General features: G+C 36.9%; 56 protein-coding genes, 2 pseudogenes and 1 riboswitch. Of the genes and pseudogenes, 17 read left to right on the top strand and 41 right to left on the bottom strand.

What is annotated here, in order from left to right; translation table 11 throughout:
• Positions 1-85: 85 nt before the first annotated feature.
• Positions 86-958 carry a LysR family transcriptional regulator gene (locus ABH968_RS06085; RefSeq protein WP_370043125.1) on the top strand — a complete coding sequence of 291 codons (873 nt, stop codon included), beginning with the start codon at positions 86-88 and terminating at the stop codon, positions 956-958.
• Between the two features lie 747 nt (positions 959-1,705).
• On the top strand, positions 1,706-2,329 hold the full coding sequence (locus ABH968_RS06080) for a YitT family protein (protein ID WP_370043124.1): 624 nt from the start codon (positions 1,706-1,708) through the stop codon (positions 2,327-2,329).
• Positions 2,330-3,010: 681 nt separating this feature from the next.
• On the opposite strand, the gene ABH968_RS06075 is transcribed toward ABH968_RS06080, so the two are convergent.
• On the bottom strand, positions 3,011-3,565 hold the full coding sequence (locus tag ABH968_RS06075; protein ID WP_370043123.1) for a helix-turn-helix domain-containing protein: 555 nt from the start codon (positions 3,563-3,565) through the stop codon (positions 3,011-3,013).
• 114 nt (positions 3,566-3,679) lie between these two features.
• On the opposite strand from ABH968_RS06075, the gene ABH968_RS06070 reads away from it, so the two are divergent.
• A complete protein-coding gene (locus ABH968_RS06070) occupies positions 3,680-4,267 on the top strand; it encodes a LysE family transporter (protein ID WP_370043122.1) in 588 nt (195 codons plus the stop codon).
• 81 nt (positions 4,268-4,348) lie between these two features.
• Here ABH968_RS06070 and ABH968_RS06065 read toward each other — a convergent pair whose 3' ends face one another.
• The 5 genes from ABH968_RS06065 to bioD all read right to left on the bottom strand — a co-directional run bounded on the left by ABH968_RS06065 (position 4,349) and on the right by bioD (position 8,685).
• The gene (locus ABH968_RS06065) at positions 4,349-4,471 is read right to left on the bottom strand and encodes a hypothetical protein (protein WP_277815945.1); all 123 of its coding nucleotides are present in this window, start codon (positions 4,469-4,471) and stop codon (positions 4,349-4,351) included.
• A 572-nt stretch (positions 4,472-5,043) separates the two neighbouring features.
• Positions 5,044-6,039, bottom strand: a complete 996-nt coding sequence (gene bioB / locus ABH968_RS06060) for a biotin synthase BioB (protein WP_370043121.1) — start codon at positions 6,037-6,039, stop codon at positions 5,044-5,046.
• Positions 6,040-6,630 carry a biotin transporter BioY gene (locus ABH968_RS06055; RefSeq protein ID WP_370043120.1) on the bottom strand — a complete coding sequence of 197 codons (591 nt, stop codon included), beginning with the start codon at positions 6,628-6,630 and terminating at the stop codon, positions 6,040-6,042.
• Positions 6,597-8,000, bottom strand: coding sequence for an adenosylmethionine--8-amino-7-oxononanoate transaminase (bioA, locus tag ABH968_RS06050; protein ID WP_370043119.1), 1,404 nt, complete (start codon positions 7,998-8,000; stop codon positions 6,597-6,599). Before bioA ends, ABH968_RS06055 begins: the two co-directional genes overlap by 34 nt.
• Complete coding sequence (bioD, locus tag ABH968_RS06045; protein WP_370043118.1) at positions 7,981-8,685, bottom strand: dethiobiotin synthase; 705 nt, start codon at positions 8,683-8,685, stop codon at positions 7,981-7,983. The genes bioA and bioD overlap by 20 nt, the downstream gene beginning before the upstream one ends.
• A 716-nt stretch (positions 8,686-9,401) precedes the next feature.
• Here bioD and ABH968_RS06040 point away from each other — a divergent pair.
• The 4 genes from ABH968_RS06040 to ABH968_RS06025 all read left to right on the top strand — a co-directional run bounded on the left by ABH968_RS06040 (position 9,402) and on the right by ABH968_RS06025 (position 12,905).
• Positions 9,402-10,175: a CPBP family glutamic-type intramembrane protease gene (locus ABH968_RS06040; protein ID WP_370043117.1), complete on the top strand. Its 774-nt coding sequence runs from the start codon at positions 9,402-9,404 to the stop codon at positions 10,173-10,175.
• A 246-nt stretch (positions 10,176-10,421) separates the two neighbouring features.
• Positions 10,422-10,886: a hypothetical protein gene (locus tag ABH968_RS06035; RefSeq protein WP_370043116.1), complete on the top strand. Its 465-nt coding sequence runs from the start codon at positions 10,422-10,424 to the stop codon at positions 10,884-10,886.
• Positions 10,887-11,101: 215 nt separating this feature from the next.
• Positions 11,102-11,800, top strand: coding sequence for an ABC transporter ATP-binding protein (locus ABH968_RS06030; protein WP_370043115.1), 699 nt, complete (start codon positions 11,102-11,104; stop codon positions 11,798-11,800).
• A complete protein-coding gene (locus ABH968_RS06025) occupies positions 11,793-12,905 on the top strand; it encodes an ABC transporter permease (protein ID WP_370043114.1) in 1,113 nt (370 codons plus the stop codon). The genes ABH968_RS06030 and ABH968_RS06025 overlap by 8 nt, the downstream gene beginning before the upstream one ends.
• Before the next feature lie 174 nt (positions 12,906-13,079).
• Here the strand turns inward: ABH968_RS06025 and ABH968_RS06020 are convergent, their stop codons facing one another.
• The 3 genes from ABH968_RS06020 to ABH968_RS06010 form a co-directional block, all read right to left on the bottom strand.
• Positions 13,080-14,117: a beta-carotene 15,15'-monooxygenase gene (locus ABH968_RS06020; RefSeq protein ID WP_370043113.1), complete on the bottom strand. Its 1,038-nt coding sequence runs from the start codon at positions 14,115-14,117 to the stop codon at positions 13,080-13,082.
• A gap of 1 nt (position 14,118) precedes the next feature.
• Positions 14,119-14,610 carry a MarR family winged helix-turn-helix transcriptional regulator gene (locus tag ABH968_RS06015; protein ID WP_370043112.1) on the bottom strand — a complete coding sequence of 164 codons (492 nt, stop codon included), beginning with the start codon at positions 14,608-14,610 and terminating at the stop codon, positions 14,119-14,121.
• A 231-nt stretch (positions 14,611-14,841) separates the two neighbouring features.
• Positions 14,842-15,729: an AraC family transcriptional regulator gene (locus tag ABH968_RS06010; RefSeq protein WP_370043111.1), complete on the bottom strand. Its 888-nt coding sequence runs from the start codon at positions 15,727-15,729 to the stop codon at positions 14,842-14,844.
• A 110-nt stretch (positions 15,730-15,839) separates the two neighbouring features.
• Between ABH968_RS06010 and ABH968_RS06005 the strand changes: the two genes are divergently transcribed.
• Together ABH968_RS06005 and ABH968_RS06000 are read left to right on the top strand one after the other, a co-directional pair.
• Complete coding sequence (locus ABH968_RS06005; protein WP_370043110.1) at positions 15,840-16,757, top strand: DMT family transporter; 918 nt, start codon at positions 15,840-15,842, stop codon at positions 16,755-16,757.
• Between the two features lie 169 nt (positions 16,758-16,926).
• Positions 16,927-17,973 carry a Cj0069 family protein gene (locus ABH968_RS06000; protein ID WP_370043109.1) on the top strand — a complete coding sequence of 349 codons (1,047 nt, stop codon included), beginning with the start codon at positions 16,927-16,929 and terminating at the stop codon, positions 17,971-17,973.
• A gap of 70 nt (positions 17,974-18,043) precedes the next feature.
• Here the strand turns inward: ABH968_RS06000 and ABH968_RS05995 are convergent, their stop codons facing one another.
• The 3 genes from ABH968_RS05995 to ABH968_RS05985 form a co-directional block, all read right to left on the bottom strand.
• Positions 18,044-18,676 carry a LysE family transporter gene (locus tag ABH968_RS05995; protein WP_370043108.1) on the bottom strand — a complete coding sequence of 211 codons (633 nt, stop codon included), beginning with the start codon at positions 18,674-18,676 and terminating at the stop codon, positions 18,044-18,046.
• Between the two features lie 260 nt (positions 18,677-18,936).
• Entirely contained in the window at positions 18,937-19,677 is a 741-nt protein-coding gene (locus ABH968_RS05990) for a tetratricopeptide repeat protein (protein WP_370043107.1), read from the bottom strand.
• Between the two features lie 119 nt (positions 19,678-19,796).
• Positions 19,797-20,042 carry a hypothetical protein gene (locus ABH968_RS05985; protein ID WP_370043106.1) on the bottom strand — a complete coding sequence of 82 codons (246 nt, stop codon included), beginning with the start codon at positions 20,040-20,042 and terminating at the stop codon, positions 19,797-19,799.
• Between the two features lie 109 nt (positions 20,043-20,151).
• On the opposite strand from ABH968_RS05985, the gene ABH968_RS05980 reads away from it, so the two are divergent.
• From ABH968_RS05980 to nspC, 3 genes are all read left to right on the top strand, one after another.
• Positions 20,152-20,358, top strand: a complete 207-nt coding sequence (locus ABH968_RS05980) for a hypothetical protein (protein WP_370043105.1) — start codon at positions 20,152-20,154, stop codon at positions 20,356-20,358.
• 276 nt (positions 20,359-20,634) lie between these two features.
• Positions 20,635-21,864 carry a saccharopine dehydrogenase family protein gene (locus ABH968_RS05975; RefSeq protein WP_370043104.1) on the top strand — a complete coding sequence of 410 codons (1,230 nt, stop codon included), beginning with the start codon at positions 20,635-20,637 and terminating at the stop codon, positions 21,862-21,864.
• On the top strand, positions 21,861-23,000 hold the full coding sequence (gene nspC / locus ABH968_RS05970) for a carboxynorspermidine decarboxylase (RefSeq protein ID WP_370043103.1): 1,140 nt from the start codon (positions 21,861-21,863) through the stop codon (positions 22,998-23,000). Before ABH968_RS05975 ends, nspC begins: the two co-directional genes overlap by 4 nt.
• Before the next feature lie 43 nt (positions 23,001-23,043).
• Here nspC and ABH968_RS05965 read toward each other — a convergent pair whose 3' ends face one another.
• From ABH968_RS05965 to aepX, 7 genes and pseudogenes are all read right to left on the bottom strand, one after another.
• Positions 23,044-23,931, bottom strand: a complete 888-nt coding sequence (locus ABH968_RS05965) for an amidase (protein WP_370043102.1) — start codon at positions 23,929-23,931, stop codon at positions 23,044-23,046.
• A 44-nt stretch (positions 23,932-23,975) separates the two neighbouring features.
• Positions 23,976-24,064: riboswitch (cyclic di-GMP riboswitch) on the bottom strand.
• Positions 24,065-24,291: 227 nt separating this feature from the next.
• Positions 24,292-24,498, bottom strand: a complete 207-nt coding sequence (locus ABH968_RS05960) for a DUF6366 family protein (protein WP_370043101.1) — start codon at positions 24,496-24,498, stop codon at positions 24,292-24,294.
• A gap of 303 nt (positions 24,499-24,801) precedes the next feature.
• A complete protein-coding gene (locus tag ABH968_RS05955) occupies positions 24,802-25,284 on the bottom strand; it encodes a chemotaxis protein CheW (protein ID WP_370043100.1) in 483 nt (160 codons plus the stop codon).
• Positions 25,285-25,309: 25 nt separating this feature from the next.
• Positions 25,310-26,425 (bottom strand): M20/M25/M40 family metallo-hydrolase, encoded by a 1,116-nt coding sequence (locus tag ABH968_RS05950; protein WP_370043099.1) that lies wholly within the window; start codon positions 26,423-26,425, stop codon positions 25,310-25,312.
• 575 nt (positions 26,426-27,000) lie between these two features.
• Positions 27,001-28,097: pseudogene (locus ABH968_RS05945) on the bottom strand (2-aminoethylphosphonate aminotransferase).
• A gap of 127 nt (positions 28,098-28,224) precedes the next feature.
• On the bottom strand, positions 28,225-29,388 hold the full coding sequence (locus ABH968_RS05940; protein ID WP_370043098.1) for a thiamine pyrophosphate-dependent enzyme: 1,164 nt from the start codon (positions 29,386-29,388) through the stop codon (positions 28,225-28,227).
• A gap of 4 nt (positions 29,389-29,392) precedes the next feature.
• Positions 29,393-30,295, bottom strand: coding sequence for a phosphoenolpyruvate mutase (gene aepX, locus ABH968_RS05935; RefSeq protein WP_370043097.1), 903 nt, complete (start codon positions 30,293-30,295; stop codon positions 29,393-29,395).
• A gap of 320 nt (positions 30,296-30,615) precedes the next feature.
• On the opposite strand from aepX, the gene ABH968_RS05930 reads away from it, so the two are divergent.
• Positions 30,616-31,380, top strand: coding sequence for a YheC/YheD family protein (locus tag ABH968_RS05930; RefSeq protein WP_370043096.1), 765 nt, complete (start codon positions 30,616-30,618; stop codon positions 31,378-31,380).
• Positions 31,381-31,667: 287 nt separating this feature from the next.
• Complete coding sequence (locus ABH968_RS05925) at positions 31,668-31,862, top strand: transposase (RefSeq protein ID WP_370043095.1); 195 nt, start codon at positions 31,668-31,670, stop codon at positions 31,860-31,862.
• Between the two features lie 427 nt (positions 31,863-32,289).
• Here ABH968_RS05925 and ABH968_RS05920 read toward each other — a convergent pair whose 3' ends face one another.
• From ABH968_RS05920 to mce, 3 genes are all read right to left on the bottom strand, one after another.
• Positions 32,290-33,255, bottom strand: a complete 966-nt coding sequence (locus ABH968_RS05920) for a hypothetical protein (protein WP_370043094.1) — start codon at positions 33,253-33,255, stop codon at positions 32,290-32,292.
• Between the two features lie 150 nt (positions 33,256-33,405).
• A complete protein-coding gene (locus ABH968_RS05915) occupies positions 33,406-34,953 on the bottom strand; it encodes an acyl-CoA carboxylase subunit beta (RefSeq protein ID WP_370043093.1) in 1,548 nt (515 codons plus the stop codon).
• A gap of 5 nt (positions 34,954-34,958) precedes the next feature.
• Positions 34,959-35,372, bottom strand: coding sequence for a methylmalonyl-CoA epimerase (mce, locus tag ABH968_RS05910; RefSeq protein ID WP_337989624.1), 414 nt, complete (start codon positions 35,370-35,372; stop codon positions 34,959-34,961).
• Positions 35,373-35,497: 125 nt separating this feature from the next.
• Between mce and prli42 the strand changes: the two genes are divergently transcribed.
• Positions 35,498-35,593 (top strand): stressosome-associated protein Prli42, encoded by a 96-nt coding sequence (gene prli42 / locus ABH968_RS05905; RefSeq protein WP_370043092.1) that lies wholly within the window; start codon positions 35,498-35,500, stop codon positions 35,591-35,593.
• 20 nt (positions 35,594-35,613) lie between these two features.
• Here prli42 and ABH968_RS05900 read toward each other — a convergent pair whose 3' ends face one another.
• From ABH968_RS05900 to ABH968_RS05855, 10 genes are all read right to left on the bottom strand, one after another.
• Complete coding sequence (locus tag ABH968_RS05900; RefSeq protein ID WP_370043091.1) at positions 35,614-36,591, bottom strand: aromatic acid exporter family protein; 978 nt, start codon at positions 36,589-36,591, stop codon at positions 35,614-35,616.
• 486 nt (positions 36,592-37,077) lie between these two features.
• Positions 37,078-37,518: a BrxA/BrxB family bacilliredoxin gene (locus ABH968_RS05895; RefSeq protein ID WP_370043090.1), complete on the bottom strand. Its 441-nt coding sequence runs from the start codon at positions 37,516-37,518 to the stop codon at positions 37,078-37,080.
• A 129-nt stretch (positions 37,519-37,647) separates the two neighbouring features.
• Complete coding sequence (meaB, locus tag ABH968_RS05890) at positions 37,648-38,745, bottom strand: methylmalonyl Co-A mutase-associated GTPase MeaB (protein WP_370043089.1); 1,098 nt, start codon at positions 38,743-38,745, stop codon at positions 37,648-37,650.
• Entirely contained in the window at positions 38,745-40,898 is a 2,154-nt protein-coding gene (gene scpA, locus ABH968_RS05885) for a methylmalonyl-CoA mutase (protein ID WP_370043088.1), read from the bottom strand. Before scpA ends, meaB begins: the two co-directional genes overlap by 1 nt.
• Complete coding sequence (locus tag ABH968_RS05880; protein WP_370043087.1) at positions 40,895-42,586, bottom strand: methylmalonyl-CoA mutase family protein; 1,692 nt, start codon at positions 42,584-42,586, stop codon at positions 40,895-40,897. Before ABH968_RS05880 ends, scpA begins: the two co-directional genes overlap by 4 nt.
• Positions 42,587-42,718: 132 nt before the next feature.
• Complete coding sequence (locus ABH968_RS05875; RefSeq protein ID WP_370043149.1) at positions 42,719-44,062, bottom strand: dihydrolipoamide acetyltransferase family protein; 1,344 nt, start codon at positions 44,060-44,062, stop codon at positions 42,719-42,721.
• A 353-nt stretch (positions 44,063-44,415) separates the two neighbouring features.
• Positions 44,416-45,399, bottom strand: a complete 984-nt coding sequence (locus ABH968_RS05870) for an alpha-ketoacid dehydrogenase subunit beta (RefSeq protein ID WP_370043086.1) — start codon at positions 45,397-45,399, stop codon at positions 44,416-44,418.
• Positions 45,399-46,415 carry a thiamine pyrophosphate-dependent dehydrogenase E1 component subunit alpha gene (locus ABH968_RS05865; RefSeq protein WP_370043085.1) on the bottom strand — a complete coding sequence of 339 codons (1,017 nt, stop codon included), beginning with the start codon at positions 46,413-46,415 and terminating at the stop codon, positions 45,399-45,401. Before ABH968_RS05865 ends, ABH968_RS05870 begins: the two co-directional genes overlap by 1 nt.
• Before the next feature lie 200 nt (positions 46,416-46,615).
• Positions 46,616-48,043: a dihydrolipoyl dehydrogenase gene (lpdA, locus tag ABH968_RS05860; RefSeq protein ID WP_370043084.1), complete on the bottom strand. Its 1,428-nt coding sequence runs from the start codon at positions 48,041-48,043 to the stop codon at positions 46,616-46,618.
• Positions 48,044-48,183: 140 nt separating this feature from the next.
• Complete coding sequence (locus ABH968_RS05855) at positions 48,184-49,278, bottom strand: Leu/Phe/Val dehydrogenase (protein ID WP_370043083.1); 1,095 nt, start codon at positions 49,276-49,278, stop codon at positions 48,184-48,186.
• A 299-nt stretch (positions 49,279-49,577) separates the two neighbouring features.
• On the opposite strand from ABH968_RS05855, the gene ABH968_RS05850 reads away from it, so the two are divergent.
• Entirely contained in the window at positions 49,578-49,814 is a 237-nt protein-coding gene (locus ABH968_RS05850; protein WP_132356638.1) for a DUF2627 domain-containing protein, read from the top strand.
• A 70-nt stretch (positions 49,815-49,884) separates the two neighbouring features.
• Here ABH968_RS05850 and ABH968_RS05845 read toward each other — a convergent pair whose 3' ends face one another.
• From ABH968_RS05845 to ABH968_RS05815, 7 genes and pseudogenes are all read right to left on the bottom strand, one after another.
• The gene (locus tag ABH968_RS05845) at positions 49,885-50,610 is read right to left on the bottom strand and encodes a glycerophosphodiester phosphodiesterase (RefSeq protein ID WP_370043082.1); all 726 of its coding nucleotides are present in this window, start codon (positions 50,608-50,610) and stop codon (positions 49,885-49,887) included.
• A complete protein-coding gene (locus tag ABH968_RS05840; RefSeq protein WP_370043081.1) occupies positions 50,603-52,174 on the bottom strand; it encodes a flagellar assembly protein A in 1,572 nt (523 codons plus the stop codon). The genes ABH968_RS05845 and ABH968_RS05840 overlap by 8 nt, the downstream gene beginning before the upstream one ends.
• 321 nt (positions 52,175-52,495) lie before the next feature.
• Positions 52,496-52,690 (bottom strand): hypothetical protein, encoded by a 195-nt coding sequence (locus tag ABH968_RS05835; protein WP_370043080.1) that lies wholly within the window; start codon positions 52,688-52,690, stop codon positions 52,496-52,498.
• 76 nt (positions 52,691-52,766) lie between these two features.
• Entirely contained in the window at positions 52,767-53,147 is a 381-nt protein-coding gene (locus tag ABH968_RS05830) for a PH domain-containing protein (protein ID WP_370043079.1), read from the bottom strand.
• Positions 53,148-53,469: 322 nt separating this feature from the next.
• Complete coding sequence (locus ABH968_RS05825; RefSeq protein WP_370043078.1) at positions 53,470-53,901, bottom strand: DUF2178 domain-containing protein; 432 nt, start codon at positions 53,899-53,901, stop codon at positions 53,470-53,472.
• Positions 53,888-54,118, bottom strand: coding sequence for a helix-turn-helix transcriptional regulator (locus ABH968_RS05820; RefSeq protein ID WP_370043077.1), 231 nt, complete (start codon positions 54,116-54,118; stop codon positions 53,888-53,890). Before ABH968_RS05820 ends, ABH968_RS05825 begins: the two co-directional genes overlap by 14 nt.
• 445 nt (positions 54,119-54,563) lie before the next feature.
• A pseudogene (locus ABH968_RS05815) lies at positions 54,564-54,815 on the bottom strand (DnaA N-terminal domain-containing protein); the annotation flags it as partial.
• A 305-nt stretch (positions 54,816-55,120) separates the two neighbouring features.
• Between ABH968_RS05815 and ABH968_RS05810 the strand changes: the two are divergent.
• The gene (locus ABH968_RS05810; protein WP_370043076.1) at positions 55,121-55,594 is read left to right on the top strand and encodes a hypothetical protein; all 474 of its coding nucleotides are present in this window, start codon (positions 55,121-55,123) and stop codon (positions 55,592-55,594) included.
• A gap of 141 nt (positions 55,595-55,735) precedes the next feature.
• On the opposite strand, the gene ABH968_RS05805 is transcribed toward ABH968_RS05810, so the two are convergent.
• Together ABH968_RS05805 and ABH968_RS05800 are read right to left on the bottom strand one after the other, a co-directional pair.
• Positions 55,736-56,644, bottom strand: a complete 909-nt coding sequence (locus ABH968_RS05805) for a DUF2268 domain-containing putative Zn-dependent protease (protein WP_370043075.1) — start codon at positions 56,642-56,644, stop codon at positions 55,736-55,738.
• 415 nt (positions 56,645-57,059) lie between these two features.
• Complete coding sequence (locus ABH968_RS05800; protein ID WP_370043074.1) at positions 57,060-57,341, bottom strand: hypothetical protein; 282 nt, start codon at positions 57,339-57,341, stop codon at positions 57,060-57,062.
• Positions 57,342-57,671 lie beyond the last annotated feature (330 nt).

The raw sequence follows: 57,671 nt of genomic DNA, 5'->3' as shown, positions 1-57,671 counted from the left end.
ACTAAACACTTATATATAATAAAAATATCTAAATGATATATCATTAATAGTATTTAGGAATAAATTAAATTGGAGATGATTTTTTATGGATATCAAACAACTTAAATATTTCCTTGCCATTGCTGATGAAGGCAACATTACTAAGGCAGCAGAAAAATTGCATATGGCACAACCACCACTTAGTAAACAATTGAAAATATTAGAAGATGAATTGGGTATACAGTTATTCGAAAGAAATACTAGAAATTTAAAAATCACAGAATCAGGGGAAAGATTACAATACAGAGCGAAACAAATTATTGATTTACTCGAAACTACAGTTAAAGAATTAAAGGATTTCGACGAAGGCAAGTGTGGTATTCTAAAAATCGGAACTCTTGCAGTTACCGGTGATGCAATACTGCCCGATCAAATATATAAGTTCAATCAAATATACCCTAATATCGGATTTCAAATTATACACCGTAACACACCCGAGATTTTGGATATGTTAAAAAAGGGATTAATAGATATCGGTATTGTCAGAACCCCTATCGATTCAGAATATTTGGATTCTATTTTACTGCCAGAGGAACCTATGGTGGCGGTTACTGTTGGAGAACCATTTTGGAAGGAAAATGAATCTTCGAAGATAGCAATATCGGATTTATTTGAACAACCATTACTCGTACACAATAGATATGAGAAAATGATAACAATGGTATGTCAAAATGCGGGATTTGAACCAAAAATAATTGGCAGAATCGATGATACTAGATCAATTTTACTTTGGGCAAATTTAGGTATTGGTATTGCAATTGTCCAGAGAGATTGGCTACAATTATTTAAAAATAATGACTTTAAATATAAAGAAATTTCTGAAAAATCATTACTTACTCAGACGGCTATTGTTTGGATGAAAAATCAATATATGACTACTACAGCACGTCATTTCATTGAAACATTTCTCAAAGAATAAGTACAAAATTGAGTATTTTGGGGGCCTCCTCTCTTTTAAGAAAGCCTGCCGAAAAGACGACTACCTATTAGGTCTATCCAATTGCTCTCCTCTTAGCTCATTTTTTTACAATCTGTGTACTTAGTGCTCAAGAAAGGATTTAGACTGCTGTATCTTTAAATGAAACTGATAAAAAATATCTTAGAGAAAAACTTAATTTTCTTTAATTCGACGGAAATGTGGAAATGAACCTTTAAATCCTTTCTCTCTTAGGATTGGTATTACTAATTTTCTTTAAAGAAGAAACCATACTATTTCTTTCAACTGACATTTGTTAAAAACCTCAATTCTAAAAAAATTAAATCTTTTCCGTATAGATTCTCCCTAATATAAACATTTCCCTTCTTCAAGTAACCTGCCCCGTTCGTATTTGAAATGACGGATACTTATGATAATTTACGATTATCGGAATTTCAAACAGTTTAATCGAAATAGTTAATTTTACTTTATCTTTGCACCAGAATCACACAATACCCTCCTATCAATTCAATCCTTTTATAATCATTCTGAATGTTTTTTTCTTGTTAAAAGGTTGCTATCCGTTGGAGATAGTGACTTAAATAGCATCTTGATCTGTAATGACCATTTTCTAATCATAAATATTTCTAATTATAACTATCACTAATCTATATTTCACTTAATGATTGAACTAATATAATGTAAAACAAAAGAGAAATACTGTGATACATACAAGGAGATGTAGTAGTTATGTCGCAACATTTATTTAAAGCAATCATTCTTGCATTTGCCTCTGCCATTCAAGGAGCAGCTATGTCTATTTTCTTATTTCCTCATTACATTCCATCCGGTGGTGCTGCCGGAATAGGTGTGTTATTAAATTACATATGGGCTGTGCCATATGCAACGAGCATTTGGATATTAAATGCGGTGATGGTAATTGCCGCCTTCAAGTGGCTTGGAACAAGCAACGCAGTGTGGACAATGTTTTGTGTCGGCGCAGCTGCCTTCACTATCCATTCACTTTCTCCACACATTCATCATCCAATTGGAAATGTATGGGTCGATTTAGTAATTGGAGCCTTTTTATTTGGTTTTAGTGTGGGAATTTTATTTAAAATGGGGGCTTCTTCAGGAGGAATGGATATTTTAGCTCTTATTATATCATCTTTTATAAAGCGACCTCCCGGAAGCATATTATTTTGGATTAATAGTTTGATATTACTTGTTGCCGGTGTCGTGATCGATTGGAAAGTGATCATGTATGCCCTGATTTGCCAATGGTTTGGAACAAAGCTGATTGATATCATCGGAAAGGGAAGCGTTTCTATACCTGTACTAAAGAAATATTCTGGTGCAAAAACTTTAAGATAATTGCAAGTAATCTCTAAATCTTTGACATCCTTATACGATTATCAAAACGCAAACCCTGTAGGATAGTCAATGGTGTAGCCCTGGATGGAATAAAGTTTGATTAAATTAACTTAATAAACCTTGATATAAGAGCAAATAGAAAAGCGTGTTTTGAAAAAAGTTTGATCAAAACACGCTTTTTTTCTCAATTGAAATTAACTGTCTATTCCACTAAACTGCACAGTTAGTTCAATAAGAAAAAAGAGCTACCTATGCAACTCAATAATCTTTAAGTAAAGCCCCCATTAGTAGAATAAGTAAATTCTTCTTTTGGTTACAGAGTAGGTCAGTACTTTTGCTTTAGTCTTCGTCTATGATGTAAGAAAAAGAAACGTTATTCCAAAGCCAATCTCGGAAAAATCCTTCTACTGCTTTTTTATCGCTTTATCGTCCATTTCTTCAACTATAACTAATTCTTGTAAAGTGACGGCTTCTTTCACTTGTTTTGTAGACACTGAAAAAGTAACGGTTTTACTCATTAATTAATACTCCTGTTTTCCTCATATTTTAGTTCTAGTATTACTAAATACCGTACCTCTTATTGAACTAAACTGCCCCGTTCGTTGAAGAGCAACAATCTTTACGAAAACAGCCTTAAATAAAGATCATCTGGCCCAATGGATACACATTCCAGTTATAAATTTAGTTTGGATAATAGATAGTCATACTTAATCGTGTTAGCGTATCACTAGGATTCATGTAGATGTGTGGACGATCTGCTTTAAATCTAATGGAGTCACCACTCTTTAAGTGAATTTCGTCTTCATTGACTCTAATCACTAGTTCACCATCAAAAACGGTGATAAACTCCTCTGTGCCATCTTTATGAGCCTCAGCGCTTAATGTCCCTTTTCTTTCAATCTCCACCGTGTATATTTCAAAACGGCTATCCTCTTGAAAAGGAAAATATGGATACACTCTATACCGTCCATCATCCTCAGATAATATTTGAACATCTTCTCTAACAATAATTTCGGTATCAGGCTGAGGATTATTAATTAGAGTAGTAAAGGAAACTTTTAACCCATTCGCTATTTTCCAAATAGTTGTAAGAGTTGGACTGGACTCTCCCCTTTCAATTTGTCCTATCATCGTTTTACTTACTCCGCACAATTGAGAAACTTTTTCCAAGCTTAATTTTTCTTTCTCTCGAATAGCTTTTAAATTTCTAGCAAAGATAAGTTGAATTTCTTCCATTACATAACCCCTCTTCAAATGTACAATATAACGACCATTATGTATAATAAAAAGACGGACGTTATATTGTTTATTTCAGACATTATAACAAACAAATTCAAGGGGGGGCCACAAATGCCTTTATTTTCTTTTTTAGTATTCGTTATAATCACTAGCTTTACACCAGGTCCTAACAATATCATGGCAATGACATTTGCAAACAAATATGGATTAACAAGAACTCTTCAATTTTGTATAGGTGTTGGGGTTGGATTTTTAGCGATTACAGGGTTGAGTAGTTTATTTAATAGGGTCCTTACAAATATCATGCCAATGATCGAATTTCCTTTGACCATTCTTGGTGTAGGCTATATGTTGTATTTAGCTTTTAAAATACTAACGAGCAAAGAGAATGATAATGATAAAGAAGAGGAAAACAAACGAAACTTATTTTTAGTAGGCGTCTTATTACAATTCATGAATCCTAAAGGTATTTTGTTCGGCATTACAGTAGTAGCAACCTATATTCTTCCCTATTATTCTTCCTATGTCAGCTACTTTCTTTTTTCTTTATTTTTAGGAATGGTAGGTATAATGAGTACATTCAGTTGGGCCCTATTTGGTTCAGTTTTTCAAAAAATTCTACAACAGTATCGTCAATCGTTTAATATTGTGATGGCTCTTTTATTAGTGTATAGTGCGATTTCAATTCTCGTTCATTAATAGGATAATCTGTACAACGTAAAAAACAACCCTCTTCGTGCGCTTTAGCGTCGAAAAGGGTTGCTTCACTTTAATCTGAAATTATTTTGTATATGTTAAAACTGCATTTTTCTTGAATTTAGCTAAAGCTTGTGTTGCCTCATTTTTGTTTGTATACTCAAAAATTCGAACATCCTTTTTATCAAATACTGTAATAACCCACATAATTAAATTCTCCCTTCCAATTCGTTTTTGTAATATAACAACCACCAATAATTGTGATACTTTTTTCAAACTGTTTTATAACAATTCCTTACTTGATTCTTATTTTACGCTGATTTTTTTAAAAATAAAGCCTTATGTGAAGCCCTTCACAAACTGTTCAATTTCAAAACGCTTTCATTGAACAATTTGTGAAAACCTGATTTTTCAAGGCATAAAAACAGTTCTTTTCGTTTTATTATCCGTCACTTTTTTTCATTTATATGCCAATCGTAGGGTTTCGACGATGCTGAGCACTTGGTCATGCTACCTGAGCAGTTTTTCTTGGTAACCCGAGCACTTTACCCTCCTACCTGAGCGTTTCTCCGTTGAACCCGAGCACTTTCCCTCCTACCTGAGCGTTTTCCCGTTGAACCCGAGCACTTTACCCTCCTACCTGAGCATTTCTACGATTTTATCCGCCCAACAGAAAAACAGAAAAAGCCATATGTACGCCTTTTCCACGACGCACATACGACTTTCCAATTCGATGATAATTAAGTAGTAGTAGTAGATTTTATTTCATAAGTTTTTATTTAACAAAATGCTTCTTCTTGCTTCTCTGATAATTCAATGTCAAAGCCTAAATCCTCAAGCATACGATAATCACTGTTTGCTTCTTGTCCTTCAGTTGTTAAATAATCCCCAACAAAGATACTGTTTGCTGCATATAAGCCTAGTGGCTGAAGTGACCCAAGATTGACTTCTCGACCACCAGAAATGCGAATTTCCTTAGTTGGATTAATATAACGGAACAACGCTAAAACTTTTAAGCAATAACGTGGATTTAATTCTTTTGTCCCTTCTAGTTTCGTGCCATCAATCGCATTTAAGAAGTTGACCGGAATGGAATCCGCGTCTAATTGATGAAGTGCACGCGCAATATTCACGACATCTTCTTTTGTTTCTTTCATACCAATAATGGCACCTGAACAAGGTGAGATTCCATGCTTTTTCGCAATTTCAACCGTATTAACACGGTCTTCATACGTATGGGACGTAGTTATATAGGAGTGATGTCGTTCAGATGTATTTAAGTTATGATTGTAACGATCCACCCCCGCTTCTTTTAATTGCTGTGCCTGTTCTTCTTTTAACAAGCCAAGACAAGCACATACTTTTAAGCCATACTTCTCTTTAATTTCTGTAACAGCTTCACTTACTACATTGACATCCTTTCGAGTTGGCCCACGACCACTTGCCACGATGCAATACGTGCCAATTTTATTGTCAAATGCTCGTTTTGCCCCCGCTAAAATTTCCTCTTTCGTAATGAATGGATATTTTTCAATCGGTGCTGTTGATTTTGATGACTGTGAACAATAGCCACAATCCTCCGGGCAATAACCGCTCTTAGCATTCATAATCATATTTAATTTTACTTTTTTCCCATAGTAATGCTTACGAATAGCAAAGGCACCGTCCATCACCTTCAATAGTTCATCATCATCACTATTTAAAATGGCAAGTGCCTCCTCATTGCTAATGATTTTCCCTGCAATAACTTCCTCTGCTAACTGTAACCAATTCATTTAGACATTCTCCCTCTCTGCTTGTATAATTTTTAAAGTCCTTGCTGAATTAAATACTTTGTATAGTCGCTCGGCCAAAAATGCAGAAGCTATCGCTAAGCAAAAATCTGCAACAATGCTGTTTAAAAAGCCAACTACGAAAATATGTGACCAGCTCGTTTTCATATGTAACCAGAAATTCAAAGACACATATAAATACGGAACTGCCACCCCATAAATAATAATAAGCCCGACAATATTTGCACCGATAAAATGTTTTTTCGTTGGCGTATCCACTCTTTCAATCATGAAACCAATTACTAAAGCGGCCAGTGCAAAGCCGATAAGGAAGCCAAATGTTGGTTGCAATACATAGGTGATGCCTCCACCTTGAGTAAAAACTGGCAAACCAACTAAACCAACGCCTATGTAGACGAGCTGACTTTGCAATCCACTGCGACTGCCGAGCAAACTGCCTGCTAAAAATACAAAAACAATTTGTAATGTAAATGGCACTACTGGTAGCGGTATTTTAATAAATGCACCGATTGCGGTTAACGCAGCAAACATCGCAATCATCACAAGTGACAGTGTTGATTGTCGTTTGAACAACTTACTCCCTCCCGGTCCTCAAAAAATTGCATGATTGTATCTTTTGTTGTATCAATCATAAAACTCATTTCATCATCAGATATGATGTATGGAGGCATGAAATATAATATATTGCCGAGAGGACGAATCAGTAAGCCCTTTTCTAAGGCACGTTTATATATTTGAAAGCCGATACGTTCCTCACTCGGTAGTGGCTCCTTTGTTTCACGATTAGCGACTAATTCAATTGCGCCAACTAGTCCTACCTGTCGATATTCACCAACAAACGGCAACTCTTCAAATGCCTCCATAGCTAGCTTTCGCATACGTTCACCCTTGTTTTGTATCGTGTCGAGCACACGTTCCTCTTCAAACATTGTCAAAACTTCTAGGGCTACGCGACAAGCAAGTGTATTACCAGAATAGCTATGGGAGTGTAAAAACGCTTTCATTGTACCGTAATCATCATAGAAAGCGTTGTATACATCATCAGTCGTTAAAACAGCGGATAGTGGCAAATAACCACCCGTTAAACCTTTAGACAAGCACATAAAATCTGGAGCAATATCCGCTTGCTCACAGGCAAATAATGTACCTGTACGTCCAAACCCTACTGCAATTTCATCTGCGATAAAATGAACATCGTATTTTGTACATAGCTCTCGCAATCGCTTCAAATAAATTGGAGGATACATTTTCATCCCTGCAGCTGCTTGAATAAGTGGCTCAATAATAATAGCTGTAATTTCTTCATGGTGCTGACTAAGCTCCTTTTCAACAAACTGTATACATTGGGCTTGACAGCTTCCAGGATTCTCTTGAAAAGGACATCGGAAGCAATCCGGTCCTTGTGCACGTACTGTATCCAATAAAAGCGGCTGATACACTTCGTTATACAGCCCTACCCCGCCAACAGATAAGGCACCAAGTGTTTCACCGTGATAAGCATCCGTTAAAGCTAAAAATCGCTTTTTCGTTGTTTTTCCCGTCTGCATATGATATTGAAAACTCATTTTAAGTGCGACTTCTATTGCTGACGAGCCGTTATCTGCAAAAAATACTTTATTTAAACCGTCTGGTGTTAAGGCGACTAATTTTTCTGCCACCTTAATGGCAGGTTCATGTGAAAAATTCGCAAAGATCGTATGCTCTAATGTAAACGCTTGATCGCTTAATGCTTGACTTATACGCGGATTCGTATGTCCAAATAAATTGACCCACCAGGAAGATACGGCGTCTAAATAGCGATTATTATTTTCATCATAAAGCCATACACCTTGTCCTTTTTTAATAACAATTGGTGGAAATTGCTCATAGTCCTTCATTTGTGAGCAAGGATGCCAAACATGCTGTAAATCTCTCGTCTGCAATTCAGTTAATGCTTGTTTCATATTTGAACAACCTTTCAAACAAAGATGTGTGTGAAATGGAATAGTCAATAATATGTGAAATATCCTGAAGCTTTGGGATCGTCGCATATGGCAAATCATGATATTGTAGAATCATTTTCACATTATCTCGTTCCATCTGACTACCTGTGTCTCCATTAAATACAATGCCAAGAACCTCAACATTACGAGCATGTAATGCCTCAAGTGTAAGCAATGTATGGTTAATCGTTCCTAGTGTTGTTCGTGTGACAAGAACGACTGGAAGCTTACTTTGAACGATGACATCAAGAAGAGTATTTTCTCCATATGTATCCAATGGGACAAAAAGTCCCCCTGCGCCTTCACAAATCACGACATCATTTGCTTGTTGTAGCAACTGAATTTGCTGTAATAAATGCCCCACATCAATTTGCTGTCCCTCCAGCTGTGCAGCAAAATGTGGTGATGCGGCTTCCTTAAACGAATAGCCATTTAAATTTTCTTGTTTTAATCTTTGTAATGAATACTTTTCATACATTGCTGTATCGTTGTAAAAGTAGTACCCATTCTCATAAACTTCGCCAGTTTGCACAGGCTTATAAGGCATGACTTGTAAATCATGCTTTTGTAATTGACGCATCAGTAATGTAGTGATAACCGTTTTACCAACATCTGTATCTGTCCCAACAACCCAAAAATGTTGCATCGTTAACCTCCCCCTCTTTTTAAGTTAACCATTGACACTATTCAAGTTAACACATTTAATTTTATTTTGTAAATGCTATTTCCATATTTCTTCAAAAACAACCCATTTCTATGCAAAAAAATAGGAAATTTGTGATAACTTAAAAGACTTTTCATCAATAAAAAACACTAGTTTCTTACCATGCGGTAAAAACTAGTGCTGGTTAATATATATTTTCACAGGTTTTTTATTAAGTAGAAGGCCTATTACCATAACGTGGGGTTGATTTCCGTTCCGGCTGGGCGCTTTCCTGGGGGCGTCCGATGAGCCGCTTAGGCCAACACGATGTTGGTCACGAAGGCGTTATCACAGGACGTGATGGGTTTTAGCCTTCGTTCCCCTGTTTGCTCGCTCCAGGGTCTCATCTGTGACGCTAATCCCCGAGGAGTCGCCCAGCCTCCACTCCAATCATCTTATATACATCATATCACCACTAATTTTTAGTAATAGGCAATTAAGTACGCATAAACAAAATATCAACAAAAAGTCATTTTTTCGCTTAATAATAAAAATATAAAAGCATTATTGTACTTAAGTCCCACCTGTATATTTCTTGCTCCCATAAAACTTTAGTGCAGATTAAATGTAACTATGACAAAAAAATATATAGAAAAATATAATAATTTATGTTTATATATTATTTGTAAATATATCCTTTATATAGAAGGGGTTTTCTAATGTCCTATCTGCTGCAGTTACTCATTTTCGGCATTACAGGTTCGTTAGTATACTATGGTGTTTACTATGGAACACCGCTATTAATTAAAAAGGGTGTACCATTAATTTATGCTTTTTGGTTCTTTCTTTGGTTTCCTGTAATGAGTTTATTTCCAATCTCGTTACTACTGTATCATTTAGAGGGAAATGCTTGGACATGGCAAAATATTTTGGAAAGGTTTCGCTTCAATCCTTTAACAGAAAACGATTGGTATTGGGTTGTGGGAGCAATTATTGTTACAATATTCGCTGACCTATTTCTTGAACCTTTAGGTAAGTTTTTTGCGAAACTTCCAATGCTTGCCCCACCAAGTTATCTTCCAGCTCCATTTAATCCATTAAAAAGGATGGAATTACCTCCATCAGAATTTTTCGGTGTTACGCTTTATAGAAATTGGAAAATGATAACCATATTTATTCCGTTACACCTTTTTGCAATGTTATGTGAGGAACTAATGTGGAGAGGCTTTTTCCTCCCTATCCAACAAGAGATTTTCGGGAATTGGGCTTGGGTAGTAAATGGATTACTTTGGGCATGGGTTGTTCATGCTTGTTTGAAGTGGCATTTTATCAATATGCTTCCTAGCATGCTTATTGCCCCATGGATTGCTCAATTTACTAATTCAACATGGGCTTCTTTTGCAACTCATTCTATTGGAAATAGTTTACTATGGATTTTGTTATTAGTGGGAATAACTAAAAAAACTAAACCTCAAAATATAAACTCAATTTAATTTTATAAATCCACTTTAAAGTCTTGTTACATAAGTAAGTGTAGCAAGATTTATTTTTTTATAAACACACAATAAATTCCACATAAATTTCATACTCACCCTTTATCAACTTTTAAGCTTGTATTTTAGCTGGATTTCTATTAACATCCAGAAAATTTTATTGCTTCATTTCTTTTCTGAATTTTATAGAAAATTTAAAGGGTTTTACTCTTCGTTCGTAGTATTAATCTAAACGGGGGTGGCTGTATGTTTGGTATTTTTAAAGAGTCAGACAAGATTATTGATACTTATGAGCATGTTAGTTTTATTTTAAAATCCTTGCTCACATACGAGCTAAAAGACTTACCTATTCGCTATGAGTTTTGGTATCGTGTGGCAATTCGTCAGGAAGAATTGCGAACGTTAAATACCGAGCATAGAGCTAAGATCTCTATGACTACAGCAGTAGGACGATTTCACCAAAAACAATACGAAGGAACGAAACAAAAGTTAGCAAAGCTTGAACGTCTCGCAGATATGTATAAATCGTTTTGTATTGAGGAAGAACGAGAAGCATTAAATCATCGACTCCATTTTCATAAAGAAGCGATTTCTGAACTATATGAGCACGTCCAAAATAAAGAGCTATATGTGTATTGCGATGCTGTACAACATCAATTTTGGGATGCAGTAAGTGAAGACATATTAAATGCAATGGCCCACCTAGATTAAGTAGGTGGGCTATTGCAAAGACAATCCTTTGATAATATTATTTAATTCCCTCATAAAGACATGAATCGAAATAAAAGCATGAAAATGGTCGATTTCATCTTGTACACCAATTCCCCCTATCAGTAAACTGATCTACTAAACGATATTCTACTAAAAGTCTCAAAACTTGAAACATTTTCCTCTTTAATTCGTAAATAAACAAAGAGAGGAAGTGAATGACAATAGATATTAACATACATAAAGGTGGCTATGTAGAAAACGAAGCCATTATTTCAAACATTCAATTTCAAGTAAATAGTGGCGAGCTTGTTGGATTAATCGGTTCCAATGGGGCAGGCAAAAGTACAACCTTACAAGCAATCATGGGTGTATTACCAATAGTGGATGGTCAAGTGACAATAGGAACTTACGGTTACGTACCAGAAAGACCAATATTGTATGAGTATTTCACATTGTGGGAGCATATCGATTTTTACATGCGTGTAGCTGGTAAGGAAAATTCTTTAACAAATCGTGCGAATGAATTACTGAAAATTTTTCATTTGGACCATAAGCTACACGATTATCCAACAACATTTTCCAAAGGTATGCAACAAAAAGTGATGCTTATTTTAGCATTTCTTGATCAACATTCTACCTATATTTTAGATGAACCATTTATGGGTCTAGATCCACAGGCAATGCGTAAACTCTTAACAATTTTAGAAGAATTAAAAGCGCAAGGTGCTGCCATTTTAATGAGTACACATGCACTCGATACGGCAGAAAAAATATGTGACCGTTTCATCTTGATTGATGATGGGCAAATCTTACAGCAAGGTACACTCGCATCATTACGTATTGCGGTGAAGCAGGACAAAGCATCTCTTCTTGATATTTTCGACACCCTGCTTGAGGAAAACCACCATGACTAACATCTTGCAGCAACGAAGAAAATTAGAGCGCTCCTACAATTTTAAGCTATTGGCAAGCATCGTCGATTGGACAGTCGCCTTATATGTTGTTGTGCCAGCCATAGTCATTGGCTTTTTCCTTTATAAAGACTTTATCTTAAATATAAGTACATCATGGGTCATACATATTCCGCTAGTGTTCTTTATTGTACTGTTATTTCTTATTACACGAATTGAAACTATTCGTACTTATTTACAACGAGCCGATCGTCTTTTTTTAATCCAAAACCGAAAACATATGGTACGGTTAAAACAAGCTGGTTTTTATTGGTCGTTAAGTAAGCACCTAATTTTACTTGGTTCTGCCCTTGCTCTATTAGCACCCATTTTTATAATCGTTCATCATGTAAAAATATTAGAATTACTTATTTTACTTCTACTACTATTTACGAATAATTTCACAAACGTGCTTTTACAATTAAAGCTTCATAAATGGCAGCAGCTAGTAAGTAATATTTTCATGTGTATTCTCGGTACAGTTTGCTTTTTGTATGTACCTGTAATTATCACTGTACTTATTTATCTAATTCTTCTTGTTTATTGCACAATCTATTATAATAGACATTTTGTTTATAGCACTAAATATTTTGATCAGCAAGTGGAGCTCGATCAAGCAGCTTTTTATAAATGGCAAAGTCTTTTATTCCAGATTGCTCCTGAGCTTCGAAGTCAGTTAGTACCGAAATTAAAAAAGCCTCGCCTACTATGGAAAAATTCAAAGCGAATGTTTCGACGTTCCGATTATTATATAGAGGAAATAGTATGTAAAACGATGCTTCGCCAAAAACAGTATCTCTTCGGCTATCTGCGTTTTTTATCAATGGGTATCGGGCTAACTATTATTGTGCCGTCGTGGGCGAAAATTATCGTACTTGGAATTCTCTATTTTACTTTACGCTCGATGATGCAATCCGTGATTCAACAAATTTTCGAGCATAAAATTTGGTCAATCTTTCAAGTAACCAATGAACAAATTCAGGCAGCTAACAGTCGATTGCTAAAGGGATTTGTAAATCTCCCAGTGTTGTGTGTCCTTATTATTTCAATTATTATTTTAGTCTTATAAATAAGGCCCATAACGTGAGGTTGATTTCCATTCCGACTGGGGGCGTCCGATGAGCCGCTTCAATCAACAACTTTTATATAAATGGTATATGTTTAAACAAATATCATCCCCTATTTATTGATTGCCTAAATTAAACAGGTGCCAGCTTAATTTGCTAGCACCTGTTGTTTATTATTATCTATTATCTTCCATTCCTTGTAGAAGCATCTTTCTAAATTCCTGAGCTTGGTCGGCTTTAATGGCTATATTGTTATAATGTTTTTTAAGCCCAAACATGAAAGTCACTTCCACAGGCTCCTTCATTTTTAAAATAAACTGTGGATATGCCTCTGCAAAATCACGTGCTATAAAATCAATTGTATCCTTGGATAATTTTCCTTCCAACTGTTCCTTATCCTCAATAAGCTCTTCAATTTGTTCAAAGCGAATTTCTGCTCGTTTCATCAATCCTAAAGACAAATACAGTTTATCAGATGTTACGTGGACAGGATTTAAACGAATAGCCTGCATATCCGCTATAAAAAATAAAACAGAGTAAACATTTAAAATAAGCAATAAAATAGAAAGAACAATTGATTTTTCATGTAGCCACCAATGAATCCCTATTGTTTCAATGGCTATTCCGTGGATTAGCATAATGATAAAGGCAATATAGCTCGAATCTTTATGCAAAGTTAAACCAGAACGCTCTTTTCTCTTCCAGCTTGCAAAAGCGTAGTAAAATACTAAAAAATCTGCGCAAAACATTTGGATAATAGGATGCTTCGGTGCATGTTTTTCAACTGCTTTGGGAAATGAGAACAAATCGGGTAAAGTAGTTGATCGTACATCCGCTAAAATTCTCGGCATGTAACGAACAAGCGTTGCAACTAGTAAAATTTCGAATAAGATAATCGTACCTTCAATCGCAAAACCAGCCCAAGTCACTGCAACAAATGGTTGCAAATGTTCTACTGGAATAATAAAACGAGCTGCAATACAACCAGCTGCTGCAAAAATAACCGCTTGTTTTATAGAAAACTTGCCTTTATACAGCAGAAATAAAACAGGCATAACAAGAACAAAATCAATTATTGAGCCAATAACAACTCCATTTGTTTCAGAAGGTAAAATCGATAAACCAAGACCAGTGTTATAAAGCGTGTAATTGCTAGCAAGTACGAGTAACAAAAATGCTAGCCATATATTTTGCTTTTTCTTTAATACCATCATGTTAAATCTCTCCCTTCAAATGAATATCATTTATTTCATGTATAATTCCTTCCTTTAATACAATTTGATTGAGCTTCTGAACAATCTCTTTTAATTGCACGATCTCACTTAACTCGAGCTTTGAATAATATCTTGAGATAATAAATCGTTTTATTTCTTCCTCTCGTTCAAAATACTTAATGCCTGAAGTATCAAGATTTACAAATATTTCACGTCGGTTTTCAGGATTAATGCTCCGAGTTACATATTGCTGCTCTTCAAGTTTACTAACCAGCTGTCCGACAGCACTAGACGTTATATTCATATAACTTGCAATCTGCCCAATTGTCACTTGGCTATTTTTTTTAATAAAATCTAATAGAATTATTTGTTTAGGGGATAATTCATCACTCAATAAATTTTGATGTAATTTTATGAAGTGGCTATCCATCGAATAAATAGCTTCATTTATTTCCTCCACAAGCTTATAGATACGTTCTTCATCCTTTGACATAACTAATCAATCCTTTAAGCAAAGTTAATAGTAAAGGTATCTTTACTATTAACTTTACTTTATTGAATGTGGTTATTATTGTCAATAGGTTGAGTGATAAACAGTGTGATCTATTCCGGCAAATTTCAAATTTTTTTCATATTTAATTATTAAGATGAGGCGATTCATTGCAAGCGCGGGTATTAAGTTCTCTTCCGCGGATATCCCCTTGCTTCGCGCGAATATGCTCTACTATCCTTTATCAAAAAATTGTTTACGATAAACATGTGGAGAGTATCCTGTATATTTCTTAAATTTTTCAATATAGTAACTTACTGTACTAAAGCCTGTTGTAGTAGCAATTGTAGTGATGGGTTGCTCACTATCACGTAATAGCTCCATACTTTTGCGAAGACGATAGTGTAGTAAATATGTGAATGGTGTCATGCCAACCATTTTTTTGAAAAAGCGGCTACATTCTGCACGGCTTAAAAAAACATGTGCAGCTAAATTTTCTAAAGAAATTTTCTCCTGATAATGAGCATGTATATAATCAAGCATCTCCTTCGCTCGATCATGCTGGACGATAATTGCTGGATCAAGTATTTCTTCTGTTAGCAGTGATTGTGATAAAATAGTTTCCCAAATGGTTAATAACTCTCTCCATACCTTCAGCTCATAAAAAACGGCTTGCTCTTGCAGTAATTTCGCCACAATTTCTACATTTTGCGCCAATTGGCCTGATAGCTTTACATAGGGCAGTCTATTGCTCGTTATATACGGCAGTACATATTTAGTAGCAAAAATACTGTTCTCGTGTCCGCCTAATAGCAATGGGTCCACGTTAATACAGAAAATTGTAGCCCTCTCTATTTGAAACGGCTTTGCTTCATGTAAACCTGATGCATTGACAAATAGTCCCTCTCCCTCCTCAAGTACAAAGACATCTGCTCCTACTCGGTATTCCACACGACCGCTTTTCACATAGATAAATTGAATTTCCTTATGCCAATGTAACGGTAAAAAATCCAGACTATCTAATCGCAAAACCGTCTCGTAAAAGGCAACTGGAAATTCCTTCGTCCCATGTAACGTTAGTTCTTGTAAATCTTTCGCAATTTTGATATGTGTTAACACCATTACTTTGTTCACCTCAATATATTGATATTTTTAATTCATTAAATCGATATTTCTTGTGCTAAATATTCCTTATAATTTCTTTATATTGATAGTTTAGGAGATGTTTTAAGATGAATCAATCTGCACAGAAAAATCGTACTCTTGGTTTTATTCTTGTCATTCTAGGGGCAAGTTTTTGGGGTATTGGTGGCACCGTCGCACAAAAGCTATTTCAGCAGGAAAATATAGAGGTTGGCTGGCTTGTTTCCAGTCGTCTTCTTTTAGCTGGTCTTTTACTCATAACTGCCTATAAAATTACACATCGTAAAGAGTCTATTTTCGTGATATGGCGAACAAAGCACAATGCTTTTAGACAAATTTTATTTAGTTTACTTGGAATGCTGGCGGTTCAATATACGTATATGATGTCGATTGCTATAGGTAACTCTGCTGTAGCGACATTATTGCAATACTTAGCACCACTCTTTATTATGGCCTATTATTTAATAACGAAGCACAGTCAATTGACAAGGCAGGATGGAATAGCTGTGACTCTAACACTGGTTGGTACTTTTTTATTACTAACAAATGGCTCGTTGTCTACACTTTCTGTTCCAGCGATGGCAGTATTTTGGGGGATATTATCTGGTCTTTCGGCTGCTTTTTATACGTTATATGCCGTCTCACTCTTACAGCAGTTTCATTCATTGTTAGTTGTAGGCTGGTCAATGCTTATTGGTGGGATTGTGATGAGTCTTTTTCATCAGCCATGGCAAATTGACATGTCAAACTGGGCATTTTCGACAATCGCGTACTTTCTGTTTATCGTGATTTTTGGGACAATGCTAGCATTTTGGTTTTATATAGCAAGTTTGCATTATTTATCGCCAAAAGAAACTAGTTTACTTGGTAGCCTGGAGCCTTTAACAGCTGTTATTACAAGTGTTTTTTGGCTTAAAATTGCCTTTGAGGGCTTTCAGTTTATTGGGACAATGCTAATTCTCTGCATGATTTTATATCTTACAGTTTTTCAGAAAAAGCACTCTTAAGGAAGGTTTAACTAAATTTAGATAAATCTAAAATTGTTAGTTATAAACTCCTATGATAGAACAAATAAACTATGAATCCATACATAAAATTTACATATTATATATATCTTTTTTCCTTATCTGTACAGTATACTGAAAATATCTTCAATCATTAATAGGGGGTATTTTTATGGATAGAAAAGTTATTTTTTTCGAGGTTCATGGCGGCACAGATAAAGGCCCTGATGGCTATCGAAAAGATACAATGCCAATGGTGATTGCGTTAAAACAACGTGGGCAGGATGCAGAAGTCATTTTCTTTGATGTTACAAAAAAAGAGGAAATTTTTAATTACGTCAAAGAGCAAGGTATTGCCTATGTATCACGTATTAATCCAGGAAACTTACAGCATGAACAAGAGTACTTTGATATGTTGCGTGAACTATGTGATGCGGGTGTCATCGGTATGCCACATCCTGATGCAATGATTGGTTATGGTTCTAAAGATGCATTATCAAAGCTGTCCTCAACGAATTTAGTGCCTGATGATACATTTGCTTATTATACAATTGAAGCATTTAAAGCTCAGTTCCCTACTTCACTTGCTATGACTGAACGCGTCCTAAAGCAAAATCGTGGATCTACGGGCGAAGGTATATGGCGAGTTAAATTGGTTGAACCTCTTGCTGAGGAAATCACAGAAGTACCACTTGATGCGGAGATTAAATGTACAGAAGCAAAGGATAATCATGTGGAATATTGGAAACTTAGCGACTTCATGACATTCTGTGAGCAATATATTACTGGTCCAAATGGCATGCTAATTGATATGCGCTTCCTTCCTCGTATTACTGAAGGCGAAATCCGCTTATTTATGTTACGAGATAAACCAGTTTACGTAGTACATAAAAAACCGGCAGATTCCGAGGATGCCTTTAGTGCAACACTGTTCTCAGGTGCACAATATCGCTATGATGCACCTGAGGACTGGGAAGAGCTTGTCCAAAACTTTTTAAGACAACTACCACTCGTAACTAGTTTATTGGGCAATTATGCTCTACCGCTTATATGGACTGCTGATTTCATGCTTGATACAAACGAAGCTAGCGAAGATTGCTATATTCTAGGGGAAATGAATTGTTCATGTGTAGGCTTCACGTCTGAACTTTCTTTAGCGTATCAAGTAGCAGAAGAAATTTTAGCTTGTATCCATGAAAATGCCGAGATTTCAGCATAAACTGAGACTTTAAGCTTTTTCTGATCGGTAATACAGGAAAAAAAAGTGCGATCGCATTGGATCGCACTTTTCATATATAAGTCTTAATAGCTTGTATAAATTCATAAATAAAATATCCGGCAAAGCAAATTAGTAATACACCCGCTACCATTGTAAGCGACTTAATGACCTTACGACTCATTGCTTTACGGGTAACTGAAACAATGGTCATCAAGCCAATATCATGCAACAATATGCCACTCAGAACCCCTGCAGCGATCACTAAAAAGTTTGCTGACTCTCCTTGTCCATAAGATTTAGCTAGTACAACACCAAAAACATTTACCCAAAATACTAGATTTCCGGGCGAAATGGCAACTAGTAAACCATTACGATAAGAAGCAAAAAACGATTTTGTCACTTTCTCTCCTGCAAGCGTAATATCATGATCAGCATTTTTTATAGAATCCAGCCCTAAAAGGAATAAAAAGCCAGCCCCTATAATCCACATAGGAATTTGAATGATAGGCATTGCTAAAATGGACGCTAGTCCCATATACAATGCAAAAACCAATACAATATCAATTGTCATACCACCAAGCCCGACGGCCCAACCATGCATAAATCCATTTTTTAGTCCTTGCTTTGTCATTTCTACTGTAATGGCCCCAACAGGCATGGCAATCGCAAGTCCTACCAATACATACGCTACATATAAACTCAAATAAACACTTCTTTCATGCAATAAGATAAGTTTCATACGTCCGTTTATAATTGTATTATAGCATAAAAATACATAAAAGGTCATTTTCACTAATAAATATTCATTTTTTATATGCTAATACTTTATTAATTTATTTGTATGATATTATTAGGAAACCTATTCTTATTGCTATTCAAGTTTTTATATTCTTATCTGAGCATTTTTTCTACTAAAAACGTCATATTTTAGCTTGTACTTGTAGGACTACTTTCTCTTTCCTCTTAGAGCATTTGCTTTTTCCATTGTGACAGTACGTCGTTGGATTTCGCAATGTCCACTTTTAATGCCACTTGCTTGGTAGAGCAACGTTTCTTAGCTTTTTCCCAGGCTTCTTCTAGAGCAGGTAAATAGCTTAAATTTTTTGTAGCCGCGACAAGCTGTAAAAAAATATTTCCTTGAATATAGTACCAACGGGGGTTCATGCTATCTAACTGAATAGCTTCTTCAATAAGCCTTAGTGCCAAATATGGACTGCCTTCATTTCGACTCAAAAATTGTGCGAATGCTCCCCAGTAAAGAGCTATATTTGGCTGTAATTTTATCGCTTCCGCATATTGCACAGGTGCTTTGTCATGCTCCTTAGCAAGAACAAAATATTCAGCCATTGTATAATATGCATTCGCTTGTGCCTCGACCGATCCAGTTAATAATTCATCTACTACTTTACCAAATTGCTGATCATCCTCACTTCCTATGTATGCAGCGAGTACATCACGCTCTGGATAGGAGCCATCTGTTCGTTCAACACTTTGCTTCACTTTTTTAGCAGTAGGAATAGGCATATTTGCATAACCGTTCGCTTCCAACAATGCGACGTGCTGTTGTATTGTTGGAAATGATTCATGTTCTGTAAACGCACTATTAGCTATAAGTGCTTTGGCTAATTGATAGCTTTCTTTTACATGACCATTTAAAAATAATTCATTTATTTGTTGGACTTGCTCATCAAACTGTTTGATCACTATTTAAATCCTCACCTTCACCAAAAGAAAAGTCTTATAGATATTTTACCATCTTTAAATCTAAAACAAACTAAATAGCAATAATTTTTCTACAATTCTTTTAATTTAAAGCTGAATCATCAGACCACATGATAAATAAAAGTCTGTTCACAGTATCTATTAAATTGTGGTTCTGGTGCGTCCGATGAGCCGCTTGACTCCCTTTGTTCGGCATGGGATTTCGCCACTTCGGCATGCTTTTCCGCCGCTAAGACATGGGTTTCCGCTGCTTGGACATGCCTTTCCGCCGCTAACACGTGCCTTTCCACCGCTAACACATGACTTTCCACCGCTAACACATGCCTTTCCGCCGCCTCATCTGTCACTGTAATCCCCAGATTAAAAAACATTGGTTAAAGTTCTGAATTATGAGATAATTGAAGTACATTTTCATTTTTTGAGAGCATGTACACTATATATAGGAGGGCTTGTGCTATGAATAGACGATTTCATTTTGTATCGCTTATCATTGGAAATTTGTTAACACTAGGAGCTATTTTCATTTATGCTATGCAAAGTCAAGTGAATGTGGCCATCAGCACATATGCCCTTGTGATGGGGTTTTTAAGCACATTACTACTGATCTTTTTTTATTTATGGGGGGATGAAAAACAACAAATATCGAATCGTTTTTCTAAATAACTCGGGGGACTTAAAACTACAGTTTTGAAGTGACTCAAATTCTTTCAAACACTCGTTGAACAAAAAAGTAATTTTTCCCCTTCTCTACATCCGTAGTTTAGGGATTTTTTTCACGAAAAGCTTCTTTTTTCGTTGCATTCCTCTCTGAAAACGCCAAATTATTGTTGAAAAATAAAAAATTTTGTAGAAAATTTAAAAAGAATGATTGAGTAGTAATTCAATTTTCTGTATAATCAGCTTGTTTGACAATACTTATTTGAATTTGGGGGTAGACAATTGGGTAAAGCATTGATTATAGGAGCTGGCGGAGTAGCCAGTGTTGTGGTACACAAGTGTGTTCAAAATTCGGACGTATTTGAGGAAATTTGTATCGCAAGTAGAACTGTTTCAAAATGTGACGCTCTAAAAGAAAAACTAGATGGCGGAAAAACAAAGATTCATACCGCACAGGTAGACGCAGACAATACAGAAGAGGTTATTGAGCTTATTAAAGCATTCGGACCAGAAGTTGTTATTAATGTAGCACTGCCTTATCAAGACTTAACAATTATGGATGCTTGCTTAGCGACGGGTGTACACTATGTGGATACTGCAAACTACGAGCCACCTGAAACGGCAAAATTTGAATATAAATGGCAATGGGCTTATAAAGAGAAGTTCGAAAAAGCTGGCTTAACTGCTTTACTTGGTAGCGGTTTTGACCCAGGTGTAACGGGCGTTTTCACAGCTCATGCACAAAAACATGAATTTGATGAAATCCACTACATTGATATTGTGGATGCAAATGCTGGTGATCACGGTTACCATTTCGCTACAAACTTCAACCCAGAGATCAACATTCGTGAAATTACTGCGAATGGTCGTTACTGGAAAGAAGGCGAGTGGGTTGAAACTGCACCACTTGAGAAAAAAGAGGTTTATAACTTACCAGAAATCGGACCAAAAGATATTTACCTTTTATACCATGAAGAACTAGAATCACTTGCTAAAAACATTAAAGGCTTAAAGCAAATCCGTTTCTGGATGACATTCTCTGAAAAATACTTAACACATTTAAAAGTATTAGAGAATGTTGGTATGACTTCTATCGAGCCTATTGAATTTGAAGGACAAATGATTCAACCAATTCACTTCCTTAAAGCAGTACTACCTGATCCAGCATCACTTGGACCACGTACAAAAGGAAAAACTAACATCGGTTGTCTTATTCGTGGTCTAAAAGATGGTAAGGAAAAAACTTATTATGTGTACAATGTGTGTGACCACGAGGAATGTTATAACGAGGTTGGTTCACAGGCAATTTCCTACACAACTGGTGTACCAGCAATGATTGGTGCAATGCTTGTGATGAACGGTCAATGGCGCAAACCTGGCGTTTGGAATGTCGAAGATTTCAATCCAGATCCATTCATGGATGCACTAAATACATGGGGCCTACCATGGCAAGAAAGCCATAATCCAGAATTACTTGACCTTGAGTTAGATGTAAAGGAATTAAGTCGATGAAGCCAATTGATTTCTCAAAAGTTCCATCCCCTTCTTACATAGTGGATGAACGATTATTAACAAAAAATCTAGAACTTTTAAAATCGATTCAAGATCGAACAGGCTGCCGTATTTTACTTGCCTTAAAAGGGTTTTCAATGCATTCAACATTCCCATTAGTAGGTGAATATTTAGCAGGGATTACGTCCAGCTCATTATTTGAAGCTCGACTAGGCTATGAAAAAATGGGCAAAGAAGTTCATGTTTATGCACCAGCTTACGTGGAGCATGAAATGGACGAGCTTCTTGGCTATGTTGATCATATTGTCTTTAATTCTTTGAACCAATGGAATCAATATAAGGATAAAGTAAAATCTGCTGGTAAAACAATTGAATGTGGTATTCGTATCAATCCTGAGTACTCTGAAATTGAAACAGCACTTTACGACCCTTGCTACACGAATTCTCGTCTTGGGACAACATTAGCCAACTTCGACAAGTCACAGCTTGACGGTATTGATGGCTTACACTTCCATGCAATGTGTGAGCAAAACTCAGATACGTTAGAGCGTATTATACAAGTTGTCGAAGAAAAATTTGGTGATGTCTTACATCAAATGAAATGGTTAAACTTTGGTGGAGGTCACCATATTACTCGTGAGGATTATGATGTAGAAAAGCTTGTGAATGTCATTAATTACATTCAAGACAAGTATAACCTTCTCGTCTATTTAGAGCCAGGTGAAGCTGTGGCACTTAATACAGGTTATTTAGTAGCAACGGTTCTCGATGTACAGAAAAACGGTATGGACCTAGCAATTTTAGATACATCGGCAACTTGCCATATGCCAGACGTTCTAGAAATGCCATACCGCCCAATGATCATCGGTTCTGGTCAACCAAATGAGCTAGCTTACACTTATCGCCTAGGCGGGCTTACATGTCTTGCTGGTGATGTAATTGGTGATTATTCATTTGAACAACCTTTACAACCAGGCGATCGTCTAGTATTTACAGATATGGCGCATTACTCAATGGTGAAAAATCATATGTTTAATGGTGTAAATCTTCCATCAATCGTTTCTTATAACGATGAAGAAGGCATTAAAGTCATTCGTGAATTTAAATTTGAAGACTATAGCGGCCGACTTTCATAAGGGCAAAGAAAATCCTCTCCAACTTAAAGCTGGAGAGGATTTTTTACGGCTGCATATTCATCCAACAATCAACATGATGAATGGCAAGACCATTATAACCTTTTTTATTGGCATATTGTTGATTAACTTGTGCTAACTGTTTATTCATATAGGCTTCTCCATCATCATAGAAGGTAATATTTTTCCCTTCATCCGAGGCTCCTGTTTCCACACCAATAACAATTGATTTATTTACTTTTTTTGCATAGTTTATTTCATGTTCAACAATTTTAATAATGTCTTTAGCAGCATCTCGGTAAGCCATTATCGAAACACTTTCTACTTGGTCGATCACCCAATCAGCTAATAAACCTTTACCAAATTGGTTTTTGTATGTAATTTCGTCAAACCAAAATGGCATATCAACTTCCAAAGGTAATTGTAATCGATCGGTATCCCCTTTCGCTCTAGTAAGAAGTGCTTGATAGGATTCAATCGTTTTTACTTGGTTCGAGTTCCAACCACTATTTAAATAGGGCTCTACGTCAAGATGAACTCCAGAAAATTGCTCTGTTGCTGCTGCATTTTCATTATATGTATGTAACCAATCAAACAGCTGATCCTGCATTTCATAGCCCTTTGCTGAAACCCAGCTTGCAGAACCGTCCAACGCATAGACTTTTATACCTTTTGCCGTTGCTTTATCGATAAAACTTTTGTAATAATTACTTGCTATATCACTATTAATTTGTAAATATAATTTATTAATATGTTTGCTTTCTAAAAATGAGAGTACGCCTGATTCATCTTCGACAATCTTTGTCGTATCCCATAACCAAGTAGCCTTATCTTGCATGGCCATTGCGTCTACCTTTCCCATTGTTAATCCTAGCGTACTTACAATTGCTACTATAAAAACAATGATTGCTTTTGATAGTGACCGACTTACCATATGATTACATCTCCATTCTATTGGCCGAGGCTCATAGAACAGAACCTGGCAACCTGACAATCATGCACTACAATAGTGTTTAGACTCATGGCTTTGCGTCCTTCCCTTTCGGTGAAGTTTGCCTTTTACAGTAGTTTTCTTACTTTACATAATACGATGTTAGAACGAAAATGTCTGTAGGTAAAACGCATAATTTTATTGATAACTTTCAAATAAGTTAATAAGAATACAGGTTATTTTTACTATATTAAAATAAAAACGTAGAAGTAATTATGATGATTGTGACGAGGTACGTGTAGCAATTGAGGATTTTAGGATTATGGAATGCAAAATTAGAGATAACGATTCCTTTCGATATCTTTAACTGAAAAACAATTTGTATGTAATGTATCCTATAAATAACACTAAAACTAATACCACCGTCTCTTTCCAACCCATACCGTTTAAATTTCCGCTAGTTCCCCTATTTAACCCGTCGTTTAAAGAACCTGTAGGATTGTTTTTTAATTCACTTTGTTTTAAACGCTCTCTTTTTTCTTCTGGTGTTTCCTTTTTCTTTGAACCCATGTGACAAATACCTCCCCAATAATTAATATTTACTTATTTATACTATAGAAAGATATATTCATAATTATGCTTATTGTTATGTGGCTTATTGGACGCCTCCAAGAAAGCGCTCAGTCGGGACGAAAATCAACCACACGTTTCGGTGATAAGCTTAAAATTCGACATCGAGTATTCATTTTCCTTTTACTGTTGGGATATCGCTTAAAAAGAAGAAAGACAGAATCACATATTTGTAATTCTGTCTAAAACATCAACTATGATGTGTGCTATTGTATTGAATTAATTCTTAGCTTTAATAAAAACTCAAGCCTCTACATTTTCATTTTCAAGCATTTTGTGTAAATAATTAATAATTTCACGTATACCTTCTAATGAATTCACAAGTATTTTCGGGTCTACGTATGTGATCATGCGATTTTCAAGATTAGCCACAGCTGTAAAGTAGCGTGTTTTTGAATAATTGACGAGTCCCATCTGCTTTAATACTGACTCATCAAAATCAAGAATTTCACGGGCTTCTGTTACAAGTAATCCATAATTCACAACATCCGTGTTCAATACAATAATCCGTGCTGTTGCAGCATTAGAAGAACGATTATAAAGAATACGCTCAAAATCAAGCACAGGGACAAGCTCGCCACGAATTCTTGTGAAGCCTAGAAGATAATTAGGCAAGTGAGGAATCGGTGTTACTTGTTCTAACTTTTCAATCGAAATCGCTTGTTCCACAGGCACTGCATATTCCTCTGTACCACAAGCAAAAACTACTGCCTTTACACTTTCCATGCGGTCACATCCTCGATTTTTGTTGTTATTTTTTCGCAGACTCTTTTACGATTTCAACAAGTAAATCTGCTAATTTTTCTAATTCTTCGACTGGGATTTTTTCATTTGTTGTATGAATGTCCTCGTACCCAACAGAAAGATTTACTGTAGGGATGCCAAAGCCCGCAATAACATTAGCATCGGAACCTCCGCCTGAAATACCAAGCTTTGGTGTACGATTGATGTTGTGTGCAGCTGCCATTGCCACTTGAACAACTTTATCTGATTCTGTTACACGGAATCCAGGATACATTAGCTTCACTTCAACTTCAGCCTTTGCACCTAATGAAGCAGCAACTTGCTCAAACGTCTCCTGCATATGCTTTGTTTGTGCATCTAGCTTCGCTTGGTCGATCGAACGAGCCTCTGCAATAATCGTTACTTCATCACACACAATATTTGTTGCCTGACCACCCTCAAAGCGACCAATATTGGCTGTTGTTTCTTCATCTAATCGACCTAGCTTCATTTGTGCAATACATTTGGAAGCAACCGTAATCGCAGACACTCCTTTTTCTGGAGCAACACCAGCGTGCGCTGTTTTCCCCATTATTTTAACAAAAATTTTCGCTTGGAATGGGGCTGCAGTTACAATTCCCCCTACTTTGCCATCACTATCTACTGCAAAGCCATATTTTGCTTTAATTTTAGATGGATCTAACTCTTTAGCGCCAACGAGTCCACTTTCCTCGCCAGCTGTAATAATAAATTCAATATCACCATGTTCAATATTTTGCTCTTTTAAGCGTTTAGCCATTTCAAATAATGTGGCAAGACCAGCTTTGTCATCAGCACCTAAAATAGTTGTACCATCTGAAACGATATAGCCATCTTCACGAAGAGATGGTTTAATCCCTTTACCTGGAACAACTGTATCCATATGAGAAGTAAAATAAATTGGTTCAATATCTAATGAACCCTTTAGCGTAGCAAGTATATTACCTGCTCCATGCCCGTTGCGAGTATGTGCATCATCTTGTTCTACTGTAAAACCAAGCGCTGTTAATTTGTCGATTAAAACCGGCGCAATCACTTCTTCATGTTTTGTTTCTGAATCGATTTGTACGAGCTCAAAAAACTCTTCTACTAAACGACTTGTCATGTTGTAGGACTCCCTTAGTTTACGTGTTTTTCCACGATATAGTATATGTATTATTTTAGCACAACGTCTTAAGAGTTGAAATAATTCACTTACAGGAATTACGCTATTTTATGAAGGAATAGCAATTACTCCTTGGCAAAATGAGGGGTTGATTTCCGTTCCGGCTGGGCGCTTTCCTGGGGCGCCGGGCCAACAATTCTGTGCGAAAGCGTAGTGTTAACGTAGCGACAGCAACACGATGTTGGTCACGAAGGCGTTATCACAGGATGTGATGGTTTTAGCCTTCGTTCCTCTATTGCTGATCCCCAAGGAGTCGCCCAGCCTCGGTAACTTTTGAAAAAAGATTGATTAAAATCAACAATCCTCAATTTTGGCATAAAAATAAGCCTCATATTTTGAACAAAGTTTGATCAAAATACGAGGTTTTACCTGTTTATCGCTAATCATTTTTAAAATTAAGATTGATTATTCCGGAATATGAATCTTCCCCCATTAGTTGAACAAGGAAAAGCATTAAAAAAATTAATTAATATCACCTACATAAGTTGTAGGTTTTCCACTGTTCCGTGAATAATTCAGATTTGAAGATATTTTTCTAATAAAGTTAAAAAGTGCTCGATATCATCTTTGCTAATATCACCAATGTTGGCTACCCTAAAAGAATTTAATTGATAAAGTTTTCCAGGATATATCGTTATTCCATTAGCATAAAAATAATCATGCATTTCTTTAAAATTATACTTTTCATTTTCGGGTTCTACTATTGCTGTAATAATTTTTGAATGGTGCTCGACAGGGACGAGATATCTTAAACCAAGTCTAGAGAGGCCTTCTATTAAGGTTTCCCAACATTTAGAATATCGTTCATATCTTTCTTTCATTCCTTCTGCTTTTAATTCTACAATGGCCTGTCTTAGCGCATAGATAGTTTGTACAGGCGGAGTAAAACGCATCTGACCTGTCTCGATGAAATGGTAATATTGAGAATAAAGATTCAAGTAATAATTTGTCGGCTTTTTTGTTTTTCCTTTTTCTAGTTCGCTTTTTTTTGCTATAACAAAAGAGACTCCTGCCATGCCTTGAAGGTTTTTATTGGAACTAGCCGCCAAATAACTTATTTTCATTTTACTCATATTAATAGGAATAGCTGCAAACGAACTCATTGCATCTACCATCATATTAATCTCATTTTCTTCACAAATGGAGCCAATCGATTCTATATCGTTTAATAATCCCGTTGTAGTTTATTATGCACGACAGCTAGAAAAGAAACTTTTCGTGGAATTCTTTGAATGAATGAATGTAACTGATCTAAATTAATAGGTTGATCGGGTGGACTTAAAAACTCAATCCAATCCAGCTGATAAGCTTCTGCAATTTCACACATTCTTTTTCCATAGGCTCCATTATTTATGATTACTAAAACCCCATCAGTCATAACTGAACTCAAGATTGACTCCACAGCAGCAGTACCTGAACCACCAAATAAAACGGTTGTATATTGATTCTCTTCTGAAACTAAACTAGTAATTTCTGAAGTAACAAATTGCAATAATTGGCTGAAGTCATCTTCACGAGGACAAATATCAGGTACCACTTGTGCGTATTTAACCGTATCTGTTGTAGTAGCAGGTCCGGGATTCAGTAATATATTTCTTTTAATTTTCTTCACGGTACTCCTCCCTTTAATTATATTTCACTTTGATACGCGGTTCGAATTATCTCCCCCCAACTAAGTTTTAGTACTGTAAAGATGCTTATTTATAGGCAAGATCAACCTGCTAATATTTTCAGAACAATTATTTAATAAATCTCTGTAGACGAGTTTTAATTTCACTTGGAGTTACTTTTGGGCGTCCTAGATTTTGTTTAGATCCCTTTGAGATTTTCAAATAAATAAAAGTCAGCCCTTTTGTCATTTTCCATTCTTGAATACACATTTCAAGTTCATGTAAATTATGGATATAGTATGACTTTTCATAACCGCAAGACGCAGCAATTTCGACAATATTGACATTGTGAGAAACGGTTTTTTGCCCTCCAGTTGAATCGTGAACTTGATTATCTAGAAGAATGTGGAGCATATTTTCAGGTTGATAGTAGCCATTTGTAGATAAGCTCCCCATTCGCATAAGGAGGGAACCATCTCCATCAATAACAACTACATCTATATCTTTTCGCGTATGGGCCAATCCTAATCCTAAAGAGCCAACACAGCCCATGGAGCCAACACAGCCCATGGAGCCAACACAGCCCATGGAGCCAACCATATATAAATTATTATCAGAATCCTCGACCTCATATAGTTCCCTTCCTGTTTTACCAGTTGTCGCCATTAATACTGTTTTCATATTTTTGAGTCCATTTATCACTTTTAAAGTGTCAAAACGACTTGGCAGTTCGTCTATGTCTGTTTTTTCACTTTTCATCATATTTTTATGATTAAGACGTTGCTCTATCTTCAATTTCTCACTTTTAAATGTTTCTTTTCTCACTACAAAAAAGAATGGTTGATTTACTTCAATCCACTTGTTAGCTTCTTCAAGCTGTCTCTTTGCCTCACTATCATCCGGAGATAAGAATTGCCATTTTATTTGCATGAGATCTAATAGTTGTGTCGTAATTTGTCCCATTAATTCATGCTGGGGTTCATCATTCAACCCGAGTTCTCCACGTAGACTAACAAACCCAAGTATAGGTATTTGAAAGGGGTAGTTTAAGGAAGTCAATGGAGAAATACAATTGGTTAGACCAGAGTTTTGCATTAAAACAACTGATTTCCTTCCCCCAAGGTATGCTCCTGAAGCAATTGCTACAGCATCACCTTCGTTGGCTGCAGCAATATATTCACACTCATTTATGGAATAGTTAATAAGATTCTTTAAAAATGAACACGGGACCCCACTGTAAAAGTCAAAACCAAGTCTTTTAAGCTCATTTCCAAATTCTTTTGTATTTAACATATTATCACTCCGTTTCGGGTTGTGATTGGTTATTAGTTGGTGGCAAATATTTCTTCTCTGCTTTTTGAAGCTCCTCGGCATCTTGGAGTCTAAAAATCTCTTGCACACTTACGATCGATTTCTCTACTTGAATGAGACTTTCATCTTTTAGGATTTGTTTTGAGATGTTCTGCATAGCAGTGATCGACGCTCTTAAGTTATGGTTAGCCCAGATTGCAGTACTTATTCCTACTTTTCTGAATTCATTAGTTGGGGTTGTATAATATTTTGTAGGCACAATAACCACTGGATGCCTTCCACTCCATTCCTTCATAAATGCTTCAATTTCTCTAAAATCTGACTTTTTACTATGCACAAGAATTGCATCGGCACCCGCCTTCCTATAGGCTTCCGCACGTTTAAGGGCTTCATCTAATCCCAAGCCTGCAATAAAAGCCTCGACTCTAGCTACAACCATAAAGTCCTCATCCTCTTGAGTATCTTTCATTGCTTTGATTTTCCCGCAAAATTCTTCAATCGATGCGAGATGCTGTTTTTCTCCATTAATAAATGAGTTCGTTTTCGGAAAAATTTTATCCTCGATACAGACTCCGGCAATATCCAATTGTTCTAGTTTCCTAACTAACCTCCGAGCATTATTAAAATTTCCATATCCCGTATCCCCATCTAATAGAATGGGAATTGTTGTCGTATCACTCATAAATTCAAGTATATCTAATACCTGCGTCCATGATGCTTCATTATTATCTCTTACACCCAATGATCCTGAAATAGATAGACCACTCGCCCAAATCCCTTTAAAACCGACTTCCTCTACAATTTTTGCGGAAAGTCCGTTATGGGCTTCCATTAAAAATTCAAGTTTATCTGAATATATTATTTTTTTTAATTTCGTCGTTTTTTTCAATATCTTCCATCCCCTTAATCGACATGTCATATTATCATATGACTAAAAGTAAAGATTAGCAGGGCAGATACATTAGAAACTAATGATTTTGAAATCAAAAATGGATATATAGGGAACAATCATAATGCTACTTTTCTAGTGTAGTAAATCTATTATGGGACTCTAGCAGAAAAATGGGAGAGATTAATCGCGTAACCAAGTCCCACTCACCCATGCAAGATAAATCTATTTACATACAATACAGTAACCTCCATAAGTGGTGAGGACTACATTATTAATACAAAAGAAATGAAAATATCTTACTAAATGAGGTGAATTCATTGAAAAACGGACTTGGAAAATGGGAACAATTTTTACTTTTAAATCAAAATCCTTTAACAACTAACTTCATTCCAGAATCAACACTTTACAGTCTAGAAAACCTAATCGATATATTCAATAAGTATGAGTATGTTTATGTGAAACATACTAGCACTGGACAAGGAAGAGCAATTTATAAAGTATACAAAAGAAAAGATGGACACTATTGTTTTAACGGATTTACCATGCAAGGTGAAGAAATAAATAAGTGTGTGGCAGCAATTGAGGATTTCCACCAAGTTCTACATCCATATGAGAAACACGATAGATTAAGCGGAATTTATATTATACAGGAGGGGGTCATGAGTCTTACCCCTGATGGGCATTCTATATCCATTCGTGTTCATGTTCAAAATCTAAAGGGAGAATGGATAATCGGTGGGATTTACGGAAGGATCGCAACTGAGGATCATGGGATTGTCAATTCAAATCGGGGTTCTCAAGTAATACCGATTGATGAATTATTATCAGATTATATGATGATGGATAATACAAAGAAAGATCAAACAATAGATTCTCTAAAAGAAGATTCAATTTTAGCATCTGAAGTAATAGCATCCCACTTTCCTTGTAGAGAATATGGCATTGATTTCGGAATAAATCTTGAAGGAAAACCTATATTATTTGAAGTAAATACAACGCCAAGCATACGTAGTTTTGCCAAAATTGATAGGGCGATCTGGAAGAAAATTGTTGAGATTAGGAAAATGCAAAATGAAGGCTAAGTTTGAAATGTAGTTATTTTTCATGTTAGTCATCAGCATATTTCTATTTAAAAGACATACATCAAAAAATTACTTTCCTACTATATTTATAGGAAAGAAGAAACTTAATTGCATCCGTTACTTGTGAACGATTAGGAAATTACCTTTAAAAATGGATTATGGTTGGGGTAGGCTACACTTGGTTAGACAGCTCTTATAAGGGCTAGTACACTAAAAAGACTACCCAAAGAAGCCTGTCAAAAATGAGACGAGAACGTAAAACCTATAAAGCAGATTTTAAGTTATAAATGGTGAAGCTTTATGAAAATGACAAGTCTCGTGCAGACATTGCCAGAGAATACGAAATTACGAATTCTGCGTTAGATCGCTGGATTAAAAACCATCAAAATACAGGTTCATTTACTGCGGAAGATAATCGAACGAAAGAAGAAAAAGAGATATTAGATCTACGTAAAGATCCAACGTTTACGTATGGAGAATAATATTTTAAGCAAGCAGCGCTGAGCCTATTACAAACCTCAAAAAAGAGTAGTAATGAAGCCATTGTCGCCAATGTTTTAAACCAAGAATTCCAACAAGAAAAAGAATTATCTGTTAGTCAGCGATTTAACATACATCCGTGTCAGGAAAAAATGGCACTATGTATGTTTATTTGTCGATCTTTTCAACCGAGAACTGGTTGGTGCAAGTTCGGGGCTAAACAAAGACGCAGCGCTTATGTATATAGCATTGAGCAGTATTAAAGGCATAAGCGACAGCAACAATGTTTTATATTTGCGAAAGCGAAGGCAGCGGTCCGATGCTCACTCACAGGAAAACGGGTAGCTAGCTTGAAACGGAAACCACCAATCACCCCTTATTGCTAAACAAAGAAAAAACCTGTGAAAAGAGGGAGATTCTTTTCACAGATTACTTTATATCTACGTTTTGAAAGGTCACTTCTTTTTCTTTATGTAGAGACTGCAAATAGTCATCTGCCTTATTATGTTTATCCTGTAGACGCAAGATCGTATTATGTACATCATCTTGTACACGAGAAACCTGCTCTCTTGCGGTAGATATTTTAGAATGGACCGACCAAGCTGAAAAAATATCATCAAAGAAATAGTCCGCAAATTTTACAAATCCATCTGTTTCAACTGCTAACGATTTCGTTGACATATCTTGTACATCCAGTAGTTCGTTTTGGAAGCGCTGTAATGCAATTTGAGCATTATGAAGATAATTTTCGGACTCGTCAAGTGCATCATGCTTTAAATGTGTAGCAATGAGACCCCCACCAAAAAACGTATCCCACGCTGAGTAACCACTTGCAGAATGCAAGGACTCTGCTGCTTGTCCAAGCTTAGTAAGCGCTGCCTCACCAGCCTCTTCCGCTTCCTTTATTTCCACAATTAGCTGTTTCGTTAGCATTTCTTCATTAGCTAATTGTTCAAGCCTTTTTGCCTGTTCAGGCTCATGTATTTGTAAATAGCCTTTCTTTTTAGCATTTAATTGGTTCAAAACTTCTTGCAACTCTTGTTCATTAATTTGAGTAAGTTTAGTGTTGATTTGTCCTAAATCATCTGTCAAATCAACTTCCATCTTTTTTGCTTCATTTATTTTTAATTCAAGAATGGCTGCTTTATCAATTTTTTCTGCTCGTAGCTCATCTTGTTGCCCTGTCCACGTACGAATCATATTCATAAAAGAAAAGCCTTCTAACTTATCAAGTTTCAAACGAATTTGATTGAGTTCTTTAGAATGTTTATAAATTTCCTGTTGCGCATGCTCGATTTGCTTTTCAATTAAATCCTTTTGTTCACTTAACCTACTAGCAGTTCTTAATTGTGCATGAATCATTTCTTGCTCTTTTTGTAATTGTTTCCATTCCATTCATCTCAACTCCTCTTACATATATGTACGGATGAGACAAGGATATGTTTCAATTATCTGTCATTTCGAATAAATTTTTTATTATCTAAAGTTAGTTCAAGTCTAAAAGAAAAGCCTAGTAATCGAATGACTACTAGGCTTGTACAATTTTTATAGAGGAATGTTGCCGTGCTTTTTCTCTGGACGTGTTTCGTGTTTGTTTGATAACATATCAAGCCCTTGAATTAGCTTAATACGTGTATCACGTGGATCGATAACATCGTCTACCATACCGCGAGATGCCGCAACGTATGGGTTTGCGAATTTTTCTTTATATTCTTCAATTTTTGCAGCACGTGTTGCTTCTGGATCTTCTGATTTTGCAATTTCGCGTGCGAAGATAATGTTAGCTGCACCTGCCGCACCCATAACAGCAATTTCTGCGTTAGGCCAAGCAAATACTAAGTCCGCCCCAATTGATTTAGAGTTAAGGGCAACGTATGCACCACCATATGCTTTACGTAGAATCACTGTAATTTTTGGTACAGTTGCTTCTGAGTATGCATAAAGGATTTTCGCTCCGTGACGGATGATACCACCATGCTCTTGTTTAACACCTGGGAAGAAACCAGAAACGTCTTCAAATGTGATGATTGGTATATTGTAAGCATCACAAGTACGAATGAAACGAGCAGCCTTGTCTGAAGAATCAATATCTAACCCACCAGCTAATACTTTAGGCTGGTTACATACAAGACCAACTGATTCACCAGCAATACGCGCAAAACCAACTACTACGTTTTTCGCAAATTCTGAGTGAACTTCCATAAATGAGCCTTCGTCCACTATTTGCTCGACAACTCTACGTACATCATAAGGACGAGTTGTTTCAATTGGTACAGCATCCACGATTTCTGGACGATAGTCATCGCCCTCTGGACGTGCATGGCGCGGAGCTTTTTCTTTATTGTTTTGTGGTAAGTAGCTTAATAGCTTCTTAATTTGATCGATTGCTTCTTCTTCAGATGGTGCGCGGAAGTGTGCGTTACCACTTACAGCGTTGTTTACTTTAGAACCACCTAAATCTTCAGCAGAGATTTTTTCACCTGTTACCGTTTCGATAACTTTAGGTCCTGTAATAAACATTTGAGATGTTTTATCAACCATTAGAATAAAGTCTGTAATTGCTGGAGAATATACCGCCCCACCAGCACATGGTCCCATGATAACTGAGATTTGTGGTATTACCCCAGAGTAGATTGCATTACGATAGAAAATATGGCCATAACCATCAAGTGAAAGTACACCCTCTTGAATACGAGCTCCACCTGAATCATTAATACCGATAAATGGTGTACCATTTTTTGCAGCTAGATCCATCACTGTTGCCATTTTTTTTGCGTGCATTTCACCAAGTGCTCCACCAAATACTGTGAAATCTTGAGAGAATAAGTATACTGATCGTCCGTTAATTTTACCGAAACCAGTTACTACACCATCACCAGGACCTTCCATCTTGTCCATGCCAAAGTCTACTGTACGGTGTGTAATGAATGGGTTGATCTCGAAAAATGTACCTTCGTCTAGTAATAATTCAATACGCTCACGGGCAGTTAATTTGCCTTTATCATGTTGCTTCTCGATGCGCTCATAGCCGCCACCAAGTTCAATTACTGTCTTACGGTCATACAAGTCATTAATTTTGTCGAACATATCCATACTGATCACTTATCCCCTTTTCCACTTTTATCGCATAATTCATATAACACACCGAAAGATGATTTCGGGTGCATGAAAGCAACCTCTGCACCACCAGCACCTGGTCCTGGCTCTTCGGATAAAAGACGTACGCCTTTTTCACGAAGCTCAGCCATACGCTCACGAATTCCAGTTACACCGAAAGCTACATGGTGAATACCTTCTCCACGTTTTTCGATGTATCCGTGAATAGTACTTTTTTCACTCATCGGTTCTAATAACTCAATTTTCACATTACCCGCGTCAATGAATGCAACACGAACCTGTTGAGATTCTACCTCTTCCACTTTCAGCAGCTTTAAGCCTAAAGTTTCTGTATAATATGTAATGCGTTCATCAAGATCACGCACCGCAATCCCAATATGATCTACTCTCTCCATGGTGACATCTCCTTCTGTTATGGTACATAATCTATTTTACAGACTTTTTCGTCAAAACTCTACTACTTGAGAAATTTTTCAGATTTGATAAACTATTTATAAGAAAAGAAGGAGCGAACGAGCATATGAGTAATAAAAAATTTCAAAAAATCGTCGTTTATACGATGGTTGCAATCATGGTAATTTCATCTCTAGCATTCGGCTTATCAATGTTAGCGTAATGAAAGGCTAGGCGTCCGCATTACTGCGGGCGCTCTTTCTTTACCTTTAACCCCTTGAAAGACTGCTTAATTTCTAAATATCGATCCATTTCCTCTATAAATTGATAGAGTGCCGCTTGTGCTAGAAATTGCTCATGATTTTTCGGTAAAGGTAATTGAGCGAAATCTCGCTTTACTTGCTCTAATTTCTCTCTAAAATGACTAGCCGTATTTCCTGAATGAACATGCTCACCGAGGTCTTGTAAAAAGTCAGCAACGATAACCGCCTCTTGTACTATAACAGGAAGTGCCGTTATTTTTGGAAGAACCCTATCTATAATTTCTAGCTGCTGTTCACGCATATCAAAATACATGTAGTAGTCATTTTCACGTCTCGTAAAATGATTTTCAACATCTTTAAACGCTAGGGATTTCGCACTATTTAATGCTTTAATCGCGTCAATAATTTCCTGCCCATCCCACAATGTATCGCCTTCTCTTAAATAGTTGGCAATTTCTAAAAAAATCTTACTGTAAAGTTCCTCAATTTTAACTCGATAGTAATTTAATTCCTTTTGAATGTCTGGCATATACATATTTATAGCTATTCCCGTACCATATCCAATTGCCATTAATGCGAATTCATTAGAAACAAGTGCCAATGAAAAGCTTTTAGCCGCATAAATATGCATGATAATAACTGCACTAGAGACAAAGCCATCCGCTACTTTTAATGACACAATTGTTGGTATAAAAACGATCAGCATACATGCTAATGTAAGCGGATGATAGGAAAATAGCTCAAAGCTCAAAAATGCATAAAGCATACCGATAATACTTGCGACGAATCGTGTATAAGCCGCATGAAGAGATTTTTTCTTCGTTGGCTGTACACATAATATTGTTAGAATACCAGCAGATGCATAAGAAGCTAATTCAAAGTATTGGGCAATGGCAATAGCGATTGCTGCACCAAATGCCGTTTTTAATGTACGATAGCCGATTGAAAACTTCTTCAAGTCGACTGCCTCCTATCTTTCAGTACTCTAATTATACAAACGTGTTGAAGGCTATATATCACTACAAACATGGGCACATCACCATAACGTGGGGTTGATTTCCGTTCCGGCTGGAGTCGCCCAGCCTCCACTCCAATCAACTAATATTCATTGAATAGGTTTTTACAAATGTCACCCACAACTTTTGGTGATGAGCCCCAATATATAGTTTTAGAAAAATAAAGGATTTTACCACAATAATGCCCAATATTTCTGATCAACACACCTGTTAATTTTATTCATTTCGAACTTTAGGTGAATCATTTAGCCAATATTAAAAATATTTCGAACGTCAATTGACTAGTATATTGAATATAAAAGAAGGTTATCTATGGAGTCATGCTAATCGGGGATCAACTATCATGGCTAAGTAGTAAGCCTCCGTAGATGTTGGCTACGGGGCTTCCTACTTATAGAATAGCTTCTCTTTTAACTCTATGAATAAAATTAAAGTTCGTCGCAGTATTCCTCAAAGTTTGCTTGTATGTTTGTTACTACTGACATTGGGTCATGCCCTTCAATTTCATAGCGTCCAACTTCTGCTACTACTTGGCCATCCTTTAATAACACAAATGATGGGGAGGATGGTAAATGATCTTCACCGAAGTGATAACGGGCAGCTGCAGTTGCTTCTTTGTCTTGACCAGCAAATACCGTTACAAGGTGGTCTGGACGTTTATCGTAATGTACGCATTGTGCTGCTGCTGGACGTGCGATACCGCCTGCACAGCCACATACTGAGTTTACCATGACTAATGTTGTACCTGGACGAGCAAACGCCTCTTCAACAGATTCTGGCGTGCGAAGCTGCTCATAACCAGCACCCTCAATTTCTGCACGTGCTGTTTTTAAAATTTCTTGCATAAATAAATCGTAATCCATATTCATATAGCGATAGCTCCTTTCAAGTTCGCGTCATCCTAAACTTCTAGCTTTAGATATTCGACGCTCATACATCTCCTATCATAGCAGTTAGTGACGAATTTGTGCACCTAGTTGCTCACATAAAAGGACATATTATTTCTGTGATTGTTCATCGCTAAATAAACGATCTACACCTTGTGTGACTGTCAACTGTCCATTTAAAATTTGACGTTCTAAAAGCTGCACCTGTGCTTTACGTTCTGGATTACCATAAAACATATCGATTAAATGTTCGGTAATCATCGATTGGAACCAATCTTTCGTCTGATTTTGACGTCTGATTGACCAGTAATTATTTACCTCAACGATTTGTCGGAACTCCCCTATTGTACTCCATACTTTGTCGAGACCTCGTTTTTCCCACGAGCTTACCGGCATTGCTGTGGACATCCAACCTGGAGTTGCAGGCTGTAAGAAATGTAAAATTTGCTTATACTCGGATACCGTTTTTTTAGCCAGACGAACATTATCACCATCAGCCTTATGAACAACGATGGCATCCGCTAACTCCATAATGCCCTTTTTCATGCCTTGAAGCTCGTCTCCGGCACCTGTTAAAACTAACAGCAAGAAGAAATCAACCATTCCACGGACATACGTTTCACTTTGTCCAACACCGACTGTTTCTATTAAAATGACATCATAGCCAGCCGCTTCACAAACAAGCATCGTTTCACGTGTCTTTTTATGAACACCCCCTAGGGTACCAGCTGATGGAGAGGGACGAACAAATGCATTAGGCTTTCTCACGAGCTCCTCCATTCGAGTTTTATCGCCTAAAATACTTCCACCCGATAAAGAAGAGCTTGGATCAATCGCAAGGACTGCCACTTTTTTCCCCATCTCACAAAGCATCGTTCCGAAAGCCTCAATAAACGAACTCTTTCCCGCACCAGGAACACCCGTTATCCCAATACGGACACTATTTCCTGTATGTGGTAGCAGCTCTTGTAGGAGTTCTTGTGCTTGCACTTTATGTGTTGCATTTGAACTTTCAATGAGTGTAATAGCTTTTGACAAGTGTGTACGAGAGCTTGCACGTACTTCTCGTGCAAGCTCCTGTATGTTTAAATTGCCCGCTTTTTTCTTTCGGAATTTTTTCGGTGTACCATATTGCATTCCGTCGTGAGTTGCCTCTACTCCGTCCATAACAAATAGCGCACTTTCAGGCATTCCTTTGTTTTTGTCCATTATTCAGACACTTCCTCATAGCCTAAACGTTTGTAAATCTCTTCAATAATTTTTTGTGCCGATACAGGAATTACTGTACCAGGTCCAAAAATCGCTACTGCGCCAGCTTCATAAAGGAAGTCATAATCTTGTGCTGGAATAACGCCACCAACAATAATAATGATATCTTCGCGGCCCAGTTTTTCTAGCTCTGCTACTAATTCAGGAACTAGTGTTTTATGACCAGCAGCTAATGAAGATACACCAATGACATGAACATCGTTTTCTACAGCCATTTGAGCTGCTTCGGCAGGTGTCATAAATAAAGGTGAAATATCTACGTCAAAGCCTAAGTCAGCATATCCTGTTGCCACAACCTTCGCACCACGGTCATGTCCATCTTGTCCCATTTTCGCTACTAAAATACGTGGGCGACGACCTTCATTTTCAAGGAATTCCTCTGTCATTTGTTTCATTTCAGCAATTTGCTCTTCATCTGAGAAGTGTGCAGAGTAAACGCCAGAGATTGAACGAATTACTGCCTTATGGCGACCTGAAACAACTTCGATTGCATCAGAAATTTCACCTAAAGAAGCACGAGCACGAGCTGCATCAACTGCTATTGCTAATAAGTTTTCTTCACCATCTTGCGCCGCTTTCGTTAATCGAGCTAGATGTTTTTGTACTTCTGCTTCATCACGAGCTACCTTCATTGCTTCTAAACGTTCAATTTGCTTTTGACGAACTAATGTATTATCAATATCAAGAATGTCGATAGGTTCTTCTTTTTCTAAACGATATTTATTTACACCAACGATCGTTTCTGTTTTAGAGTCGATTTTTGCTTGACGTTTTGCCGCAGCTTCCTCGACTTTCATTTTTGGAAGACCTGTTTCAATCGCTTTCGCCATACCGCCAAGTTCTTCGATTTCTTCAATTAATGCCCACGCAGATTTTGTAATTTCGTCTGTTAATTTTTCCACATAGTACGAACCGCCCCATGGATCAATGACTTTTGTCATTGCCGTTTCTTCTTGTAGGAACAGCTGTGTATTACGTGCAATACGCGCAGAGAAATCTGTTGGTAGAGCAATCGCTTCATCAAGTGCATTTGTATGCAGAGACTGCGTATGCCCCATTGAAGACGCATTCGCTTCGATTAATGTACGTGTCACATTGTTAAATGGATCTTGCTCTGTTAAAGACCAACCAGATGTTTGTGAGTGTGTACGAAGTGCTAATGTCTTAGGGTTTTTTGGATTAAACGTTGACATCATTTGTGCCCAAATTCGGCGGGCAGCACGCATTTTTGCAACTTCCATGTAATAGTTCATACCGATTGCCCAGAAGAATGATAAACGCGGTGCAAAGGCGTCAATATCGATTCCAGCCTTTAGCCCTGTACGAACATATTCAAGACCATCTGCTAATGTATAAGCAAGCTCGATGTCATTTGTTGCTCCCGCTTCTTGAATATGGTAACCAGAGATCGAAATTGAGTTAAATTTCGGCATATATTTCGCTGTATATTCAAAAATATCTGCAATAATTTTCATTGACATTGCTGGTGGATAAATGTATGTGTTACGAACCATGTATTCTTTTAAAATATCGTTTTGAATCGTACCCGCTAATTGGTCTGGTGTAACGCCTTGCTCTTCAGCAGCAACGATATAGAATGCAAGAACTGGTAATACAGCACCATTCATTGTCATAGAAACTGACATTTGATCCAAAGGAATTTGGTCGAATAAAATCTTCATATCTTCTACAGAGTCAATCGCTACCCCAGCTTTACCAACATCCCCTGTTACACGCGGATGGTCTGAGTCATAGCCACGGTGAGTTGCTAAGTCAAAGGCAACTGAAAGCCCCTTTTGACCCATCGCTAGATTACGTTTGTAGAACGCATTTGATTCTTCAGCTGTTGAGAAACCAGCATATTGGCGAACAGTCCAAGGACGAGCTACATACATAGTAGGGTATGGACCACGTGTATTTGGCGCAATACCTGCAACATCATTTAAATGTTTTGCCTCTTTAATATCTTCTTTTGTGTATATATCTTTAATTTCGATACCTTCATTGGTCATGAATTTTTCTTCTGACGCTTGAGGTGCCTCAGCTGCTAAAACTTTTTCGATTTCAACTGCACTAAAATTTGGCTTGCTCATCGTTGGACCTCCTTCATGCTAGCGAACACTGAATTTAACTTTTCAATGATGTTCTGTCCTGCGAAAATAAAGCCGTTTAAGCCACTTGCTAACCAAGCTTCTTCTTCGTCTTTAAATTTACCTGCAACGTCAACAATTACGTTAGCTGGTTCCCCTGCTAAAATTGCTGGTAGTAATTCTTTTGTATCGTCATCATTACCTGCAATTACCACATATGTTGCTTCTGTAGCATTTAACCAAGCTAACGCTTCTTCAGCTGTAGCAACTGGTTCGCTTTTTTCTGGTACTAGACCTACAGTGTTTAAGAAACCTGACACGAAATCAGCACGTGGTTTTGAATTTTTTAGTGTACCTAATGCTAAGATTCCTGTTTTCACATTTGCTGCTGTCATTTCCGCACGTAATTGTTCAAAAGGTTTAGCAATGCGCTTAATTTCTGCAAATGCTGGGTTTATTGCGCTTTCAAGCACATCTGCTGGATTGGCATAAATATTTGTACCGATCAATGATTGCTTACGCGTTTGTACCGCTTTGATACGAGCTTGATAGGATTTTCCTAGTTCCTCCGTAAGCCTTCCAGATGCAGTGTAAGCGTCAATGCCTCCAGCTGCTTCAATTTCTAAGAATAATGCCCAAGCTTCTTTCACAAAATCTGCTGTTAATGACTCAATAAAGTAAGAGCCACCAGCTGGGTCTATAACTTTTAAAACATTTGTTTCTTCTTTTAAGATTAACGATACATTTCGTGCAATACGAACCGATTGATCTGTTGGTTTCGTTAATGCATCATGGGGGTGAACTGTAAAGACATCCGCACCACCAATTAAGCCAGAAAGAGCTTCATTCGCTGAACGTAATAAGTTTACATAAACATCCAGCTTCGAGAAGCTTCTTAACGATGTTTCGGCAATAGTTGGAACTTTTACGCCATTAGTTACTCCATAAGCGGATGAGAACGCTTTCCAAAGTACTTTAAAGGCACGGAGTTTTGCTATCTCTGTAAAGAACTGTGTATCAACTGCAAAGGATACATAAAATTTCTTCGCGAACGCTTCAAAGTTTTCTTCTTGATTTGCGTATTTTGCGGCTAATGCAAGTGCATATGCTAACTCTTGCACAGCGTTTGCTCCTTCATTATGATAAACCGATGTGTCTGCACCGATTGAGCGCACGCTCGGGTAATCATTTAAAGAGATCGGATCTTTCGATACGATGAAACCTTTTACAGTTTCTCGCTGATTAACTGCTATTTTGTCGAACACTGCTAATAATGGGTCATTTGAATTTTCAACCACAATTTTAAATGAATATTCTGAGAAATAAATCGATAATTGTGCCAATATTTCTTCAGTCCATTCAAAATTTACACGGCTATCAATTGTTACTACTTCATTGCCTCGAGCTAAGCTATCATCAAGTTGCGCAAAAAATGCTGCACTAGTATCAGCATATATTTGCTGTGCCACTTGAAATGCTTGGTTATTTTGTAGGGAACGGATTGTAGCAACTTGTTTATCAAGTTCTTCACCAAGTTTTGCTACTAAACTTTCTTGGGTATAAAGAGGTTCTAATGTAATACCTTCACTTGTTTTCGTTAAAAGAGACTCGAATGGTTTCCCTTTTAAAGCCTTGATTGCTGCATCTTGCCATTCTGAAAAGGATGGCTTTTCAAATTCAATATTTTTCATGTTGTTTGACATGCGGACGCTTAATCAGCTTCCCCCCTTAGTAGTTTCTATTTGTTATTCTACATGACAAATTGCGACTCGAAAAGCAAAAAAAAATCGGAAACCGTTATATAACAGGTTTCCGACAAGTCGTCAGTAGACTGACGTTGAAGATTTATTTGTATTTTCGAGTATTTTTTTAACTCTATTTAGGAATTTACCACAGACTAGTCCATCAAGAACACGATGATCTAAAGATAAACATAAATTCACAATATCTCGTGCAGCAAACATTCCGCCAGGTAAAATAACCGGTTTTTTTACAATACTTTCCACCTGTAGAATAGCCGCTTGTGGGTAATTAATGATGCCCATCGACTGAATGGAGCCGAATGCACCCGTATTATTGACCGTAAATGTACCACCTTTTATATCATCCATCGTCAGTTTTCCGGCACGAACTTTCACTGCAAGCTCATTAATTTCCTTCGCAATTCCTTTAATTGATTTTTCATCAGCGTGTTTTATAACAGGAACAAATAATGCATCCTCTGTTGCGACTGCAATGGAAATATTTATGTCATGCTTTTGAATAATTTTGTCCTCTGCCCACATGGAATTCATCATCGGGAATTCCTTTAGAGCTTGAGCAACGGCTTTTACGAAGAAAGCAAAATACGTAATATTAAAGCCTTCTTTTTGTTTAAACTCTGTCTTAATGCTATCACGATATGTTACTAAATCTGTAACATCTACTTCCATCATCATCCATGCATGTGGCACTTCATGAACGCTTCGTACCATATTATTAGCGATAGCACGGCGCACCTTCGTTACCGGAATCTCAATATCGCCTGCTTGAATTGGTTGTGCAGATGTGGCTGATTTAGGATTTTCCTGTGATGCAGGTGCTGCAACAGGTGCTGACTGCGGAACGGCTGAATCGACTGCAGGCGGTGTTTCAACTAAAGAAGTTGGCACATTTCCTGCTTCAATCAGCTTCATTAGATCTTTTCTTGTAATACGTCCCCCTTCACCAGTACCTGTGATTTGATCAAGTGCAATTTCATACTCTTGTGCAAGTCGAAGAACAGCAGGTGAATAACGTACTTTATCCTGTCGAGCTGTTTTTTGCGATGCTATCGGAGCTGTAGCTGGTTGCTTAGTCTCCTGTTTCTTTTGTACACCTGCATTTAAAATTGCCGTACTTACCGCTGATTTTTTCGGTGGAGGCGGAGGAGGCAACTCACTATCACCTGCTATTTCAACGGAACAAACAACTGCACCAACCGGTAACGTTTGCCCTTCCTCTGCAAGTAGCTCTGTAATAACTCCTTCAAAAGAAGACGGGATTTCTGCATTTACTTTATCTGTTACAACTTCTGCTAGAGGATCATATTTTTTTACAGTATCGCCTGGCTTGACAAGCCATTTTTCAATCGTACCTTCTGTTACACTTTCGCCGAGCTGTGGCATTGTAATATTTTGAATAGCCATCATCTATTCCCCCCATCAATTATGCCTAGGTGTAATTGTATCTATCAAATTACTATCATCTTTATAAAATACTCATCACCATAAAGTGGGGTTGATTTCCGTTCCGACTGGGCGCTTTCCTGGGGGCATCCGATGAGCCCCAAGGAGTCGCCCAGTCTCCACTCCAATCAACTTATATACATGACATAACGTTTTAAGAAATGTCATCCCGAACTTTTGATGAAGAGCCTTAAAATACCTGTGACATTAATAAGCTTTAGGCTATGACACGTTGATAAACAATCACATTTATTTTAACTTTTCAAAGTTTCTATTTACCACATGAGTGGATATCAGAAATAGATCCTTTTATATTAGAATGCTGCAAGTTCGCGCATTGCACGCTCTACTTTATCAGGGTTGATCATAAAATATTTTTCCATCGTTGGTGCATACGGCATAGCTGGAACATCTGGTCCTGCAAGGCGCTGAATTGGTGCATCGAGCTCAAATAAACAATGTTCTGCAATGATTGCTGCAACCTCACTCATAATGCTGCCCTCTTTATTATCCTCGGTAACTAGTAAAACTTTGCCTGTTTTACTTGCCGCCTCAATGATTGCTTCTTTATCAAGTGGGTATACAGTGCGTAGGTCAAGAATATGGGCTGAAATACCATCTGCCGCTAGGCGCTCTGCCGCTTGTAATGCGAAATGGACAGCTAAACCATACGTAATGACAGTAACATCTTCCCCTTCTCGCTTAACATCTGCCTTACCAATTGGCAAAGTGTAATCCTCTGCTGGGACTTCACCTTTAATAAGTCGATATGCACGCTTATGCTCAAAAAATAATACTGGATCCTCATCGCGGATTGCTGCTTTTAACAAGCCTTTTGCATCATACGGTGTTGATGGTATAACAATTTTCAACCCTGGTGTTCCTGCAAAAAGTGCCTCTACAGACTGCGAATGATAGAGCGCTCCGTGAATACCTCCGCCAAATGGTGCACGTATAACCATCGGGCAAGACCAGTCATTATTTGAACGATAGCGGATTTTCGCTGCCTCAGAAACAATTTGGTTAACGGCCGGCATGATGAAATCAGCGAATTGCATCTCAGCAATTGGGCGCATCCCATACATTGCAGCACCAATACCAACACCAGCAATAGCACTCTCTGCAAGAGGCGTATCAAGTACCCGGTGTTCACCAAATTGCTCGTAAAGACCTGCTGTTGCTTTGAAAACCCCGCCTTTACGACCAACGTCCTCTCCTAAAACGAAAACACGCTCATCACGTTCCATCTCTTCCTTCATCGCTAATGTAATCGCATCAATATAAGACATCACTGCCATTACACGTCACCTCCGTCCACTGGTGCATATACGTATTTCAAAGCATGCTCTGGTGCTGCATACGGAGCAGCTTCTGCATAATCTGTTGCATCATTTACCTCGGCCATGACACGTTCTTCTATTTCAGCACGTATTTTTTCCGTCATAACTCCAGCATCCATTAGATACTTTTCAAATAACAGAACGGGATCCTTTGCCTTTCCTTCTGCTATATCCTCGGCAGTGCGATATTGACGATCATCATCATCCGAAGAATGAGCCGTTAAGCGATAAGTCACTGTTTCTATTAAACTTGGACCTTGACCACTAAGTGCGCGATCAGCCGCTTCTTTTACAACCTTATAGACTTGTAACGGGCATTTTCCATCAACAGTAACACCTGGCATACCATAGCCAATACCGCGATCTGATACTTTCGCACAGCCTAATTGACGTTCAACTGGCACAGAAATTGCGTATTGATTATTTTCTACCATTATAATTACTGGAAGCTTATGCACTCCAGCGAAATTCGCACCCTCATGGAAATCACCTTGGTTAGAAGAGCCTTCACCAAGCGTAACAAAAGAAATAAAATCTTCTTTTTGTAGACGCCCTGCTAGAGCTACTCCCACCGCGTGGGGAACTTGTGTAGTAACTGGCGAAGAGCCTGTTAGAATACGATTTTTCTTTTGTCCAAAATGACCTGGCATTTGACGCCCACCCGAGTTTGGATCCTCTGCTTTAGCAAATGCGGATAACATCAATTCTCTTGGTGTCATGCCAAAATGTAAAACAACACCCATATCACGATAATAAGGTGCAATATAATCTCTGTTATTATCAAGAGCAAAGGCTGCCCCTACTTGCGCTGCCTCCTGTCCCTGACAAGAAATAACAAACGGAATTTTACCAGAACGGTTTAATAACCACATACGTTCATCTAGTCTTCTAGCCATTAACATCGTTTCGAACATTGCAAGTACATCTTCATTTGATAAACCTAAATCCTCATGCTTAATTTGAACACCTTGCATAGGAACACCCCTTCCCGACGTTTCACTCTTGTTACAAAAACACTTGTACCTGACGCTTTGCTTTCGGTACATAAAACACTTGTACCTGACGCTTTGCTTTCGGTACATAAAACACTTGTACCTGAAGCTTCGCTTTTGGTACATAAAATACTTGTACCTGACGCTTTGCTTTCGGTACAAAAAACATCTGCTTAAAGAAGTTAAAAATGAATGGCGCGATTATCTACTGCTAACGCTGCTTCCGCTAGTACCTCATTCAGTGACGGATGTGGATGAATAGCCTGACTAACTTCCCAAGGCGTTGCATCCAATAATTTAGCAAGTGATGCTTCTCCAATTAAATCTGTTACATGTGGTCCTACCATATGAATACCCAAAATATCATTCGTTCCTTCATCGGCAATAATTTTCACAAAGCCATCCGACTCTCCATTTACTAGCGCTTTTCCAATCGCCTTGAATGGAAACTTACCGACCTTCAATGAATAACCTTGCTCTCGAGCAGCCCTCTCTGTTAAGCCAATACTTGCGACCTCAGGGTAAGAATAAACGCATTTTGGTACATTTAGAACATCCAGTGCCTCAGTTTTACCCGTTGCAATATGCTCAATAGCAGATATCCCTTCGTGTGAAGCAACATGAGCTAATTGTAAGCCACCGATAACATCCCCAATGGCATACATATGTGATTCCTTTGTTTGATAAGAATCATTGACTTTGATAAACCCATTCTCAACTTTTATTTCTGTATTTTCTAATCCAATACCTTGTGTATTTGCTTCACGGCCAACACAAAGCAATAATTTATCAGCCTCAAATAATTCATCCTGATCATTAACTTTTGCAGAAATGAAAACGTTATCATTTTCAATTTTAAAGGTTCCCGAATCTAAGCGAGCGTTTGTCACAATTCGGACGCCCCTTTTTTCAAGCTGCTTCGTTACTTCTTTTACAATATCCGTATCCTCTGCAGGTAAAATGGATGGCCCATATTCAATGATCGTTACGTAAACCCCAAAATCACAAAGCATAGAAGCCCATTCAATTCCAATAACTCCTCCGCCTACAATTAACAATGACTTTGGCAGATTTTCCATTTCCAGTGCATGATCAGAGTTCATCACATACTTACCGTCAACCGTTAATCCCACCATTCCTCTTGGCTTTGATCCTGTTGCAATGACCACATTTGCTGGAACTAGCATTTCATTTTCATCGCCATTGTTCATTTCAACTGAAATAGTGCCAGGCATTGGTGAGAAAATGGACGGTCCTAATATTCGCCCTGTTCCCTGATAAACGTCTATTTTGCCCTTTTTCATCAGTGTATTCACACCTTGGCTCAATTGCTCAACAATCGTTTGCTTCCTTGCCTGCACTTTGTCGAATTGCAATGTAACTCCTTCAATATCAACACCATATTCAGCGGCTGTTTTATTTGCCATACGATACACTTCTGCACTTCGAAGTAAGGCCTTACTTGGTATACAGCCTTTATGCAAGCATGTTCCACCTAGGCGCTCACGTTCGACAATAGCTGTTTTTAAGCCCAGCTGTGCAGCTCGAATTGCTGCAACATAGCCACCTGTACCTCCGCCTAAAATGACAACATCATAATTTTGAGCCATATGGATTCCCCCTTATGAGAAAAATGCTAAAGCATCTTGTTCCTTTAGTACCTAAGTTAAATGAATTCATTTAAACTATTAATTTATTATAAAGTTAGAAGAAGTCGACAATGCGACTTCTTTAAACGAATAAGCGGTTCTTAACGACCGTGTAATATATTTTTTTCATTTTTCAGGAATTGGCTACGAGACTTTGATACTCGAGCAATACGTTCTTCTGCTAAACGATTAGCTGCTACATATGTCGGTATACCATCACGTTTAGAAATCTCGAAGATTTTTTCGATACTATCATAAATGCCTTCAACACGCTTCATCGCACGCTCACGGTTATATCCATATAATTCATCTGCTACATTTATTACTCCACCTGCATTAATCACATAATCAGGTGTATAAACGATCCCTAATTCATGTAAATAATCGCCATGGCGAGAATCTTGTAGCTGGTTATTGGCAGAACCTGCGACAACCTTTGCTTTTAGTTGCGGAATCGTTTCATCATTTAAAATCGCTCCTAATGCACAAGGTGAGAAAATATCAACATCCTGTGAATAGATTTCCTCTGGTGCCACAGCAGTCGCACCAAAAGCATTCACAACTCGATCAATTGCCCCTTGATTAATATCTGTAACAACAAGTTTTGCACCTTCCTTATGTAAATACTCGCAAAGCTTGTAGGCTACATTCCCTAGACCTTGCACAGAAATAGTACGCCCCTCTAGTGAATCAGATCCAAATGCTTCTTTTGCTGCTGCTTTCATTCCAAGGTATACACCGTAAGCAGTTACCGGAGATGGGTTTCCTGAAGAACCAAAAGCCGGAGAAATTCCCGTTACATAATTTGTTTCCTCATGCATTAAATCCATATCTGTCACTGTTGTACCAACGTCTTCTGCCGTAATATAGCGACCATTAAGCCCTTGGATGAAACGTCCAAGTGCGCGGAACATCTCTTCATTTTTATCTTTAAATGGGTCACCGATAATAACCGTTTTTCCACCGCCAAGGTTTAAACCAGCTGCAGCATTTTTATAGGTCATCCCTCTTGCTAAACGTAATGCATCCTCTATCGCATTTTCTTCTGATGCATATGTCCACATCCGTGCCCCGCCTAGTGCTGGTCCAAGTGTTGTGTCATGGATAGCGATAATCGCTTTTAACCCTGATGCTTCATCTTGGCAAAATACCAATTGTTCATAATCATACTTTTCCATATACTTGAAGATTTCCATGAAAACTCGCCCCTTTGCTTTGGAAAGTGCATCCCCTAATGCCCATCCCAATTCAGTATATTTAATGTTTAAAATTGTTTAACAATGGATAATATTGCTCCATTTATTTTTACAATACTGACAAATTCACAATTTAGCAACTATTATTACACTTTCTTATTTAAATAAGAATTTTCTAAAAATTCAGTTACAGTTGCTGTGTTATATCTTACTTGTTGTTGGGTTCCTAGCTTTATAACCTTCCTTGACATTCCAATATCCACAGGTACAATTAAACTAAGGAATAAGGGGGGACATGCATGGCTCGTTTAGCTGCATTTATTGTAATGCTTATTCCAGGTCTTATGGCTGCAGGTGGCATTAAATTTATGCGTGATACATTATTTGGTAAGCTCATCTCGCCTTTCCCATTTTTATGGCTACAATTCGTCGTTGGCATTATTCTTTTTGTTATAGGCTTTGGCTTTTTCGCAGGATTTTTACTTCACCGCGATCGAAAAAATGGAAAAGTGGCTCCGCGCTTCCAAAAAAAATAAAAATAGCTATCCTATTAAGTCTCAACAGACTTATTTGGATAGCTATTTTTATCTTCATTCATCAGAATGATTAACGTTGCTGTTCCGCAATTACTTTATCAGGAAAATCAGTAATCCAGCCAATGACAGAAGGATGCGGATTCAATAAAAATGTTTCATCTCCATCAATTGCATAAAAACGACATGCTTTATCACTTGTTACACAAGCCTCTAAATATCTTGGTTTATAATACCTTTTATGCATATGAACACTGTCAATAGCTTTGTAATCACTAAGCAAATCCCATTTTAATTTTTTTGTTGCTATAAGTGCTGTTTCATAGTCAGGCTTATATTGTTTCACAATCTCCAGAAGCTCATAGTGAAACGATGAAAAATGACTGCCAACAGGCAAAGTAAGCCCTTGAAGCATTTGAATAAGTGCGCTTTTATTTTCGAGGATTGTTGATTTTAATTCGATATTAAGAGGTAGCTGTTGTGAATTTGCCCATGTTAAAACTACATCAAACGTCGGAATTTTATACGTTGAAAATAATCGCCTCCACGGCCTCCCCAGTTTAAAGCTTACTAGCTCCTCTATCGTACATTCGTTCACAAGCTTATTGATGCCAACTAATCTTGACAGCTTTGGATCATGATACACAACCGGAATGCCCTCTTTGGAAAGCTGGATATCTAATTCAATCCCATCTGCCCCTAGCTCTAATGCCTTTTCAAAAGCCTTCAAGGTATTTTCAAGTGCATACGCTGAAGCCCCACGATGTGCAAATACAGGAATGAAAGATTCACTAGACATTTAACTCACCGAATTCGATAAGAAATTTACCATTTGTCATCTTGCTTAATAAGGATGATTTTTTACCAATTTGAATATAGGTACCAGGATGAGCCTCCTTCGTCACAAGAATTTCCTCTTTTCCAGCATGACGCATTTCATCCACTATTAGCTTAACCTCACGATCAATTGTCACTGCTTCCGCTTTCAATTTTGTTAAGCTTTGTTTTGTTTCCTCAAATGTAGCTATCTGTTCCTTAGACATTTGGTTAAGGTGTGGCAGTAAGCTTTTAATTTTCCCCTCGTGCTCAGAGATTTCTGATTGCAGCGACTTAAGTTGTGCTGCCTTCTCTTGCATAATAGAATAGCTTGCCTGTTTATTAACACTTTCGATGATCAAGTCAGTTCGACGCTCTAAACGATTTCCCGAGATGGAAGTGACGATTGTATTCTTGGCAACTGCACGGCCCCCAATAATTTTCCCTTTTCGTTCGTCCACAAAGATTGAATGTGCAGAGAGCTGTGATCCCAATGCATAAAATCCTATATGAATGCTGTCAGCTGCAACTAAATTTGCCTCATTGACATGCTTAACGAAAATATTGCCACCTGCCTCTACAAGAGTTGAGCCCAGACCAAAAATCCCTCCACGAATATAAACGTCGCCTTCAATGGATTTAATAAGTTTGGCACCGCTTACACCTTCAGCACCCTCGATGGAAATATCTCCAGTAGCAATGACTGTATAGCCTGATGTAACTGTTCCTTTAATGCTTAAAGAGCCATTAAATTCGAGATTCCCTGTTTCAACGCCAACGTCCCCATTAATTGGTAAATGTCTATTAACACCGATCATGCCTTTAACATCATCTAATACACCAGCTATTTTTGAACGGATGACAATTTTCCCATCCTCTTCCACTTCATAAGCTGATTTTTTATCGTATCGTATAGGGAAATCACGACCTGGTACAGCAGTCATAATTTCGCCTAGTACATTTTTCCCTGGTTTACCTAATGTCGCAGGGATTTTCTCGCCTAGCCATGAACCCTCGGAAATTTCAGAAATAAAGTTCATGTCATAATAATCAGCTTTCCCATCTTCGCGAATTACTGGCTTTCTCTCTGGTTTAGGTAAGTATGTAATTTGTGCATCTGTTCCTGCTACAGGTGGTGTTCCTTGTGCAATTAAAAATGCTTTTCCTGGCTCAATCTTAGAAATATCAAAATCTAATATTCCATGAACAATACCTTCATTCTCGATTGTTTCCAGAATTTGTTGAGTTAATTTCTCTTTATTCTTTAGAATATAATCATGTATCTCATATACAAATATTGAGGCAGACATTTTATCTCGTGCAGTTTCTGCTTCAACATTCGGTAGCCAGCGTCCAATTTCAACAGGGCTTGTGCCTTCTGTTGCTAAGACATTTTTTAATATCGAAAAATTCGACAATTTAAGTCGGGGATGACTACGTAATATGCTATCAAATTCTTTTAATGGAAAACCGGCACTGTAAGTAAGCAAATATACCTTGCCATTATCTTCCGTTATTTCGAATTTATCATTTCGAACTAGAATCAAGCTACCTCCTCCTTCCCTCTAACTGTAAGTATATACAATCTATTTACATTTGTTTAGAGACAATTGTCACTACTAAGAAAGAATTTACCCATACTTTGTAAGTAATACATTCAAACATCCTTTTAATTTTCACGTCAATATTAGTCGATTTATACTACGAAAAGGTAAGGTTTTACTCAATCTCAATAATCCAGCTACTTTAATTATTTAAATTTAACTGTTGAAAATCAGGAAATCCACTAAATCTTTAACTAACTTAAATAATAGATAATGTTTCTGTCATAATTTTTATAAACATGCACTAGGCCTTCAATACTATGGCTACGAGTCATTCTCTAAAATAGCCTCAATGCGAATATGAGCGCCAAGTTGATCGAAATTCAGGAGCTGTTCACGCGTCATATAGTAAATGCTGATTCTTCCATTAATTCCAAGTCGCACCTCAAATAAGTTTTCTTCTATCTGCGTTATTTCTAACGAGTTATTTTCGTCAAGTTGTAAGTTTACGCTTTTCATATGTTATCACCTGATTGAATTATATACGTTCAAGCAAAAATAAACGACCAACAGTCTAGTTGATCGTTAAATTTCATCACTTTCCTAATACATATTCGGCTAACACACTTTGAATTTTATATATGTTAGTTGATTTATTAAAGTTTTTCTGTATCGGTAATTCACTACCTGAAACCCAAATTTTCAACTCTGCATCAAGATCAAATGTTCCCGCAGTTTCAACTGCAAAATGAAGAATACTCTTATATGGAATTGAATGATATTGCGTTTTCTTCCCAGTTACTCCTTGTTTATCGATTAAGATAAGTCTTTTATCCGTAAAAATAAAAGTGTCTCTTATAATTTTATAGGCATTCTTAATTTTTTCATTAGGCGTTAATAAATCTTTAACTTCTTCCTGTAATTTTTCTAAATTCACTTCACTCGCATTCCCTATTATCCCATCAAATAACCCCATCTTCATTCCCCCTCCAAATGTCCATTCTCCATTTAAAATATGAGATTATTTTTCCATAAATTCAATGTAAAACTGGTTATTTAAACATCAAACGTCAGTAAGGCAAATTATAAAAATAGGCTCTTTAAGCTTTTTACCGAAAAATCCAACATATAACGCTCAATTTCGATTTTTAGACACAAAAAATACGCCCCTCAAACAGTCGGCGCAAACTGTCTAAAAAGGCGTTATAATTTTCGCTACGTTATTTAAATTAGATTTACCAGACAACCTTGATATACTCGTGATGGACGTATAACCAAACATCGGAAATCGCTTCTCTCTATTCATGCTTCTCGTAGTATACAAGGGTAATTAAATATGCAATCCAATAGAAGCTAATTAAAAGCCCCGGTACAATAAAGATAAATCCCCATGCAATGTTCTTAGTAATGATATACCCCACAAGGCCACCAATCATAATAACGATAAGGCACCAAAATAAAATATCTAATGTTCTGGCTTTGCTTTTAAGCATTATAAGACGATTTCGTTCATCCTGTTCTTCAACTAAATCTTTTTGTGTAGCTTTCCGGGAAAATGCACGAATAAAACCGCTAATGCCTATTGCAATAAGCAGAACAGAAAGCAAGACATTTTTTATCTGTCCAGGCAGGAAATCATTTGGTTCAATAATATCAAGTACAAGAGTCCATACCCCTAATATCGTCCACATTACTCCCCATACAAATCCTTTTTTATTATATACTTTCATACTTTTCATCCTCCAATGCTTTATTTTCTTTCAAACAACACAGTTCCTCAACTGTTGTATCAAATACCTGTGCCATTCGATATGCAAGCATAAGGGAAGGACTGTATTGTTCCTTTTCGATAGATATAATTGTTCTATTAGAAACATGCACCAAATCGGCAAGCTGTTGCTGTGTTAGCACGGCAGCCGTACGCAGTTCTTTCACTTTTGTTTTCATATCTCCCCCCCTTTTAACATGAAGTAAACTTCATATGAAGTTTACTTCACAATACAACCCACACTCCAAAATGTCAATATTGAATTGAAGTTTACTTCATTACTTTATATAACATAATTATGACATCCTATTAATGAATCAATTAATAGGAGATATTCAGACATCTACATTATCTAATAGATAATCTTCTTGTTTACAACTCCATTAATTGCCTTTTTTACAAAAAAAAGCATCCCGAAGGACACTTTGATTACTACTTATTCTTCATTGCGTTTTACTCGATAGCGTGCGCTGTAGCCTTATCTTGTAAGTATCTTAATGTTTTAGTCAGCTGTTCGTTCTCTTAACTTTTGCTTAAGATTCTTGCTGTGCTCTTTCCTGTAAAACTCTTGCCTTTTTGCTTAGATAATCAGCGCTAGTAAATCGAAATATCTTAATCCTATTTTTTTTGAACAACAAACTTAATAAGCAAGTCTTCACCTGTAAGCTCCGTTAATATACCTGTAATCAAATGACTATAATGATTTTCAAGCCAATCTCGAGCAAACGAATTTGGCGCAGTAATCGTCACAGTTGAGTCACTACCATTGTAGGACAGTAATTTTGTTGACTTTATCCACGTTTCGAAGCTTGGTTTAGAAATTTTTTGTCCAATTCGAGCCAGGACATTATTCCATAGTTCTTCGATATGTTCCAAGCTGCTAATTTCCTGTACTGCGTTCTTTAAGATCACATCTGGCATTTGTCCATTTACTTCAAGTTTTTGCTTTGTAGGTTGGGATTCTTCATGTGTTGCTTGCCTGTGAATAACCATCTTTAGCTTCCCAATTTCTTCGGCTAAGAAATGGATATTCTGGTCTACCTTATCAAGACGCTGTTCAATTTTATCTAGCCGTTGGGGATTAGAGGTCGAAGTTCGGAAAGCGAAAGAGATGGCAAAACAAGCTAAGATTGAATTGAAAGAGATTGATTTAATTAAGCAATATAGAGAGGAACGTAGTTATGAACCAATCACCAAAAGGAATCCATTTAGATAATCATCAGTGGCTTGATAAAGTACATCAGCAACGAAAGAAGCGTTCTGTCTCTATCGGTAAACAAACTATTGATTTTCTTGTAGCTCAAGGAATTCCAGTAACCTATCACAACATTAGCGAGCATTCCAAATCTTTTGACGACAACGGAAAAGGCATCCATATGAATACGATTAAGCGTAATGAGGAACTACATGCATATTATAAACAGCATAGCAGAACGTACAAAGTGAAGAATACTCGTAAAAAGCCTGTGCTGCCCTCTAAATTTGATGAGGCAACATTAAGAAGGATTTCCCCCGAACGTGATATAAACAATGCTAAAAATAAGTATATGCAGCTTACAAAAGAAGAGTTGGTGAATAGGCTGATATCGGTTGAACAATACGTTGCGGAAAATCAGAAGCGATGGGTTGCTAATCATTTTGAGCAGTTTAAATAGATAATTAAAGAAATACGAAATAGCCTTGTTAGATTATTTTCAACAAGGCTACCTTGACCTTCTTGTTAAACTAAAGCCCCCGTTAGTTTAACAATTCACCGTATCAGTTGTAAATGAAATTAACTTTAAACTTGAAAATAATCAATCGAAAAATTTAGAGACTCTAATTATTTCTTCAGTAGGAGTCAGTGTCGCTTCGGCAATACTCTTGTTACTGTTGGCTAAGTATTGCTTAATCAAGTGGTAACCAATAGTATAACCGGCATTCGCCGATAAACCAACTGGACTGTACCCTCGTTTCTTAGCAACATCATCACCAAACATATAAGCTGATACTTCTCCAAAACCTTTAGTCTTCCGTCCTTCTTTTATCACTTCGATTGAGTACTCCATCTCTTCTTTATCAAAATCTGCAATCCAAGGTCCTATCAACTCTTTCCCATACATCTCTTCAGCAAAACATTCAGCTAAACCTTCCAATACTATATATTCTTGTACAGTCACGTCACCGTGATTAAATGGTTCAAATGTAAAACGAACATTATGATTAAACTCGTGAGCTAAAGCTGATTTTAATCGTTTCTTATTAAAGTCATTTGGAACAACCATTAGCATAATATATCCCGGTATACCACCAAAACCTGAATATCCTTTATTTACTTTCATTTCTTGACTATCTTCATCCCCTAAAAGAATATTTACGTAGATTTCTTCTAGTGGAATAGAATAACCTCTCTTTTCAAATTCATCAATTCCTTTTGAGATAACTTCCTGATATTCTTCAAAAATCTTAGACTCTATAAGTTCTGGCAAATTATCCTTAACCTGTTGAATAGATTTTCTTGGAGTCCAAATCCCTAACATCTCTGATGCCATAACAATATCGTATCCATTAGATTGCGTTGCTTTTAACGGTACATTTAGATAATCCCACATTGTTTTCATTGGTTGCATCAATTCATATCGGAATGAATCCTCATTACCATTCCCTAATAAACAATTATCATAGAAATCTAAGCTATTGATTAAGTTGATTTTTAATTTTCCCACATTATTCCCTCCTTATCTAATAGCTTAATCCTTTACGCAACGTCAATGTAAAGCTTTTAATGCTTTATATTGATCTCTATTTTTAAATGATAAAACAAACATCTTCTTCAACTAACCTGCTCCGTTAGTTCAATAAGAAAAAAAGAGCTGCCTAAGCAACTCAATGTTCTCTAATTAACGCCCCCCGTTAGCCATCCATGAAGCGCAAAAATCAGCTCTTCACCACAGAAAATGAAAGATGATTAAGTTCTTTCATGGGAGTTTAAGTGTATTCATTCACAAATAGTTATTTCAATATATCTCTTTCTAAAGAGACTGATTCTAAATTAAAATTAATGAGTATCATTCTTTATGTGAATGATACTCCTCTAAAAACCGTTCTTACTTATGATACGGTTCTCCGCTAATGAAATTTTCACTTAATTAAACCAACTAATACCATACATATTAAAGAAGAAATTATTCCCAAAAGTACAAAAAAGCACTTAATAAAATTCACTCTTGAAAACATTTTATTTTCATCAAATTCCTTACTATTATCCAAAAGAAGGTATGAATATACTGGAAATGTAAATGCTAGTACTATCCAATATTTCAATTCCCCAGTATTTCTAATTCCATCCATTATTCCATTCAAAATCGGAAACAATATCATAAATAAAAAACCTTGTGTATATTTTTTAATATATCTCTTCATTTTTATCCTTCCTAAAAATAAATATTTATCCCTTCGTTCGGAAAATTTCCCATTGAATATTTAACCTATCAAATCTTAACAATATATTGCCTTAATTCATATAATTTTTTCCTCATTCAACTAAACTGCCTCGTTAGTTGAAGATTACATAACTTAACATCTCGTTTATACATTTTCATTTCATAAAGACCCCAATTTACATCTTTAATCACAAATAAAAGCTGAACTAACACAAAAATTAGTTCAGCTTAAAAATAACTTATTATAATGTTGCACATTGTATAAAGAATGTTGATGTATTAAGTGCATTACTTTAACTCTTGACTTTTA

Origin of the sequence: Lysinibacillus sp. RC79 (assembly GCF_041262405.1) — a bacterium.
GTDB lineage: Bacteria > Bacillota > Bacilli > Bacillales_A > Planococcaceae > Lysinibacillus.
The sequence above is the reverse complement of the archived record's forward strand: the minus strand, read 5'-3'. Positions and strand labels throughout refer to the sequence as shown.

Excerpts from the sequence above, each read along its gene's own strand:
- ABH968_RS06085 (WP_370043125.1), top strand. The coding sequence starts at position 86 with ATGGATATCAAACAACTTAAATATTTCCTTGCCATTGCTGATGAAGGC.
- ABH968_RS06080 (WP_370043124.1), top strand. The coding sequence starts at position 1,706 with ATGTCGCAACATTTATTTAAAGCAATCATTCTTGCATTTGCCTCTGCC.
- ABH968_RS06075 (WP_370043123.1), bottom strand. The coding sequence starts at position 3,565 with ATGGAAGAAATTCAACTTATCTTTGCTAGAAATTTAAAAGCTATTCGA.
- ABH968_RS06070 (WP_370043122.1), top strand. The coding sequence starts at position 3,680 with ATGCCTTTATTTTCTTTTTTAGTATTCGTTATAATCACTAGCTTTACA.
- ABH968_RS06065 (WP_277815945.1), bottom strand. The coding sequence starts at position 4,471 with ATGTGGGTTATTACAGTATTTGATAAAAAGGATGTTCGAATTTTTGAG.
- bioB (WP_370043121.1), bottom strand. The coding sequence starts at position 6,039 with ATGAATTGGTTACAGTTAGCAGAGGAAGTTATTGCAGGGAAAATCATT.
- bioA (WP_370043119.1), bottom strand. The coding sequence starts at position 8,000 with ATGAAACAAGCATTAACTGAATTGCAGACGAGAGATTTACAGCATGTT.
- bioD (WP_370043118.1), bottom strand. The coding sequence starts at position 8,685 with ATGCAACATTTTTGGGTTGTTGGGACAGATACAGATGTTGGTAAAACG.
- ABH968_RS06040 (WP_370043117.1), top strand. The coding sequence starts at position 9,402 with ATGTCCTATCTGCTGCAGTTACTCATTTTCGGCATTACAGGTTCGTTA.
- ABH968_RS06035 (WP_370043116.1), top strand. The coding sequence starts at position 10,422 with ATGTTTGGTATTTTTAAAGAGTCAGACAAGATTATTGATACTTATGAG.
- ABH968_RS06030 (WP_370043115.1), top strand. The coding sequence starts at position 11,102 with ATGACAATAGATATTAACATACATAAAGGTGGCTATGTAGAAAACGAA.
- ABH968_RS06025 (WP_370043114.1), top strand. The coding sequence starts at position 11,793 with ATGACTAACATCTTGCAGCAACGAAGAAAATTAGAGCGCTCCTACAAT.
- ABH968_RS06020 (WP_370043113.1), bottom strand. The coding sequence starts at position 14,117 with ATGATGGTATTAAAGAAAAAGCAAAATATATGGCTAGCATTTTTGTTA.
- ABH968_RS06015 (WP_370043112.1), bottom strand. The coding sequence starts at position 14,610 with ATGTCAAAGGATGAAGAACGTATCTATAAGCTTGTGGAGGAAATAAAT.
- ABH968_RS06010 (WP_370043111.1), bottom strand. The coding sequence starts at position 15,729 with ATGGTGTTAACACATATCAAAATTGCGAAAGATTTACAAGAACTAACG.
- ABH968_RS06005 (WP_370043110.1), top strand. The coding sequence starts at position 15,840 with ATGAATCAATCTGCACAGAAAAATCGTACTCTTGGTTTTATTCTTGTC.
- ABH968_RS06000 (WP_370043109.1), top strand. The coding sequence starts at position 16,927 with ATGGATAGAAAAGTTATTTTTTTCGAGGTTCATGGCGGCACAGATAAA.
- ABH968_RS05980 (WP_370043105.1), top strand. The coding sequence starts at position 20,152 with ATGAATAGACGATTTCATTTTGTATCGCTTATCATTGGAAATTTGTTA.
- nspC (WP_370043103.1), top strand. The coding sequence starts at position 21,861 with ATGAAGCCAATTGATTTCTCAAAAGTTCCATCCCCTTCTTACATAGTG.
- ABH968_RS05965 (WP_370043102.1), bottom strand. The coding sequence starts at position 23,931 with ATGGTAAGTCGGTCACTATCAAAAGCAATCATTGTTTTTATAGTAGCA.
- ABH968_RS05960 (WP_370043101.1), bottom strand. The coding sequence starts at position 24,498 with ATGGGTTCAAAGAAAAAGGAAACACCAGAAGAAAAAAGAGAGCGTTTA.
- ABH968_RS05955 (WP_370043100.1), bottom strand. The coding sequence starts at position 25,284 with ATGGAAAGTGTAAAGGCAGTAGTTTTTGCTTGTGGTACAGAGGAATAT.
- ABH968_RS05950 (WP_370043099.1), bottom strand. The coding sequence starts at position 26,425 with ATGACAAGTCGTTTAGTAGAAGAGTTTTTTGAGCTCGTACAAATCGAT.
- ABH968_RS05940 (WP_370043098.1), bottom strand. The coding sequence starts at position 29,388 with ATGTTAAATACAAAAGAATTTGGAAATGAGCTTAAAAGACTTGGTTTT.
- ABH968_RS05925 (WP_370043095.1), top strand. The coding sequence starts at position 31,668 with ATGGTGAAGCTTTATGAAAATGACAAGTCTCGTGCAGACATTGCCAGA.
- ABH968_RS05920 (WP_370043094.1), bottom strand. The coding sequence starts at position 33,255 with ATGGAATGGAAACAATTACAAAAAGAGCAAGAAATGATTCATGCACAA.
- ABH968_RS05915 (WP_370043093.1), bottom strand. The coding sequence starts at position 34,953 with ATGGATATGTTCGACAAAATTAATGACTTGTATGACCGTAAGACAGTA.
- mce (WP_337989624.1), bottom strand. The coding sequence starts at position 35,372 with ATGGAGAGAGTAGATCATATTGGGATTGCGGTGCGTGATCTTGATGAA.
- prli42 (WP_370043092.1), top strand. The coding sequence starts at position 35,498 with ATGAGTAATAAAAAATTTCAAAAAATCGTCGTTTATACGATGGTTGCA.
- ABH968_RS05895 (WP_370043090.1), bottom strand. The coding sequence starts at position 37,518 with ATGAATATGGATTACGATTTATTTATGCAAGAAATTTTAAAAACAGCA.
- meaB (WP_370043089.1), bottom strand. The coding sequence starts at position 38,745 with ATGGACAAAAACAAAGGAATGCCTGAAAGTGCGCTATTTGTTATGGAC.
- scpA (WP_370043088.1), bottom strand. The coding sequence starts at position 40,898 with ATGAGCAAGCCAAATTTTAGTGCAGTTGAAATCGAAAAAGTTTTAGCA.
- ABH968_RS05880 (WP_370043087.1), bottom strand. The coding sequence starts at position 42,586 with ATGAAAAATATTGAATTTGAAAAGCCATCCTTTTCAGAATGGCAAGAT.
- ABH968_RS05875 (WP_370043149.1), bottom strand. The coding sequence starts at position 44,062 with ATGGCTATTCAAAATATTACAATGCCACAGCTCGGCGAAAGTGTAACA.
- ABH968_RS05870 (WP_370043086.1), bottom strand. The coding sequence starts at position 45,399 with ATGGCAGTGATGTCTTATATTGATGCGATTACATTAGCGATGAAGGAA.
- ABH968_RS05865 (WP_370043085.1), bottom strand. The coding sequence starts at position 46,415 with ATGCAAGGTGTTCAAATTAAGCATGAGGATTTAGGTTTATCAAATGAA.
- lpdA (WP_370043084.1), bottom strand. The coding sequence starts at position 48,043 with ATGGCTCAAAATTATGATGTTGTCATTTTAGGCGGAGGTACAGGTGGC.
- ABH968_RS05855 (WP_370043083.1), bottom strand. The coding sequence starts at position 49,278 with ATGGAAATCTTCAAGTATATGGAAAAGTATGATTATGAACAATTGGTA.
- ABH968_RS05850 (WP_132356638.1), top strand. The coding sequence starts at position 49,578 with ATGGCTCGTTTAGCTGCATTTATTGTAATGCTTATTCCAGGTCTTATG.
- ABH968_RS05845 (WP_370043082.1), bottom strand. The coding sequence starts at position 50,610 with ATGTCTAGTGAATCTTTCATTCCTGTATTTGCACATCGTGGGGCTTCA.
- ABH968_RS05835 (WP_370043080.1), bottom strand. The coding sequence starts at position 52,690 with ATGAAAAGCGTAAACTTACAACTTGACGAAAATAACTCGTTAGAAATA.
- ABH968_RS05830 (WP_370043079.1), bottom strand. The coding sequence starts at position 53,147 with ATGGGGTTATTTGATGGGATAATAGGGAATGCGAGTGAAGTGAATTTA.
- ABH968_RS05825 (WP_370043078.1), bottom strand. The coding sequence starts at position 53,901 with ATGAAAGTATATAATAAAAAAGGATTTGTATGGGGAGTAATGTGGACG.
- ABH968_RS05820 (WP_370043077.1), bottom strand. The coding sequence starts at position 54,118 with ATGAAAACAAAAGTGAAAGAACTGCGTACGGCTGCCGTGCTAACACAG.
- ABH968_RS05810 (WP_370043076.1), top strand. The coding sequence starts at position 55,121 with ATGAACCAATCACCAAAAGGAATCCATTTAGATAATCATCAGTGGCTT.
- ABH968_RS05800 (WP_370043074.1), bottom strand. The coding sequence starts at position 57,341 with ATGAAGAGATATATTAAAAAATATACACAAGGTTTTTTATTTATGATA.